The sequence below is a fragment of the Nitrospirillum iridis genome (assembly GCF_014205765.1).
Classification (GTDB): Bacteria; Pseudomonadota; Alphaproteobacteria; order Azospirillales; family Azospirillaceae; genus Nitrospirillum; species Nitrospirillum iridis.
In genome coordinates, this window is the sequence record NZ_JACIIZ010000022.1 from 1 (window position 1) to 57,671 (window position 57,671).

The 57,671-nt window shown below is 70.3% G+C and carries 34 protein-coding genes, 1 tRNA gene and 1 pseudogene (1 of these 36 running past the window's edge); 17 read left to right on the plus strand and 19 right to left on the minus strand.

Annotated features, from left to right (window positions below; translation table 11 throughout):
* Positions 1-256, plus strand: a 256-nt coding sequence (locus FHS74_RS30175; RefSeq protein WP_484549473.1) for a PIN domain-containing protein, incomplete at its 5' end; no start/stop codon positions are given.
* A 23-nt stretch (positions 257-279) separates the two neighbouring features.
* On the opposite strand, the gene FHS74_RS31055 is transcribed toward FHS74_RS30175, so the two are convergent.
* The 8 genes from FHS74_RS31055 to FHS74_RS27500 all read right to left on the minus strand — a co-directional run bounded on the left by FHS74_RS31055 (position 280) and on the right by FHS74_RS27500 (position 5,768).
* On the minus strand, positions 280-1,563 hold the full coding sequence (locus FHS74_RS31055) for a DUF3363 domain-containing protein (protein WP_184807463.1): 1,284 nt from the start codon (positions 1,561-1,563) through the stop codon (positions 280-282).
* Between the two features lie 234 nt (positions 1,564-1,797).
* Positions 1,798-2,376: a lytic transglycosylase domain-containing protein gene (locus FHS74_RS27470; protein ID WP_184807464.1), complete on the minus strand. Its 579-nt coding sequence runs from the start codon at positions 2,374-2,376 to the stop codon at positions 1,798-1,800.
* Positions 2,377-2,566: 190 nt separating this feature from the next.
* Positions 2,567-3,085, minus strand: a complete 519-nt coding sequence (locus FHS74_RS27475) for a S26 family signal peptidase (protein WP_184807465.1) — start codon at positions 3,083-3,085, stop codon at positions 2,567-2,569.
* Positions 3,082-3,591, minus strand: a complete 510-nt coding sequence (locus FHS74_RS27480; RefSeq protein WP_184807466.1) for a DUF2840 domain-containing protein — start codon at positions 3,589-3,591, stop codon at positions 3,082-3,084. Before FHS74_RS27480 ends, FHS74_RS27475 begins: the two co-directional genes overlap by 4 nt.
* Positions 3,588-3,830, minus strand: a complete 243-nt coding sequence (locus tag FHS74_RS27485; protein ID WP_184807467.1) for a hypothetical protein — start codon at positions 3,828-3,830, stop codon at positions 3,588-3,590. The genes FHS74_RS27480 and FHS74_RS27485 overlap by 4 nt, the downstream gene beginning before the upstream one ends.
* The gene (gene parA, locus FHS74_RS27490) at positions 3,827-4,465 is read right to left on the minus strand and encodes a ParA family partition ATPase (protein ID WP_184807468.1); all 639 of its coding nucleotides are present in this window, start codon (positions 4,463-4,465) and stop codon (positions 3,827-3,829) included. The genes FHS74_RS27485 and parA overlap by 4 nt, the downstream gene beginning before the upstream one ends.
* A 199-nt stretch (positions 4,466-4,664) precedes the next feature.
* Positions 4,665-5,501 (minus strand): replication initiator protein A, encoded by an 837-nt coding sequence (locus FHS74_RS27495; protein WP_184807469.1) that lies wholly within the window; start codon positions 5,499-5,501, stop codon positions 4,665-4,667.
* Positions 5,502-5,504: 3 nt separating this feature from the next.
* Complete coding sequence (locus FHS74_RS27500) at positions 5,505-5,768, minus strand: helix-turn-helix transcriptional regulator (RefSeq protein ID WP_184807470.1); 264 nt, start codon at positions 5,766-5,768, stop codon at positions 5,505-5,507.
* A gap of 287 nt (positions 5,769-6,055) precedes the next feature.
* On the opposite strand from FHS74_RS27500, the gene FHS74_RS27505 reads away from it, so the two are divergent.
* Both FHS74_RS27505 and FHS74_RS27510 read left to right on the plus strand, forming a co-directional pair.
* The gene (locus FHS74_RS27505) at positions 6,056-6,700 is read left to right on the plus strand and encodes a hypothetical protein (RefSeq protein WP_184807471.1); all 645 of its coding nucleotides are present in this window, start codon (positions 6,056-6,058) and stop codon (positions 6,698-6,700) included.
* Positions 6,697-6,978, plus strand: a complete 282-nt coding sequence (locus tag FHS74_RS27510) for a hypothetical protein (protein ID WP_184807472.1) — start codon at positions 6,697-6,699, stop codon at positions 6,976-6,978. The genes FHS74_RS27505 and FHS74_RS27510 overlap by 4 nt, the downstream gene beginning before the upstream one ends.
* Before the next feature lie 29 nt (positions 6,979-7,007).
* Here FHS74_RS27510 and FHS74_RS27515 read toward each other — a convergent pair whose 3' ends face one another.
* The 3 genes and pseudogenes from FHS74_RS27515 to FHS74_RS27520 form a co-directional block, all read right to left on the minus strand.
* Positions 7,008-7,622, minus strand: a complete 615-nt coding sequence (locus FHS74_RS27515; RefSeq protein WP_184807473.1) for a DUF2285 domain-containing protein — start codon at positions 7,620-7,622, stop codon at positions 7,008-7,010.
* A gap of 25 nt (positions 7,623-7,647) precedes the next feature.
* Positions 7,648-7,776 (minus strand): annotated as a pseudogene (locus tag FHS74_RS31370) (transcriptional regulator domain-containing protein); the annotation flags it as partial.
* A 192-nt stretch (positions 7,777-7,968) separates the two neighbouring features.
* Positions 7,969-8,259, minus strand: a complete 291-nt coding sequence (locus FHS74_RS27520; protein WP_184807474.1) for a DUF2285 domain-containing protein — start codon at positions 8,257-8,259, stop codon at positions 7,969-7,971.
* 172 nt (positions 8,260-8,431) lie between these two features.
* Here FHS74_RS27520 and FHS74_RS27525 point away from each other — a divergent pair, with 172 nt between their 5' ends.
* The gene (locus FHS74_RS27525) at positions 8,432-8,659 is read left to right on the plus strand and encodes a helix-turn-helix domain-containing protein (protein ID WP_184807475.1); all 228 of its coding nucleotides are present in this window, start codon (positions 8,432-8,434) and stop codon (positions 8,657-8,659) included.
* Between the two features lie 101 nt (positions 8,660-8,760).
* Here FHS74_RS27525 and FHS74_RS27530 read toward each other — a convergent pair whose 3' ends face one another.
* Positions 8,761-9,975: a DUF932 domain-containing protein gene (locus tag FHS74_RS27530; RefSeq protein ID WP_184807476.1), complete on the minus strand. Its 1,215-nt coding sequence runs from the start codon at positions 9,973-9,975 to the stop codon at positions 8,761-8,763.
* Between the two features lie 397 nt (positions 9,976-10,372).
* A complete protein-coding gene (locus FHS74_RS27535; RefSeq protein ID WP_184807477.1) occupies positions 10,373-10,690 on the minus strand; it encodes a DUF736 domain-containing protein in 318 nt (105 codons plus the stop codon).
* Between the two features lie 417 nt (positions 10,691-11,107).
* On the opposite strand from FHS74_RS27535, the gene FHS74_RS27540 reads away from it, so the two are divergent.
* The gene (locus FHS74_RS27540; RefSeq protein WP_184807478.1) at positions 11,108-11,668 is read left to right on the plus strand and encodes a DUF433 domain-containing protein; all 561 of its coding nucleotides are present in this window, start codon (positions 11,108-11,110) and stop codon (positions 11,666-11,668) included.
* Positions 11,650-12,033, plus strand: a complete 384-nt coding sequence (locus FHS74_RS27545; RefSeq protein ID WP_184807479.1) for a DUF5615 family PIN-like protein — start codon at positions 11,650-11,652, stop codon at positions 12,031-12,033. The genes FHS74_RS27540 and FHS74_RS27545 overlap by 19 nt, the downstream gene beginning before the upstream one ends.
* Here the strand turns inward: FHS74_RS27545 and FHS74_RS27550 are convergent.
* Entirely contained in the window at positions 12,011-12,274 is a 264-nt protein-coding gene (locus FHS74_RS27550; protein ID WP_184807480.1) for a helix-turn-helix domain-containing protein, read from the minus strand. The genes FHS74_RS27545 and FHS74_RS27550 overlap by 23 nt on opposite strands.
* An 83-nt stretch (positions 12,275-12,357) precedes the next feature.
* On the opposite strand from FHS74_RS27550, the gene FHS74_RS27555 reads away from it, so the two are divergent.
* Positions 12,358-12,873, plus strand: a complete 516-nt coding sequence (locus tag FHS74_RS27555) for a hypothetical protein (RefSeq protein ID WP_184807481.1) — start codon at positions 12,358-12,360, stop codon at positions 12,871-12,873.
* A gap of 191 nt (positions 12,874-13,064) precedes the next feature.
* Positions 13,065-13,520 carry a Ros/MucR family transcriptional regulator gene (locus FHS74_RS27560; RefSeq protein WP_211106591.1) on the plus strand — a complete coding sequence of 152 codons (456 nt, stop codon included), beginning with the start codon at positions 13,065-13,067 and terminating at the stop codon, positions 13,518-13,520.
* A gap of 45 nt (positions 13,521-13,565) precedes the next feature.
* Here the strand turns inward: FHS74_RS27560 and FHS74_RS27565 are convergent, their stop codons facing one another.
* A complete protein-coding gene (locus FHS74_RS27565; protein WP_184807483.1) occupies positions 13,566-15,470 on the minus strand; it encodes a ParB/RepB/Spo0J family partition protein in 1,905 nt (634 codons plus the stop codon).
* 403 nt (positions 15,471-15,873) lie between these two features.
* Between FHS74_RS27565 and FHS74_RS27570 the strand changes: the two genes are divergently transcribed.
* Together FHS74_RS27570 and FHS74_RS27575 are read left to right on the plus strand one after the other, a co-directional pair.
* On the plus strand, positions 15,874-16,170 hold the full coding sequence (locus FHS74_RS27570) for a hypothetical protein (protein ID WP_211106592.1): 297 nt from the start codon (positions 15,874-15,876) through the stop codon (positions 16,168-16,170).
* A 17-nt stretch (positions 16,171-16,187) separates the two neighbouring features.
* Positions 16,188-17,348, plus strand: a complete 1,161-nt coding sequence (locus FHS74_RS27575) for a tyrosine-type recombinase/integrase (protein ID WP_184807484.1) — start codon at positions 16,188-16,190, stop codon at positions 17,346-17,348.
* A gap of 27 nt (positions 17,349-17,375) precedes the next feature.
* Here FHS74_RS27575 and FHS74_RS27580 read toward each other — a convergent pair.
* Positions 17,376-17,451: transfer RNA gene (locus tag FHS74_RS27580), tRNA-Glu, on the minus strand.
* A 372-nt stretch (positions 17,452-17,823) separates the two neighbouring features.
* Positions 17,824-18,336 (minus strand): YcjF family protein, encoded by a 513-nt coding sequence (locus tag FHS74_RS27585; protein WP_184807485.1) that lies wholly within the window; start codon positions 18,334-18,336, stop codon positions 17,824-17,826.
* A 252-nt stretch (positions 18,337-18,588) separates the two neighbouring features.
* Between FHS74_RS27585 and FHS74_RS27590 the strand changes: the two genes are divergently transcribed.
* Genes FHS74_RS27590 through FHS74_RS27600 form a run of 3 tightly spaced genes read left to right on the plus strand, consistent with a single transcriptional unit; the run spans position 18,589 to position 24,099 of the window.
* Complete coding sequence (locus FHS74_RS27590; RefSeq protein WP_184807486.1) at positions 18,589-20,325, plus strand: cyclic peptide export ABC transporter; 1,737 nt, start codon at positions 18,589-18,591, stop codon at positions 20,323-20,325.
* Positions 20,322-21,515 (plus strand): prohibitin family protein, encoded by a 1,194-nt coding sequence (locus FHS74_RS27595; protein ID WP_184807487.1) that lies wholly within the window; start codon positions 20,322-20,324, stop codon positions 21,513-21,515. Before FHS74_RS27590 ends, FHS74_RS27595 begins: the two co-directional genes overlap by 4 nt.
* A gap of 10 nt (positions 21,516-21,525) precedes the next feature.
* Complete coding sequence (locus tag FHS74_RS27600; RefSeq protein ID WP_184807488.1) at positions 21,526-24,099, plus strand: WD40/YVTN/BNR-like repeat-containing protein; 2,574 nt, start codon at positions 21,526-21,528, stop codon at positions 24,097-24,099.
* Between the two features lie 33 nt (positions 24,100-24,132).
* Here FHS74_RS27600 and FHS74_RS27605 read toward each other — a convergent pair whose 3' ends face one another.
* Together FHS74_RS27605 and FHS74_RS27610 are read right to left on the minus strand one after the other, a co-directional pair.
* Complete coding sequence (locus tag FHS74_RS27605; RefSeq protein WP_184807489.1) at positions 24,133-25,104, minus strand: acyltransferase domain-containing protein; 972 nt, start codon at positions 25,102-25,104, stop codon at positions 24,133-24,135.
* A gap of 117 nt (positions 25,105-25,221) precedes the next feature.
* Positions 25,222-25,818, minus strand: a complete 597-nt coding sequence (locus tag FHS74_RS27610) for a YcjF family protein (RefSeq protein WP_184807490.1) — start codon at positions 25,816-25,818, stop codon at positions 25,222-25,224.
* 515 nt (positions 25,819-26,333) lie between these two features.
* Here FHS74_RS27610 and FHS74_RS27615 point away from each other — a divergent pair.
* The 4 genes in view from FHS74_RS27615 to FHS74_RS31060 are tightly spaced (at most 2 nt apart) and all read left to right on the plus strand, a layout consistent with a single transcriptional unit that may run on beyond the window.
* Positions 26,334-33,257, plus strand: a complete 6,924-nt coding sequence (locus tag FHS74_RS27615) for a type I polyketide synthase (protein WP_184807491.1) — start codon at positions 26,334-26,336, stop codon at positions 33,255-33,257.
* Complete coding sequence (locus FHS74_RS27620; protein WP_184807492.1) at positions 33,254-45,220, plus strand: non-ribosomal peptide synthetase/type I polyketide synthase; 11,967 nt, start codon at positions 33,254-33,256, stop codon at positions 45,218-45,220. Before FHS74_RS27615 ends, FHS74_RS27620 begins: the two co-directional genes overlap by 4 nt.
* A complete protein-coding gene (locus FHS74_RS27625) occupies positions 45,220-49,776 on the plus strand; it encodes an SDR family NAD(P)-dependent oxidoreductase (RefSeq protein WP_184807493.1) in 4,557 nt (1,518 codons plus the stop codon). Before FHS74_RS27620 ends, FHS74_RS27625 begins: the two co-directional genes overlap by 1 nt.
* A 2-nt stretch (positions 49,777-49,778) precedes the next feature.
* On the plus strand, positions 49,779-57,671 hold the 5' portion of the coding sequence (locus FHS74_RS31060) for a non-ribosomal peptide synthetase (protein WP_184807494.1). 1,863 nt of this gene lie beyond the right edge of the window; the window shows 7,893 of its 9,756 coding nt (coding positions 1-7,893); the start codon lies at positions 49,779-49,781; its stop codon lies beyond the right edge, outside the window.

Here is a 57,671-nt window from a genome sequence, read left to right on the forward strand (position 1 = left end):
GGCGGCAATCGAGGCCCGGGTGCAGGCGAGCTTTGATGCCCTGGCGGACCGGATCCTTCCTGTCGACCGCGAGATCGCGGCCCTATGGGGCAGGTCGTTGGGCGCCAGCGATAAACATACCGACGACACCGGATTGGCAGCCACCGCCCGCATCCATCGGCTGATTCTTGTTACCCGAAATACCACCGACGTGGCCGGGCGGGGCGTTACCACCCTCGACCCCTACTCTGCGTCTCCCCGGATACGGCCCGCCTGACGCGCCCCCTTTGGCCTATCCGACTATCCGGGCGTAGGGCCACGGCCCACGGGGAATCCCCAATCGGCGGTCCAATCCTGCTCCGGGGGTGAAACCACCAGACCTGTCCGCTGACGGGTAACCCGGACTGTGCCACCGACGGGCAAGCTCGAACCATTGAGGTCGACGCCCAAGCGCAGGTAGTGGGACCGCCCCTCCTGGTCTTGGACAACGATGAACGGCCGGTCCGTCAACTCGTCGTCCAAGCCCTTGGCGGTGATTTGACCGACGATGGGGTGGGCCGGCCCCTCTTGCCCATGGACTACCACGTCACCGACCGCACGGCCCAGCGTCTGGTTCATGGTCCGAATAATGTCGCTGCGGCGGCCCATCGCCTTCAGCGTGGGCTCCGCATCCTCGACCAGGCACCAACGCCCTTCCCCGTCAGTCGAGGCCAACCCGAGGGTCTGCAATCGCCGCAGCCGGCCGATGAGCAGGCCCTGAACCCCGGCCCCATCGCCCCAGCCCGACGCGGACCGCATGCCGATGACAGCGGTGGGATCGGTGGTGGCCACCCGAGCCAGGGTGCGGTCCAGCTGCGTCCAGCGCTCGGCCTCCACCTCCCGCGCCAGCTTGGTCTGGATCTCCCACTCCGAGCGCGGCCCCAGTTCCAGGGTGGCCAGCTCCTGGGCCCGCGCCCGCAGGCCTTGGGTGATGTAGGTGCGGTGGATGACAAGGTCGCGGCAGGCCTCGTCCTTGCCACGCACGATCAGGTGGACGTGGGGGTTGTCGGTGTTCCAGTGGTCGACGGCCACCCAGTCCAGCCGGGTGCCCAGGTCACGCTCCATGGTCCGCGCCAGGTCGCGGGTGTAGGCCCGCAGGTCGGTGAGGTCGGCCGCATCCTCCGGGCTGACGATGAAGCGGAAGTGGTGGCGATCATCGGCGGTCCGGTTGACGAACGCCCGCACGTCGGCATCGTCGGTGTCCGCGCTGAACATCCGCGCCGGCTGGCCATCCCTCGTGACGCCCTCCCGGCGCAGATAGGCCAGGTGGGTTCCCAGCGGCGCCCCCCGCCGGCCGTGGCGGACGATGCGCGCCTTGACCACCACACGGCGCCCGCGCCGAGCCAGCAGGCCCCGGCTGAGCTTCCAGGCCATGCCGGCGCCCCGGCCGGCCATCGAGCGCTTGGAGCAGGTGGAGACGACGCCGACCTGGTCGCGCGCCACCAGCACCTTGGCCTTGAACAGGCGCGGCTGTCGCTCTGCCCGGAAGCGGCCCAGGCGGGGGTGCAGGAATGCGTCGGCATCCCGGTCACCTCGGCGCGGCATGATGCCCCCGTGCCAACGGACTCCAGGAAAACAGCACCTCTGCGCGGACGGGCGGCACGGCACCCAAAAGCTGGCACTGCGCGCGCGCCAGGCAATCCGACCCCGACAGCCCTATAAACCCACCCCACGGCACCGCCTTTAATCTTGCCGTCCGTCGTCCATCGGGATGTCCGGCGTCAATCCCTCGCCCCTTTCCGCCGATCATCGCCCGGCCCACGCCGGCTCGCTGGCCTCTCACAGCGCCCTCCCGGCGTGGCTCAGAGCGACAAACAGCCCCTGGTCCGGCGCCAAAGGGTCCCTTGGGGCTTGGGTCCATCGCCGCAGCACCTGGGCGACATAGTGCTGGGTTGCTGTCGGGAGCGGCTGGCCGGTGCGGGAATGGACCAACACACGGCCGAGCCCAGCGTGGTAGGCGGCCAGGGCGTCCACAGGCCCGAAGCGCTCCCGCAACTCGGCCAGAAGGGCGGCACCGGCCAGCAGGTTGTCACGCACCTGGTAAGCACTGGCGCCCAAGTGCAGGCGGGCCCGCAAGGCGGCCCAGGTTCCGGGCATCAGCTGGGTCAGCCCCATGGCCCCGGCTGGTGAGGTCGCGGCCGGGTCGCCGGCGCTTTCCACCGCCACCACAGCCGTCAGCAAGGACGGCGGCAGGTGGAAGCGTGCAGCGGCCTCGGCGATCTCGGTGGCTACCTCAGGGGCGATCCCGGCCTGCCTATGCACAGTCGCCCTCACACACGGCTGCGAAGGCTGCAACGGCGCGAACAGCGGGCTGGCGGTGGCGAGGCCGCAGGCGGCGGCCAGGGTCAGGACGGGCATGGCGGTCTCCGGTGCGACAGCGACGACGGAACGAGCGGAGCGCGGCCCTCAGCCACCGGGCTCGCCCGCGTCAAGGCCAAGCGCCGCTTGACCTTGACCCCGGCTGCGCGCGGCGGCGGACTGGAGGGCGGTCGGGACGACAGGATGTCGCCCCGGGGTCGAACAACAGGATGGCAAAGGATGGGCGGCGTCATGGGTCCCGCCTCACCCAGAACGGAATCGCCTGGCCCAGGACGGCGGTGAGCGGCGTCGGTCCAAAATACCTTCCGTCCAGCGCGTCGGTACGGTCGGGGTTCAGCAGCAACACCTCGCCGGGGAACAGCCGCCGGCAGCCGCGCCAGGCGGTGAGGGGCCGGCCCCGGCCATCGGCCTCCAGCGCCCGCGCCAGAGGGCGTCGGTCCACCAGCATCCAGCCGGCGCGGCCACAGACCTGCTGCCCCGCCACCGCCGCCACCGGCTTCAGCAAGGGCATGCCCAGGGGCAGGTAGCCGCGATCCGCATAGAGGCGGGCCTGGGCGGCATCGGGCCGCACCAGCAGATAGGCGCCAGGGGCGGGACCGCCGTCAGCCAGGGGGCGGAGGCGATAGAGGCCGATGGGCGCGCTAGCGGTGGCGTTCCACACCAGCACAGGCCGGCGGCCTGGCGTGGCGAGGACCAGCAGCAGCACGGCGGCCAGGCCCGCCAGCAGGGGAGAGGTCTGGCGCGTCATGACCCCACCCTCCGGCGCCGACACCACGCGGCATGCTGATCCCGGCCATAGCGCCGGGGGGCTTGGCCACAAGCAAGGCGGTTGTGGGCATGGCGCCAGTAGTCCGGCGCCACCGCCGCCGGGTCGAAGCCGTCCGCCTCCAGCATGTCGACCAGCTCCAGCGTGCGCTTCACCCGGGGCCAGCCCGACAGGCTCAGCAGGCTGTCACCCCCAGGATCGACGCCGGGAACGGTGACCCGCCCCTCCCCGGCGGCGCAGGCCCGCAGGATGTCGATGCGGGAGAGGACGGTACCGTGGGCGTTACCCTCCCACCGCACGTAGCCGAACACGGCGCCGGGGGCGAAGAACAGCAGGCGCCGCCGCCGGTCCAACACCTGGTCCGCCACCGGATGGCCGAAACGCAGCCAGCGCTCGATCCAGTCGCGGTGGAACACCAGTTCGACACTGGTCAGGGGGCTGGCCAAAGGGCTGGTCGGGGAGCCACCCAGGGAAGCCGGCGCGGTCATGACGCCCCCGCCCCGAAGCGCTCCTCCAGCATCGCCCGCAGCAGATCGGCCACGGTGACGCCCTGACGGAAGGCCGCCACCTTGATGCGGCCGCGCAAGGCCGGTGTCACGTCGATGGTCAGGCGGGCGCTGTAGGCCTGGGCCTTGGGGGCGGTGCGGCCCTTGCCGTCGCCATCGACCCAGCGTTGGGCATCGTCGCGTGGACGGGCACCGAGCATGGGGGCGGGCCGGCGGGTCATGGCCGCCCCCGCAGCACCTCGGCGGCGAGCGCCGCCACCTCGCGCACCGCCGGCGAGGCCCGGTCGATCTCCCGCGCCAGCAGGCCGGAGCCCGCCGCCTCGGCGTAGATCACCCGCTGGGCCAGGCTGGCCTCCAGCGCCGGCACGCCCAGGCTGGCGATGGCGCGCTGGACCTCCCGGGCGATGCGGGTGCGCACCACCCGGCGGTTGACGACGAAGTGGGCCTTCAGCTCCGGCCGGTAGACGCGGGCCTCGGCCACCAGGTCCAGCATGGCCTGGCTGGCCCAGACGTCGAAGCCGGACGGCTGCACCGGCACCAGCACCCGCTCCGCCGCCAGCAGGGCGGAGCGCACCAGGGCGGTGGTGCGCGGCGGCCCGTCGATGACAACGTGGGTGACGCCCCGCGCCAGGTCCGGCACCTCGCGGTGCAGGGTCTCCCGCGCCAGGCCCACCATGCCGAACAGTCGGCGGCGCCCCGCCCGTGCCCGCTGTTCCGCCCAGTCCTGGGCGGAGGCCTGGGGATCGGCGTCAACCAGCAGCACGGACGCCCCAGCCCGCCCCCACTCCCCGGCCAGGTGCAAGGCCAAGGTGGTCTTGCCCGCCCCGCCCTTCTGCGTCAGCACGGCGACGATCATGGCCGCCTCGCGCGCGGGCGCGGCCGTAGGGCACTACCCTCAACAACTACCAAGAGTCTATTAAGAGTCAAAGAGTCAGGGATTTGGACAGCGCGAATTCGTGAATAGTGCCAATGGCTTGCCGACCACCCCCACGCCTGATCCACCGTCGATTCACGCCTGTTCCACCGTGGCGGCACGCCTGATCCACCGAGAGGATTCACAGCTGAGCCTCCCCGTCTGTGGATGAAACCCCCGGCTTATCCCCAGGCACCACGGCGGCACTGTGGACGGACTCGGTGGATCGGGCGGCGTGCAGGGCCTCCCGCCCGTGGTGTCGCACCAGGGTCAGGGCATAGCCCGCCAATACGCCCCCGCGCGCGATGCCACGCAGGTCCGCGATGAAATCGACCGGCCGGGCCAAGCTGCCGGACCGGGCCTGGAGGTCGGCCAGGGCGATGGTCCAGCCGGTGGATAACCCGGCGTGCCGGCGCAGCAGGCGCCACAGCCAACGCTCCACCCCGCCGGTCAGCCGCAGATAGGCACGGTCAATCCGCAGCACCCGGCGGCGGATGACGACCGCTGTCCACAGCCATTCCGGCAGCAGAATGATCAAGCCGTCGCCATCAGCGGTCCACTTCTCGATCCAATGGAAGCGGTGCCCCTCGGCAACGGTGGCGCCCAGGGTGGTCTCCACCTCGCTGGCCGCCAGCCGATCCAGCGCCTGGGCCAGCGCAACGTATTGCGCCCGGCCGGTGCCGCGCCCGAGAAAGCGTAGAACCTGAAAAGCGGGAGCACGTAAAAGCGGCACCGGCTGCAGCCCCCGGTCGCGCCCCTCGGCCAGTTGCGAGACCGCCCAGATCAACAGGTCGGCGTCCCAGAGGGTGGCGAGGCCCGGCCCTGCGGCCGGGGTCGACACCCGTAGATGGTCGCCGGCGCGGTGGTGATACAGCGGCCGATGGCGAGGACGCTTCGCCAGGGAAAAGCACGGCCAGACCATCAGGTCGATGGCATCGCGCACCGGGGCCCCGGCATGGATGGCGGGAAAGTCGCGCATGGGTCATCGCCTTCCCAACGACGAGGCCCGACGCGGCGGCCGAACGAGGGTGGGTGTGACATCGGTGGTGGAGGTCCGCCGGCCCTGGTCGGCCCAGCGCTGCAGGTCGTCGACGGCGTAGACCACGCGACCACCGATCTTGCGATAGACGGGCCCGGTGCCAAAGGTGCGGTGCTTCTCCAGCGTGCGGCCGGACAGGCCCAGAAGCCGGGCGGCCTCCGGTGTGCGCAGATAGCGCGGCGGCAGGGGGGAATGAGGATCGGGCATGGGCGCACCCTGGCGTGTCGGGGCGGCCCACCGGAAACGGGGCCGCATCGCCGGCAACCATCAGCGCGTCGCCCCCGCTTGGGGATGGACGAAGATTGGGGGGTGCGGAAAACGTCCTCCCCCCCGGCATCGGCACACGACGACCTGCCCGTAAGGGGGAGACGCGCCGCCCAGGCATCATGCCTTCGGCAGAGGCCCGCATGTCCAGCTTGCCGATACACGGGGTGCGCGTATTTGATTACGCGGGACACCCGTCCCGCCCATCGGTTCAGTCGAGGAGCGCGAAGATGGCGGAAACCCTGACCGTGAGCCACCGCTGGCTCCGGGACGATGCCATGGCCTTGCTCTTGAGCGAGGCGTCCTGTGACTTTGGCATGCTTAACCAGACGCCCGATCCCCAGAAGGCCCGCGCCCTGGTGGCCGGCCTCTGCCTCATCCGCATGAGCGACAATTTCCGCTTCGCGTTCGAGAAGGAATTGGACACCTTGCGGCACACGCCCGGCTGGGGACCGTTCTATTCCTGGATGATCATGACCAAGTTCCAGGTAACGGAGAATCCGGACGAATACCCGTTCTCCCTCACCGATCGGGAATTCGATTACTACGCCACCAAGGAGTTCAGTGGCAAAATCGTTGACGTCCAGGGCATTTACAAGCCGCCGAACTTCTATACCGCCTTGGGCCAGGACATAGGCGCTTTCTTCCTCGGCGTCAGCGCGGGGATGATAGCCACCGCTTTCATTCCAGAGGCTGCCGGCGCTGCGGCCCTGAGCGGAGCCGCCTTTGGAACAACGGCGGCGCGAGCGGCGGTCAGCAGTCTAGCGGGCGCCGTCACCAGCCGTTTGATGCCCGGCAACTCCTGGGCGGCCGCGCGGGCGGGACGGCTGTGGCCTCGTTACCTTGCGGAATACAATCGACGGATGCTGCGATGAGCGTCGTGGCTGTCCGCAGTTGGATCGCCCGCTATGGCCGCTGGTTGATAGTAGTCGGCTGGTTTTTGGCATTCTTCAGCCAAGGCGATAAACGCTACGAGTACACCATTCTTGGGCTGGTTATTGCCTCGATAGGCGCCTGGGGCCTTTTACTCCACGCCGACATGCCGGGTAAGTCCTTTGGCTACCGCCGTCCTTTTTTGACTACTCTGCTATGGATGGCCCTCGGGTTAACCATACTGTACGTCTGGCTGTTCTTCGCGGTGCAAACACCGTAAAGGGATTCCGCCGTTCGCTGTTGGTCCAGTCAGCGCTTCAAGAGGGCGCGATAGCCGCCATTGGCCAAGCGGCCTCCCGTCGCCAGCACCCGCCGCACCTGGGCCCGCATCGGGCTGTCGGACCAATCCACCGGCGCCGATCCCCAGAGCGCCGCCGCCACCTCGCGGCCGGACGCGCCGGCTGTCGCCAAGTCCAGCGCCCAAAGCATGAAGGCGGATTCCAGGGTGCGACCGGTCGGCCTGGGAGCTGGCACGGGCGGCGCCCGGGTGATGCGAGGATTCTGGGCATAGCGCCAGAACGACAGGGTGGACGCCAGCCGCTGGGGGTGCCAGGCATCGAAAAGGGGCACGGGGGCCATGGGCGCATGGGCGGCGGGCGGTTCCGGCCCCGGCAGCAACAGGTGATGCGCCAGCCCAGGTCGGGGAGCGATGATCAGGTGGTAACCGTCCGCCGTCAGCAAGGCCGCCTGCCGCCCGCCCCAGCCGTCGGGGTCAAAATGGATCAAGCACCCGGCGGCCAGCGGGGCCGGGGTCAGCCGTACCAGGCGGGCCAGCACGTCGGCGCGCCAGAACACGAACGCTTCCCGGGCCGTCAGGGCGGGGTCGGCCAGGACATCGCAGCCCCCAACGGGCCGCCCGATCAAACGGGATCACGGTCGCGGGTTCCGCCTTTTCAGCCTTGTGGTCCGCCTGGTAGGCGGCCGAACGGCGCAGGAATTCCCAGGCGAGCCCGTCGTCGTCCAGGCTCTCGATATAGCGGTAGTCGGCGTCGAGGCGTTCTCGCTTAAACGGGCGCATCGCCCTCTCCGTGCATCGTTAGCGCGGATCAGTGAAGGCACCTTCACCAACAAACAATGCCCAGCGCGAAGCGTCGTGTCTAGGTCGACGGATGTAGGTCGCACGGGCCGACTTGGGACGCCTTTGACCTGAAGGGGCTCCCCTGCCCCCAAAGGCGTAGAGCCGTAGACCCGTAAAGGCGGCTCCACGGAACTACTCCACCCGGCGGTCCCGCGTACCTTTGAGCAGTTGCTCGTGCCCATGCTCCGTCATCCAGCGGGCCCGGGCCAGATGGCTGTCGTAGGTGCGCAATGCCTTGGCCCGATCCGCTTGCGGATTGATCTGCAAGACTTCCCGGATGATGTCGTCGATGGCCACCCCATCCCGTGCCGCGTCCAGCAGCATCAGGTAGGTCGCAAAGTGCCTACGGTCGTAGTCGGTGATGGTGGTGTCGCTCGGCGCCAGGTCGGCCACCGGCCCTGGGTTCACGGGGGTTCGGGTCACGGGATTGGGGGCCCTTTGCTGATGGGACAGGTGGTCCTGCTTCTCCGCTGGGAGTATGCCATGGGTGCCCCCGGCCGGCGAAGGCGCGTTCGGGGGACGAGCGGGCCAAGGCAGCGCCTCCGCGTATTATAGTACGTCGCACTAAAATACGCGATCCGGCTCCATCCTGGGGATGGACATCCGACGGCTCTTTGGGGCGAACCTGCGCCGCCTGCGAGATCGCGCCGGCCTCAGCCAGGAGGCCGTGGCGGCGCGCATGGGCGTGGACCGGGCCCATGTCAGCCTGATGGAGCGCGGTCAGCAGAACGTGACCCTGACGACCCTCTGGACGGTTTGTGAGGCTTTGGGCGTTCACCCGGTCGAATTGTTCGATGAGACCGTGGGTGTCGACGGGCCCTGATGCCGCGCCGGCCCCGCCGGCGCGCAAAATTTGCGCCGGCTCCACGGGGATCCAAGCCTGTGAAGGGTTGGGGCCGGCACGACACCGGCCCCGGTTTTCCCCTACGCGGCCACCTTGTCCATCAATCGCTTGGCCTTCTGCTCCAGGTCCAGGCGGGCGTCCTGGTGGCCTTTGGCGCGGGCCACGGCGGTAATGCCTTGGATGAAGTCGAACACGCTTTCCGGGGGCTTGCCCTCCTCCCGTAAGACGGTTTCGATGACGCGGGCGGCATCCTGGCGGCCCAGGCCGGCACGGCGGCTGAGGAAGTCCGTGCGCTCCTCGTCCTGGGTGGCGACGACGGTGTCGCGGGCGGCCTTGATGCCGGCGATGAAGCCGGCGGGGCTGCTGGCGGCGAAGCGTTCCAGCGCCGGGGCCGCCTGGTGGGCGAAGCGGCCGGCGGCGTATTTGCTGTGGCGGATGGTGATTTCCTCCAAGCCCTCCACACCCCAAAGATTGCGGTTCTGACAGACGCCCCGCAGGAAGAAGGAGGCGATGCCCAGCGTCTTGCTGCCCACCTCAGAATTCCAGCAATAGAAGCCCCGGAAATACAGGTCCGGCGATCCATCGGTCAGGCGCCCAGCCTCGATGGGATGGGTATCGTCCACCAGGAACAGGAAAACATCCCGGTCGCTGGCGTACAGCGTGGTGGTCTCGGCGTTGATGTCGACGTGGGGGTTGTGGCTCATGGTGGACCAGTCCAGCGTCCCCGGCACCTTCCAGCGGGTGTCACCCGTGCCGTTGCCGGCGATGGCGCGCACGGCGGCCACCAGTTCATGGTCGTGGATGCGGCCATAATCCGGCCCCGTCACCGCCCGCAGTTCCAGGCGGCCGTCGTCCGTCTCCAGGGTCTTGACCTGTTCGGCCCGATGATGGGTCAGGCCATATTGCAGGTTGATGCCGGCCAGGGGTGCGGGAAGCTGCCGCAAATAGCCGGCGGGGGCGCCCATCAGGCCCGCCAGTTGTCCGAAACTCCAGTGCGTCGGCGCCAGGGCGGCCCCGTACCCCGGCAGGCGGAGTGCCAGGATGTCGGGGTCGTCGCGGTGGGCCTCCACCAGGATATGGCGGCTCTCCACCGTGCGGGTGCGGGAACGGTCGGCCCGGTCGCGCACCGCGTCATAGAGGTCGGCCAGGCTGAGATAGCGCTCGTCCGCCGGGCGCGAGAACCATTCCGAAGAAACGCGGCCAACCCGCCGGCCGCGCGTCACATCCACCTTGAACGGGGCGGCCACGGGGGCGACCACGGGGGCGGCGTCAAGGGTTTGGGTCACCAGGCTCATGATCTGTCTCCTTGCAGGTAAGATGACGAGGGGAAGCAGCGGCTGCTGCTTCCCGGAGGCGGGTGACCGCGCGGGGTGGGTGGGGGCGAATGCGGCATGGCCCGGCCGGGCTGGCGGGAACGGGTGGGCAGCAGCCCACCCAGGGAACGCGGCCCTGCCGGGCGCCAGGCGGCATTCGCGGGGAGGGAGGGCCCAGGGCCCGCCCTCCCAACAGCGGCCCCGTGACCGCCCCTGGCGGCGCGGGGCTGACAAGGCTGGAGCCGGGATTCCGGCTCTCCGCAAACCCTGCCCCCCCGGATTTGCTGAAACCTGGATTTGCGCCGAGGCGGCTTTGCGGGAAAGAAAAGGCGCCCCGCCGGGGTGGACGGGGCGCCGCTGGTGGGGTCAGGCGGGGTGGTCAGTTGCCGTTGCGGCGTGACCAGATGAGGCTGTAGCCCTTGCTGTCGTCCATCTCCACCAGGCTGGCGTAGATGGGCTGGGCGAAGCTGGGATCGTCCAGCTTGAGGGAGAGGTAGGGGCGGCCCGTGTCCTGGGCGGTCTTCTTCCAGGCGGCGCCGATCTCGGCGGAGCCGGCGTAGACACGAAAGTCGGGGGCGTTGTCCTTGGCCTTGTCGGCCTCGGCGGTGATGCGGGCCTTGGCGTTGACGGAGAGGGTGCGGACGGAGCCCGTGTAGTTGCCGTTCTCGTCCTTGGTGAAGGTGCCGATGGTCGCCATGATGTCGTCTCCTGGGATGGTCCGGGGCCGCCCGTCGCGGCCTCGATGGTGATCCGACCGGCCGAAGGGGAAGCGCCCGCACCGCCCTGGCGGCCGCAGCGACAGCGAAGGACGGCAGGTGCCGCGTTTTATTGCTGCGCGAGGAGGCGCCGCCCGGCGGCGCCGGGGAATAAAACGCGGCACCCGCCGTTGCGGGACGGAGCTTCCCTTTCGGCCAGGGTCACCCGACGAGAGGCCGTGACGGGCGCCCCTGGCACCGGTGTTCTCGGGAGACGCTGGCGATGACCGCCGCCTTTGCCAAGGTGCCACAATGGCACTGCGGCCCCTCGCCTCCCTACCCTGCCATTGCCTCTGCGGCCAAGTCCCTTGCCGCTGGCAGGCGCAAGGCCTAAATTGATGTCCACGAGGACACGAATTATGCCGCTGCCCAGCTACAGCCCCCAAGAAACCGCCGCCATCACCGGCGCGCCGCTGGCCGCCATCCAGCGGGCCATCACCCGCCAGGCCATCCCCGCCCGCGCCTTGGGCAAGACCGGCCGGCGGCAGCTCACTGAAACGGCGCTGCTGGCCTTCGCCCTGCTGGAGGCCCTGCCGGCGGAGGTCCGCCTCTCGCCGACGACGGTCTACAACCTGCTGCGGGAAGACCCGCAGCGGCGCGACGTGGTGCTGGGCGAGGTCGTCCGCATCGATACCGCCAAGGCCTTGGAAGGAACGCGCCGACGCCTGGCGCTGTATGACCGCGCGGCGGATGTCATCGTCAAGGACCCGGCCATCCTGGGCGGCGCCCCGGTGATCAAAGGGACTCGCATCACCGCCCAATCCGTCCTGGGTCGGCTGGAGGCCGGGGACGATGTCGACAGCATCCTGGAAGACTATCCGGCCCTGGACCGCGACACCCTGGAGGTGGCGGCCCTGTACGCCAAGGCCAACCCCCTGCGGGGCCGACCGAGCGGCAAGCTGTGGCCCCGCGCTTCCTGATCGATGAGAACCTGTCGCCCCAGGTCGCCCGCCATCTGCGGGATACCCTGGGATATGACGCCGCGCATGTGAACGAGGTGGGCTTGGCGGGCCAGCCGGACGACGCGGTGCTGGCCTGGGCCCTGGCGCGCCAGCACATCGTGGTCACCAGCAACGCCGACGACTTCCGCCGCCTGGGCCGGGCCAGCCCTGGCCATCCGGGACTGGCCATTCTGCTGGACGCCGTGGGGCGCCAACAACAGGTGGCGCTGACCAGGGCCCTCGCGGACGCGGTCGAAGCCCGCTTGCAGGCGGGTGAGCCCGCCGCCGGTCACCTGTTCGAGGTGGACCGGGCCGGAACCGTCAGGGTGTTCCCTCTGCCTTGACCGGCAAAAGATCGGACGCCAGTTGCACGCCCTCGCCCAAGCCATGGCCGGCGGGAATGAAGACGACGCCAGCCTGGGTCAATGTACGCTCCAGGGCCTCCACCGTGGTGGCATGACTGGTCACCTCGTTGCGTTCCAGCCGGGCCACGGCTTTGACGGACAGCAGCGCCTTGTCGGCCAACATCTGTTGCGACCAACCGAGGAGCGCACGGGCGGCCCGGATTTGACGGAGCGAGATCATGGCTCCGATCAAAGCAAAGCCAGTGACGGCCCGGGCAATAAGGGCTATTTTAGCCCTTATTGCTGAGCAAAGGGGCGCGGACCATGCCACTATCCACCTATTCCGATCCAATGGTTTTCGCCCTGGCGACGGCTCAGGCTCCCCAGGTGCGGGGAATCCGCCATGCGGGGCATTTCAACCTGCTGGTCTCCTGGATGCGGGCACGGGTGGACGACGGCTATCCCGCCTGGCCGGCGGTGCGCGAACGGGTTCAGTCCTCCTATCGGGATTTCCTGGTGGTCGCGGACCTGCGTGTGACGCCACCCCGCTGGCATGACGTCGGCTGGAGCGCCGGCAACCTGCTGGCCAGCCGATTCGACATCAGCGCCGGCCTGCCCGGTGCTCCCGCCTATCAAGCAGGCAAAACGGGAGTCGCCACTTATGATGAAATTCCCAGCCGGCAGGATGTACTCGGCCTTCTGGCTCTCCCGGTTCTTCATCTCCCGCAGGAAAATCCGGTTTCCGTGATGGGTGTTTTCGTCTTGGCGCCGAGAGCGGAGCCATCGAATTCCCTCCCTTGGGCTGGATTGGAGAATGCGCCATATCGTAGGCTCAACTGACAAAATTCATTTTTCTTCCAGTGGCGGATTCGGTCAGCCCCGGCGTCTCCCCGTTTTCGGAACAACAAATAACGATCATGGAGTGAATTTAATAATCTGCCATCTATTCATGTACCTTGATTTGCACCATCATCACCTTATTTCAGCATGGCCTCTCTACCCATGCCGGCCCCAATGATGATGGAATGCAAATGTCCGACTCGACTCTGAACCTGGCCACCACCATCGTGGCCGCCTATGTCTCCCACAACCGCGTGGACGTGGCGGACCTGCCGTCCCTGCTGAAGGCCACCTACGACAAGCTGGTGGCCCTGGAAAACCCGCCGGCGGTGGTGACCACACCAGAGCCACTGACGCCCGCCGTTCCGGTGCGCCGCTCGGTGACGCCGGACTACATCGTCTGCCTGGAGGACGGCAAGAAGCTGAAAATGCTGAAGCGCCACCTGCGCACGTCCTATAACCTTACACCGGATGAGTATCGCGCCAAGTGGGGCCTGCCCTCGGATTATCCCATGGTGGCGCCCAACTACGCCGAACAACGTTCCGGCCTGGCCAAGGCCATCGGCCTCGGGACTCGCGCCCAGCGCGACGCGGAGCCCGCCGCCGAACCGGTCAAAAGGAAACGCGCCCCCAGGAAGGCGGCGTAAGGCCGACGGGGCCGGTCATCCCGGCCCCGCCGTCCCGATACCTCGTTACTCCGCCGCCTGATCCAACGCCGGCTCGCGCCGCACCGTGCGCAACAGGGCGGGCAGCCAGGATCTGCCGGCCAGCAGGCGTTCCGCTTGCTCCGCCATCTCCCCCTTCTTCAAGCCGCTGATGGCCTCGGCGTCGCGCGCCGACACGCCCTCGCCCACCGCCTCAACAATACGGGCCTTGGTGACCCGCCCCAGATAGCTGTCGACGGTGGCGGACCAATGCCGGCTCATGTCCAGATCCAGAACGGTGGCCAGGGCGTCGGCATGGGCCAGACGGCGCGGATCATGGCTCCAGGGCGCCTGCACGCCGTGGACCAGGGTGGCCACGCAAAACGCCAGCAGGCGGGCCAGAACGGCGGTTTCCTGCGCCGACACCCAAGCCCAAAGGTCGTCCGGCGAAGGCGGCAATTGTCGGGCCCAGTCGTCATAGCGGCTGGCGACGGCACGGGCAGCCGAACCATCCGCCACCGGATTGATGAAGACCACAGGCGCCGCTTCCAGACGCAGGCAGCTTTGCGGCAGATAACCACCACCATGGAACAGGGGCAGTGCCAAAGCATGCACCACGGCGGCCAGAGCGACATCGGGCCGGTCCATCAATGCCGCCTGGAGTCCGGCGGTGCGATGGGTGGTCAATTCCTCCACCAGGCGCTCGGACAACGGCGTCAGGCCGTCCGCTTCCTCCTCCACGACCGCGCATATCGCCTCGGGTTCGTCTCGCGCCACCGGAAGCGGGGCCGGCTCCGGTATGGGCTCAGGCGGCGCCTCATCCTCCGGCCGGATAAAGCCGCGCTCCACCCGAAGGGCGCCATCGGCCCCCAGGCAGACGAAGGCGCCGCCCCGCGCGATGTCATCGGGATCATAGGCCTCGCGGTCGCGCAAGGCGGCGACCCGGGCCTCCAGGTCCTGAAAGGCGGTGTCCGCCTCGGTGGACACGTCGCCCTCCAACCGGGTGGACAGGGCCTCATAGTCCCGCTCCAGCGCGTCCAGGGCCGCCTGTTCGTCCGCGTCGAGGGGGGCTGGCGCGGGATAGACACGGCGCAGGCCGGCGGCCAGGCCGTAGGCGAATTCTGGATGGACGGCCACCCACCGCCACCCTTCGGCGCGCACGGCCACCGCCTCGGCCTCCAGCTTCTCGGCCACCAGCCGGTCCAGCAGCGGCACATCCTCCAGGTAGACGCCCTGGTCATCGGCGCTGAACAGATCGCGCAACACCGGGCCGCCCGCCGCCTCATAGGCGGCGATACCGACGAAACGGGTGCGCCGGTCGGTAGCGGGGACATGGGCCTGGGTCAGCAGCCGGCGGATGGTGTCCGCGGATTTGTTCCAGGTGAGGTCGCCCCAAACCTGTTCCTGGCGGGCGTGATCATCGGTCAGGGCGAAGGCCGTCAACTGCTCCAGGGTCATCAGCCCCTCGCGGTACTGCGTCATCAACCGGGGGGACACCGCGCCCAGCTTGAGGCGCTGCTTCACCGTCCGCTCAGCCACGCCGAAGCGGGCCGCGATCTCCAAGGCCGGCAAGCCCTCGGCGGCATGCAAACGGTGGAAGGCCTCGAACTGGTCAGCCGGATGGGGCGGAACGTAGCTGTTCTCGGCCAGGCTGACCTCCAGGGCGTTGGCCGTCCCCAGCAAGGCGCAGGGGATGGGGGCCGCCTTGGGCAGGCGCTTGCGCTGGGCCAGGAGCTTGAGCGCCGCCAGCCGGCGTCCGCCGGCCACCACCTCATAACGGCCCGTCTCCTGCCCCTGGCCGTCAAGGACAGGCCGGACGGTGAGGTTTTGAAGCAGGCCGTGGGCGGCGATGCTGGCCGCCAGTTCCTCCAGCCCGCTGTCGCGGGCGGTCTTGCGCATGTTGGCGTCCGACGCGCTGAGCTTGGACAGGGGCAGGGTCAAGAGCTCTCCCATGATCGTCTCCATCGGTAGAATCCCGCCGGGAAGCACCCGTGCGTGCTTCCCGGAGGCGGGCGACCGCGCGGGGGGAGAGGGGGGCGAGCGCCGACGCGTCCGGCCGGGTTGCCAGGACGGGCGGGACCGTCGCCGCCCCCGTTGATCATGACCATGTCGCCGGGCCTGCGCGGCCGCGGCCCTGCCGGGCGGCGGCCGGCACTCGCGGGGGAGAGGGGGCGAAGGGCCCCCTCTCCCCAGTGCGGAAGCGGGAACTACATTGAAACGTCGTTCCGAAAATTCCCGTCAAGCACAAGTAAATCCCCTACACCCTCGGCACTTGCTTGACGATAGGTCGAAATTTTCTGATCATCCGCGCTATTATTCTCTTGCTCTACTGTTGCTTTTTTGGTGGTGCATCGGCATGCCAGACACAGCCATTAGATCAGAGGTGCCATCCACACTGTTACCCCTGAGCCCGCGCGGCCTTTCCCGCGTGCTGGCCGCTGCCTATGTTGGCGTCGGGGTGACCAAGTTCGATCAGATGGTGGCAACGGGGCGCATGCCGCGACCAAAAAGAATCGATGGTCGCAAGGTTTGGGATAAACTCGCCCTTGACGCCGCCTTTTCCGCGCTTCCGGAAGATGATGGCGCTGACGACGCCCAGCTTGGCGGCTGTAAGCAATCGAACCCTTGGGACGGGGTGTTCAAAGTCCGGTGATTGGCTGGAGGCCGGTAATGGCCCAATTCAGGCTACGGGACGGAACAGGCACGATCAAACTGCGCTACCTGGTCGAAGACATGGACCGGCACGGCAACGTACGCCTTTATGTCAGGCGGAAAGGGCATCCCAAGGTGCGCCTCGCGGAAACTCCCGGCACACCGGCATTCCTCGAGGAATACCGGGCAGCCCTGGCAGCAGGAACAGTCGGCGATCGCAGCGCACAGGCCACGCGCCAGCCGCGCGGTAAGAAGGGCGGCCCACCCCAAGGCACGCTTGGCTGGCTGTGCCAGCAATATTTTGCGTGTGACGAATTCCAGAGCCTGCATCCGAGTACGCGGGGCGTGCGCCGAAACATCCTGAACGCTCTTTGCAAACGGGCCGGCGACTTACCCGTTGCTTCGATGCAGGCTGAGCATATCCGTCAGGCCCGGAATGAAAAGGCCACAACGCCCCACGCAGCCAACAACCTCGTCAAGACGTTGCGCCAGATGTTCGCCGTGGCTGTCGACAAGGGCTGGGTGGTGCACAATCCGGCTAAGGACATTGCCAAGCTCAAGACAACCGGCGACGGACACCACAGTTGGGCACCGGAAGAGATCCAGCGATTCGAAGCACACCACCCGGTGGGCACACGCGCTCGCCTGGCCATGGCCCTGCTGCTTTATACCGGCCAACGCCGCTCGGACGTCGTGCGCATGGGCCCCCAGCACGTTCGCGATGGCTGGCTGACGATCACCCAGGCCAAGAATGCCACCCGTCATCCGGTAACAGTCTCGATCCCCATCCTGCCCGCTCTGCAGCAGGTGCTGGACGCCAGCGAAACCGGGCATCTGGCGTACCTGATCACCAAGGATGGGAAGCCCTACTCCGTCGCCGGCTTCGGCAATACGTTCCGGGATTGGTGCAACGAAGCGGGCCTGAGCCACTGCAGCGCCCATGGGCTGCGCAAGGCCACCGCCGCGCGGCTGGCCGAACTGGGCGCCAGTGAACACGAGATCATGTCCATCACCGGCCATAAGACCCTGCAAGAGGTCGCGCGCTACACCCGCGCCGCCCGCCAGAAAGTGCTGGCCAAGCGCGCCATGGACCGACTGTCGGAAGAACATGAATCGAACAAAAGTGTCCCACCTTCTGGCCGCATTACCAGGAGTGGGACAAAACCGCGTTCCAAGTGATTGAAATCTTTAGAGCCACCGGGTGGGTGGCGTCCCCTACGGGATTCGAACCCGTGTCGCCGCCGTGAAAGGGCGGTGTCCTAGGCCTCTAGACGAAGGGGACAGCTAGGTGGGCGGAGATCATCCAACCCTATATGATGCGCCCGCCTTTAGGACGGCGTCTCCCATGACGGGCTCCACCACCCCAGACACAAGATGTTGATTTAATTGCCCCAGAGGACACAAAATCTTGTGCGGCCGCGTTTGTCACAGACGTATGACACGTTCGATCGATTTGCGCAAGATTTCAGATGACGTTTTTGGGCTGCCGTGGATGCAGGAAGGCCATGCGCGATCCCGCTACGGAGATGCATGCGGTGGACCGGTGATGCTGAAGGGTCATTGGCCCACCAATAGCCCGGCCAGCCAACGCAGATAATCCCACGCCTGTGATAGTCCGCCTTATCGGCAGGGAAGCGAATGATGAATGGCCCGCTTAGCGCCGGGTCGCGAACTCACGCTCAAGTTCCCGGCGTATGGCCCGGGCGCTAATGCCGTGCAGGCGCCCGCCGCCCTCGAAATAGCGGATGAAGACGCGGCCCATGGCATAGGTGCCAACCCCGGAGAAAGCGGCCATGGACGTCAGGCCGACCAGGCCCGCCACACCCGGCAGCACATTGACCAGTAACTGGGTGAGCAAGGAGGAAGCGCTTTTCGGCACCAACACGCCGATCAGGACGCCAACCAGGGCCTGGACGGATTCCAGCGACACCGTTTCGCCGTATAGTTCCGCGAGTTCCATCACCATCTTGGTCTGGACCACGGCCAGGGCGGCGAGGTCCACCACCGGAACCGGCACGGCCCCGGCGGCGATGCCCCAGCCCGAATAGCGCGCCAGGATGCGGGAAGCCTTGTCCAAGCGCAGGGCCAGCACGTCCGGCGGCACCGCCACCGGCGCGTCCGCGGACGCCCCCTCGGGCGGAAGCTGTTCTTTCTCTTGCTGGGACATGGGTGGCGATCCCTTCTCTGGTCGGCCCTGCCGGGTGACGGGTTCCAGATATCATGCCCGCAGGGGAACCCACAATCTCCGGTTCGCCGAAGCCCCGGCAGGGCGCCATCGCCACGGGCCCGATAGGCGGCTTCCCCGCCCCCGCTTTTTCAGATACGTTCCGGCTCGTCATGGGGGCTGCTGCGCCAGCGGGGTAATTGCATTGTTTATGGTTTACGCCTGCGGGCCCCGGGGCTTGCGGAGCCGTCCGTGATGGCGGAAGGCATGGACGCGCCCGGTCCCATGCGCCCCTTCGCCGCGCGCGTGCTGTCGGCCTTGGCCGGCGCGCCGAAGGCCGCCACCGGCCGAGGCCGCTTCCAGTCCCTGCGCGATGCGCTGGACCGCACGCGCACCGTCACCCTGCGGCAGTTGGCGCTGGCCGCCATCCTGGCCGCCTGCTGCGGCACCGCCGTGCTGGCCGTCATCAACAAGGCGGCGGCGCTGGCGTCCGATGACGGCTATTCGCTGGTCTACGTCTTCCTCTTCTTCGTCCTGATCATAGGCTACAACCTCGCGCAGAAGTTCTTCACCAAGGGTGCGGCGCACGACCTGGAAATGGCGCTGCACGACGTCCGGGGAGTCACCGCGACCCGCATCGCCCGCCTGGACCTGCGCCATTTCGAAAGCTTCAGCAACGAGCGCTTCTACAGCGCCCTGGTGCGGTACTACGAGATGATCTCCATGGGGATCGTCAACCTGCTGTCGGGCGTGCAGTCGGGCGTCCTGTTCCTGTTCAGCATCTGCTACGTCCTCTACCTGTCGCCGGCGGCCTTCCTTCTGACCCTGGTGGCCGTGGGCTTCCTGACCTACGGCTATCTCATGAAGGCCGGTGAGACGGACGGCGCCCGGCAGGAGGCGGCGGCGGCGGAGACGCGGCTGATGGACGGCGTCCACGACCTGATCCAGGGCTTCAAGGAACTGAAACTGGACCCGGCCAAGCGGGCCATCGTGGTGAATGAGATCAAGGCCTGCAGCGCCCAGGCGGCGGAGCGGCGGTCGCATGCCAACGACGTGCTGACGGACCTGATCGTCTATATCAACAGCACCTTCTACCTGTTGAGCGGCGCGGTGGTCTTCCTGTTGCCGCTGTTCAGCAAGGACAGCCACGAGCAGATCGAGCGGCTGGTGATGGTGGTGCTGTTCGCCGCCAGTTCGCTGATGACCGGCGTGGGCGCCACGGTGCAGACGGTCGCCGGCGTGCGCCTGGCGGCGCAGGGCATCCGCGCCTTCGAGGGCGAGTTGGACGGACAGGTGGAAACCCACGACGACGACGTGGGCGCCACCACACCGCCGCCGTTCCTGTCGCTGGCGCTGCGCGACGTGCACTACACCCACGCCACCGGCAACAGCGACCAGCGCTTCAGCATCGGCCCCATCGATTTCGATGCGCGGCCGGGGGAGATCGTCTTCATCACCGGCGGCAACGGATCGGGCAAGTCCACGGCGCTGAAGGTGATGACGGCCCTGTACCCGGCCATGGGCGGGCAGTTGCTGCTGAACGGCGCCCCGCTGGGCACGGGCGCCACGGAAAGCTATCGCCGCCTGTTCGGCACCGTGTTCGCCGAGTTCTACACCTTCCACCGTCTGTTCAACATCACCGCCGAGCGTGAGCCGGAGATGTGGCGGTTGCTGACGCAGATGCAGTTGGCGGAAAAGCTGCCCGGCGGCCTGATGAACGGCTTCAACCCCGGAGCGCTGTCCACCGGCCAGCGCAAGCGCCTGGCCCTGGTCATAGCATTGCTGGAGGACCGGCCCATCCTGTTGTTCGACGAATGGGCGGCGGACCAGGACCCGGAATTCCGGGCCATCTTCTACCGCGAGATCCTGCCCGGCCTGAAGGCGGCCGGCAAGGCGGTGATCGCGGTCACCCACGACGACCGCTACTTCGACGTCGCCGACCGGCGCTATCACATGGATGAGGGCAAGATGCGCGAGGTCACGGCGTCATGACCATGTCCAACGACCGCACGCCCACCGGCCCCACGCCCGCACCCAAGCCCGCGCCGAAGCCGGTGAAACCTGGCCTCCGGGCCCGGTTTCGCGCCTGGCGGCGTCGCCACCGGCTGAACATCCTGCTGGCGACGCTGATCCTGGTCTTCGCGGTCGTCGTCCTGGCCGACCGCATCTTCGTCAATATCCCTTCGGGCTCGGTCGGGGTGCTGTGGCTGCGCCTGGCCGGCGGCACCCAGACCGGCTTCCACTACAATCCCGGCCTGAAGATCATCGCGCCCTGGGACCAGGTCTTCGTCTACGACGTGCGCCTGCGCCGCATGGATGAAACGGTGCAAGCGCTGACCCGCGACGGCCTGGCGGTAGATGTCGAGCTGACCGTGTCCTACTTTGTGGACCGCGACCTGGTGGCCAACCTGCACGAGACCCTGGGGCCGCAGTTCGAAGACACCCTGGTCCGCCCGACCATGAGTTCCGAAATCCGCAACGCGGTGGCGGAACTGCGCCCGGACGACTTGTACAGCATCAACCGCACGGCGCTGGAACAGCGCGTCGCCCGCCTGGTGCGCGGGGTGCTGGCGCGCAGCAACCTGGACGTCGGCGGCGACCACCAATTGATCAACATCCAGGACATCTTCATCCGCAACATCACCCTGCCCCCGACGGTACAGGCCTCCATCGAGCAGAAGATCGCGGAGGAACAGAACGCCCTGCGCTTCCAGTTCGTGCTGGAGAAGGAACGCCTGGAAAGCGAGCGCAAGGCGATCGAGGCGCAAGGCATCCGCCAGTTCCAGGAAATCGTCTCCAACGGCATTTCCGACCGCTATCTCCGCTGGAAGGGCATCGACGCCACCCTGCAGCTGTCGAAATCGCCCAATGCCAAGGTGGTGGTGATCGGCGCGCAGAACGGCTTGCCACTGATCCTCGACACCAGCGACAAGCCCGGCGCCGACCAGGCGCCGGCCGCGGGCCCGCGCGCCAAAGCCATCCCGCCGGTCACCGGTTCCGGATCGGAGGGGGACGCGGCATCGGCCGTTTGGCCCCCGCCCCTGCCGGATGCGGTCGATCCCCTGGACGCCGGGGGGAGCAAGCCGGCAGCCGCGAAGCCGGAAGGTGGAAAGACGGGCGGCGTAAAGCCCGGGACATCGGCCGCCGCGCCCGCGGCTGGCCCCGCCCCGGCCAAGCCGTGACCCGGCGGCCATGACCTGCCGCAACCGCCTGGCCTTCGCGGCCACAACCATCCTTTGCCTGGCCGCCCTCGCCGTGGTGCTCCCCCGGCTGATGGTGGCCTCATACCGCCGGTCCGTCACGCCGGCGCCCGTCACCGCCATCGCCGGTTACCGCGAGGCCTACAACGGTTCGGAAACGCTGCACGCCGTGGCGCGCGCGCTGGTGCAGGACCGCCCCATGCTCGTGGCGGTGGGCGAAGGTGGCCTTATCCTGACCAATGACGAAGGCAACCACCTGTGGGCGCGGCAGGAGGCGCCGAGCCGCAGTGAACTTTACGCCGTGACCGGCGGCCCTGCCGGATTCGTCGCGGTGGGGTCCGGCGGCGCCGCCGCCCTGTCCGCCGACGCCACCAATTGGCAGCAGGTCCAGACCGGGGTGGACGGCACCTTGACCGCCATCGCGGCGTCGCGCGACCGCTACGTCACCATCGGTCCCGCCGGCATGGCCAGTTCCAGCGACGGCCGACACTGGCTGCCCGCCGCCCTGCCCCAGGACGCCAACCTGATGGCGATCACCTATGCCGGCGATCTCTTCGTCGCGGTGGGTGAGGGCGTCAGCGCCGTCTCAGCCAACGGGCTGGACTGGCAGCTGTGCAAAGTGTCCGAGGGGGCGGTGCTGCAAAGCATCACGCATTCGCCCAGCCTGGGCTTCGTCGCGGGCGGCACCGAGGGCATGCTGCTGCGATCCCGCGATGGCTGCCGATGGGGCCCTCTGGGGCCCGTGCCCGACGCCACCATCCGCGCCGTCCTGGCCGTGTCCGAGGGCATCGTGGCCGCCGGCACCGGCGGCATCATCGGCATCGCCTGGCCGGGCAAGGCCTGGCAGGAGGGGATGTCCGACGCCCGCTATAATCTGGAGTCCCTGATCCGCACCGATGACCGCATCGTGGCGGTGGGCACCGGCGGCGTCATCCTGTCATCCTACGACGGCCGCCACTGGCAGGTGGAACGGCCATCAGCGGGCCAGCCCATGCTGGGCGCCATCTTCAACGGACGCTTCATCGCGGTGGGCGGGGGTGGCAGCATCCTCACCTCCACCGATGGCGAAAACTGGACCCGCCGCGTCCCCGCCACCCGCCGCGCGCTGTGGGCCCTGGCCCAGCACGACAATGGGCTGATCGCCGTGGGCAACCGGGGTCAGGTCATGATGTCGCGTGACGGCGTGCTGTGGTCCACGCGATTCAGCGGCACCCGCGCCGACCTGTTGGGCGTGACCGCCTTCCGGCGCCAACTGATCGCCGTGGGACGAAACGGCATCATCCTGACCTCCCCCGATGGCGATGGCTGGATCCCCCGGCGCGCCACCGACCCCAACGCGCCCAACCGCCCGACCTCGCTCGCCCTGTGGGCGGTGGCGACCGCCCGGGACTATGTCGTGGCGGTGGGCGAGAACGGCCTGATCACCGTGTCGCGCGACGGCACGACCTGGAAGGCCCTGCCACCCCTGACCCACCAGGACCTGCTGGCCGTCATGGCGGACGGGAACGAAGCCGTGGCCGTCGGATCGGACGGCGTCATCCTGCGCACCGCCGATGGCGACACCTGGACGCAAGAGGCCAGCGGCACCCAGGAAAAGCTGTGCGCCGTCGCCTACTGGCAATCCACCGTCATCGCCACCGGCAGCGGCGGCACCATCCTGACCTCCACAGCACCCGGCCAATGGACAGCCCGCGCCTCGGGCACGCAAAGCACGCTGTGCGCAGCGGCCGCCGGCGAGGGCGTGCTGGTGGCGCTGGGCTACAGCGGCGCCATCTCCCATTCCCATGACGGCGGGGTGACGTGGGAGGCGACGTCCCTGCGCGTTCGGGAAGGCTATTGGCTGGCGCGGGCTGACGGTGACGTCATGGCCGCGGGCGCCGCCCTGGACCACGGCCGGATGGGGGCCACGCGCTCCCCTGTCGTCGGCATCAGCGCGCCCGTGTCGGGCGACGGCTACTGGTTGGCCACCCGCGACGGCCATGTGCACGTCGTGGGCGCGGTGCAGGATTTCGGTGGGGTCGCCAAGCTGGAGCCGGAGCAGGAGATCGTTGGCATCGACCACACGCCATCGGGGCTGGGATATCGCCTGCTGGCGCAGGATGGCGCGATCTTCTGTTTCGGCAACGCCCATTGCGACCTGCCGGCCGGCCCCGACTCACCGGAAGAAAAACCCACAAGTGCCGCTGTCGACATCGTCAGCGCCCCGGTGGGGGAGGGCTATGCGGTCCTGTATGCCGATGGCCGGGTGCGGACCTTCGGTTCCCTGAAGTACCTGGGCGATGCCACCGCCTTGGGCCAACTTGGCGAGGGGGCAGCCAAGGCCCTCAGCATCGCGTTGCAGCCCAGGGGGGAGGGATACTGGATCCTGGCGAACGATGGATCGGTGACGGGTGTGGGCTCGGCCCCATCCTTCCCACCCACCGACGCGGCGCCGACGGTGGCATCCGGCCAGCACAACCGGCGGCCGGTCTCCATCGCCGCCCGCGCCGCTGGCGACGGCGTTTGGCTGGCCATGTCGGACGGACGGGTGATCGACCGCAGTCCGACCCCATCAGCGGCGCGATAAAGCCAACGGGCTGACGCCCGGCGGCGCGACCGATTAGGCCGGCCGCAATGCCGCGACCAGGCGCTCGATGGACTTCAGGCCGTCGGTGAAGGGCGACAGGATGGTGAAGACCTGGGACGGTGATCCGGGCGGCAGGCACATGCGGGTCAGCGTGGCCAGCGTGCCGGACGGGCTGAGGTCGACATAGATCGCCCCGCCCCGCCCCTCCAGCGTCCGGACCATGGGGCCGACATGCATCTGCCTGCGGGCGATGTGCCAGAACAGGTCCGGTGTGTCGGGCGTGGCCCAGTCCTGCAGGCTGGCGGAATGACAGGGACAACGGCCCGCCTGAAGCCGCACGTCGGCGGTCATCGCCCGGCTGGCTTCCGCCGCCGGTTCCATCCAGCGGGAGTGGAAGGCGAAGGGAACGGGCAGCGCCTGATGGGGCAGATGCAGGCGGTCCAGTTCCGTGGCGATGACCGGCATGGCTTTCGCTTCGGCGGACAGCACGAAATGCCCATCCGAACTGACGCCCGCCAGCTCGCTCCGGCTGCTCAGGATGGGGTTGTTCCGCCAGATGTCGGGGCTGGCCAGCACGGCGACCATGCCGCCCGGCGGGCAATGGCGGACGTAAAGCTCGGGCTGCCGCGCGACGAGGTCCAAGGCCGTTTCCAGCGGCATCATGCCGGCGACCACCATGGCCGCGAATTCCCCCAGGCTGACCCCAGCCACCTGATCGGGCACGATGCCGTGATGTTCCAGCGTTCGGGCCAACGCCACCTCGGTCAGGAAGATGGCGGGATGGGTGATGGGCAGGGCGTCGAAGACATCGCCCAGGCCCCGCCCCGGGGCGTAGATGGTCTCCAAGATAGGCCGGCCGAAATTTTCCCGCAGGAAGCGGTCGCCCAAGCTCATCCACTCGGCGAAGACCGGATGGCCGCGAAACAGCTCCGCCCCCATCTGGTAGTACTGCGACCCTTGGCCCCCGAACAGGAAGGTGACGGGCAAGGTGCCGGAACCGCTCATGCCAAGACCTCAAAAAGCCAAACGGCGTTCCCATGGGAACGATCGCGCGAGCGCATAGCAAAAGGCGCGGCCAGGGGACCCGGCCGCGCCCAACGCTGAAGGGGTGGAAAGTCTGGATCAGGCCGCGGCGGCGTCCTTGGCGTCCTTGGCCTCACGCTTGGCGCTCCGGGCCAATTCCTTGCCCTTCTCGTATTGCTCACGCGCGAAGGCCTTGAACTTGCCGGCGTCCAGGTCGAACAGCGAACCGCCTTCCTCATAGTGCCGCACGAACACCTTGCCGATGGCGTAGGTGGACGCGCCAGCCGCGATCGGCATGGTCGCGGCCGACAGGGCCCAGCCGATTCCCGGAACGACCTTGACCAGGCTGCCGATCGCCAGACCGCCGCCCAGACCACCGAAGGTGCCCAGCAAGGCGCCCTGGAGCGAACTGCCGAGGGAGCTGCTAAAAGGCTTGCCATACAGCTGGGACAGCTTCTGGATCATGCGCAACTGGATGGCGGCGATGCCGGCGATGTCGACCAGGGGGAGCGGCACGGCGCTGAGCACGACCGCCGCCACCACGTAGCTCTTGATCTCATTGCTGGCCAGCAGCGTCAGCGCGACGTCGTGGCTGACATCGGGCGCCGGCGTTACGACAGCCGCTGCGGGGGCGGCGGCGTCCACCGTCGCAGCCGGGGCATCGGGCGCAACACTCGGCGCGGGCTTTTCAACCATCGGGTAACTCCATTATCGGCGTGGGGGGGGGGGCGCCAGGGATTCTAATGCTCGGAGACTACGGATGGGCGGCTGGCGACTTCGCCCAATAATAGCAGTAAGGCGTCAGCTTTGCACCCACTCACTTCGGAAAGACACTCCATCGGCGAATGGACACCCCGTCCAGAGGAGATATTGTTCTACTAGAATATTCCTGATACTTATACCCCTATTCCGAGACAGCCGTCGCCACGACACTGTTATTTACGGTCACTGAAATCGTAAGGCCATACTGGCTTCAATGCCACGGTCCCGGTCGGGGCATGGGCGTCAACCGCCGCCTTGACAACCCGGGAGGGGCTTCTTCATATGCCGGAACAACGGGCAACAAGACGCCGGGAAACACGTGGAATTTCCGGCCAGTATCATCCATCAGCACTGGTAGGTGTGTACGGCCGCACCGCCACAGGCCGCTTTCATCCGACCTTCTGGCACGCCTGTGGGCGTTCTAAAACAACGCAACCAGGTATTGCATGATGACCCCCGCGCTCGAATTCTCCGCCGCCGTTTTCGGGGGGCCGTTGGCGCCCCTGGGATTCAGCAACCTGGGCCAAGTCCTGAGGCGGGCCGCGGACGGCGGCGGCGGACTGATCTTCCTCGACGACGACGGCACGGAACACCGGTCCGACTACGCGCGGGTGCTGGATGAGGCGCTGCATGTCCTGGGTGGCCTGAACGCGGCGGGCCTGGGGCCCGGTGACCGGGTCATCCTGCCGGTCAAGGGCGTGGGTAGGCTGGTACCGCTGCTGTGGGCCTGTTTCCTGGGCGGCATCGTGGCCGTGCCCATGGCGCCACCCACACTGATTGAGGAGGGCGCGCCGCCGGTGCGCAAGCTGCACGCCATCTGGGGGCTGCTGGACCGCCCCCTGGTGGTTGCCGACGGCGACATCCCGGCGGGACTGGCCGCCCATGCTGCGGCAAGCGGGTGGCAAGGCTTCCGGGCCCTGTCGGCGGAAGGGTTGTGGCAAGGGCCCATGCCGACGCGGCTGCCGGACGTGCGGCCGGACGACCTGGCGATGATGCCGCAGACCTCGGGCAGCACCGGCACCCCCAAGGCGGTCATGCTGACCCACGCCAACATTCTGGCCATGGTGGCCGGCACCATCCAGGCCAACGGCTTCGGCGGCACCGATACAACCTTGAACTGGATGCCCCTGGACCATCCCGGGGCCAACGTCTTCCTGGGTGTGATGCCAGCGGTGCTGGGCGCGTGGCAGGTGCATGTCCCCACCGCCCATATCCTGACCGATCCCCTGCGCTGGCTGTCGCTGCTGAGCCGCCACCGCGTCAGCATCTCCTGGGCGCCCAACTTCGCCTTTTCCATGATCGGCCGGAGCGCCGACCGGCTGGCGGCGCTGGACCTGGACCTTTCATCCGTCAGCTTCCTGGTCAGTGCGGGCGAACAGGTGGCCGCCGCCACCTCCGCCACCTTCCTGGAACTGCTGGAAGCGCACGGTTTGCGCGACGGTGCCCTGCGCCCGGCCTTCGGCATGGCGGAAAGCTGCTCCGGCATAACCTGGTCCAGGGGCCTGACGCGGGGCCAGCTGGCCGGCAACCCCACCACCCTGTCGCTGGGCCCACCCATCCCGGGGGCCGCCATCCGCATCACCGATGATGAGGGGCACGAGCTGCCCGCCGGCGAACTGGGCCTGCTTGAACTGTCCGGCCCGTCGGTGACGCAAGGTTATTACGACAACGCCGAGGCGAACGCGGAGGCGCTGAAGCCCGGCGGCTGGTTCGCCACCGGCGATCTGGCCTATATCGTGGATGGCGAGCTGTACATCACCGGCCGCAAGAAGCAGATCGTCATCATCAACGGCCTGAACATCCCGGTCCACGACATCGAAGCCGCGGCCGAGGAAGTGGCGGGCATCAATCCGTCCTTCACCGCCGCCTTTTCCGTCTTCAGCGCCGAGCGCGGGACGGAAGAACTGGTGCTGGTGTTCAACGCGGCGGGGGACACGGACGGCGGCGACCTGGGCCGCCGGCTGCGCGCCCACCTGACCCGCCGCACCGGCCTGGCCCCCACCCATCTGCTGGCCCTGCCGCCGGACCTGATCCCCAAGACCAATATCGGCAAAATCCAGCGCCTGGACCTGAAGCGCCGGTTCGAGAAGGGTGAGTTGCGCGGTTATCACCTGGTGGCCGAGACGCCCAGGCCGTCGGCACCCCGGCGGGACAGCCGGGGGCAGGAGGCGCTGATCACCACGGTCTGGGCCGAGGCCTTGGGCCTGGACGCCGTCGGCCCGGATGACAATTTTTTCGAGTTGGGTGGTCATTCCGTCCTGCTGATCCAGGTGGCCGGCCGCCTGAAGCAACATTTCCCGGTGCTGGAACCGGTGGACCTGTTCCGCTTCCCCACCGTCCGCACCCTTGCGGCCCACCTACGGGACGCGGCCGAGGGGCATGAGGCCGAGGCCGCCCGCACCCCGGTGGCCCCACGCCGCGCCCATGACGGGGAAACGGAGGTGGCGGTCATCGGCATCGCCTGCCGCTTCCCCGGCGCCGATAACCCCGCCGAGTTCTGGGCCAACCTGCGCGAGGGGCGCGAGTCCATCGCCCGCTTCACCGTCGATGAGCTGGTGGCCGCCGGCTTCGACCGTGCGGCGGTGTCGCATGCGGATTACGTACCCGCCAGCCCGGTGCTGAAGGACGCCGCCGGCTTCGACGCCGCCTTCTTCGGCTATGGCGCCCGCGAGGCGGAGCTGATGGATCCGCAGCAGCGTCTGTTCCTGCACTGCGCGTGGGAAGCGCTGGAGGACGCGGGCTACAACCCCTTCCAGTATGCCGGCCGCATCGGCGCTTTCGTCGGCGCCAGCATGAACACCTACTTCACCAACAACGTCCATCCCAACCGGCGCAAGCTGGACCCGCGCGATCGCATCGACGTCTTCACCCTGGATTCCATGGGCGGCTTCCAGGCCATGGTGGCGAACGACAAGGACTACATCGCCACCCGCACCAGCTATAAACTGGACCTGCGCGGCCCCAGCCTGAACGTGCAGACCGCGTGCTCCACCGGCCTGGTGGTCATTCACGCGGCGGTGCAGAGCCTGCTGGCCGGCGATTGCGCCATGGCGTTGGCGGGTGCCGCCGCGGTGCAGAGCCCGCAGGCCGCCGGCCATCTATGGCAGGAGGGCATGCTGGTCACGGCCGACGGCCATTGCCGCGCCTTCGACGCCGCCGCCACCGGCACCATCTTCGGCAGCGGCGTGGGTGCCGTGTTGCTGAAGCCGCTTAAGGCGGCCTTGGCCGACGGCGACCATGTCTACGCCGTCATCAAGGGCACGGCCGTCAACAACGACGGCGGTGTCAAGGTGGGCTTCATGGCCCCCAGCGGCACGGGCGAAACCGGCGTGGTACGCGATGCGCTGGCGGCATCCGGCGTGCCCGCCGACACCATCACCTTCATGGAAGCGCACGGCACCGGCACAGCGCTGGGCGACCCGATCGAGGTCGCCAGCCTGGCCGCCGGCCTGAGGTCGTCCAGCGCCCTTATCCCCACCGGGAATTGCGCCCTGGGATCGGTCAAGACCAACGTCGGCCATTTGCAAATCGCGTCAGGCATCGTCGGCTTCATCAAGACGGTGCTGGCCCTGCACCATCGCCAGATCCCACCCACCCTGCATTTCCAGACGCCCAATCCGGCCATCGACCTGGCGGCCAGTCCCTTCCACATCAACACCGCCCTGGTGCCCTGGCAGCCCCCGGCCGGGGTCCCCCGCCGGGCGGGCGTGAACTCCCTGGGTATCGGCGGCACCAACGCCCACGCCATCCTGGAAGAAGCCCCCGCCACGCCGCGCATCGCCGCCGCCAACGACCGGCCGTCGCACCTGCTGACCCTGTCGGCGCGCACGCCGACAGCGCTGGCCGCCTTGGCACGCTCATATGGCCGTTTCCTCGCCGATCATCCGGATACCGATGCGGCGGACCTGTGCTTCACCGCCAATACCGGCCGCAAGGCCTTCGAACACCGCCACGCCCTGGTGTTCGACACGGTGGCGGACCTGCGCGCCGCGCTGGCGCCGCTGGAGAGGGTGGCCCCGGTCGCCCTGGTGGCCGCCCCCCGCATCAAGATCGCCTTCCGTTTCGCCGATCGTGCCGAGCCTGGCCTGGGGCGTGAGCTTTACCGCACGGCGCCACCCTTCCGCGCCCAGCTGGACGAATGCGACCGGCTGCTGAGCCGCCGCTGGCCGGCGTTGTCCCTGATCCGTTGCCTGTATGGGGACGCGCCCTGGCCGGATGATGCCGCCTTCACCCGCGCGGCGACGGCCAGCCTGGGCATCGCCGTGGCGGCGTTGCTGCGCGGCTGGGGCCTGGAACCCGATGGCGTCCTGGGCACCGGCACGGGCGCCACGGCGGCGGCCGGCTGGGCGCTGGGCGGGTTGTCCCTGGAAGACGCGTTGGAACGCGCGGGCCAGGACATCGCCACCGAACTGCCGCCAGCCCCTGATGGTGCCGTGGTGGTGGAGGTGATGGCGGACGGCTGGGCCGGGCTGCTGCGCGACTTGGGCCATGTCCATGTCCGCGGCGGTGCCGTGGACTGGGCCGCCTTTGACCAGCCCTACCGCCGCCGGCGCCTGTCGCTGCCGACATACCCGTTCGAGAGCCGCCGGTATTGGCTGGAACCACCCAAGGCCGCCCCCACGCCTGTGCTGGAGGCCCGGCCGCATCCCCTGCTGGACCGGCGTTTCGGCAGCCCGCTGACGCGCGACACCTTCTATGAGGGCCGGCTGGACACCACGCGCCTGCCGCTGCTGGCCGACCACCTGGTCCACGGCCAGCCGGTGGTGTCCGGCGCCTGCTACATGTCCATGCTGACCGGCGTAGCGGCGGTGAACGGCCGGCTGGAGGTGCGCGATGTCGCCTTCCTGCAGGCCCTGCCCGTGCCGGAGGACGGCGTCACCGTGCAACTGGCGCTGCAACCCCAGGCGGACGGCAGCCACGCCGCCACCCTGATTTCCCTGGGCGACGGGGATGGCGCCTACCGCAGCCACGTCACCGCCACCCTGAATCCGCTGGAGGACTCCACCGCCTTGGCCACCCTCGCCACCCTGGACCTGTGCCAGGGGGGATGCCCACAGACGGTGGCGCTGGACGACCACTACGCACGTCTGGAACAGCGCCACATCGTGCTGGGTCCGCAATACCGGTGGATGACGGCCCTGTCGCGTGGCACGGACCAGGCCTTCTGCCGCCTGCGCCGCCCGGCGGAACTGGATGCCGCGACCGACGCGGCCTACGGTCTGCACCCGGGCCTGATCGACGCCTGCTTCGGCCTGATGATCGCCGCCGTGGACATGGACGTGGCCGACACCTTCATCCCATCCAGCATTGAGCGCTTGCGCCTGCATTCCCGCCCCCCGGGCCGACCGGCCGCGGAAACCCTGTGGGCCTGGGGCCGCTTCTCCCGCCAGGCCGACGGCGGCGGGGTTCGCGGCGACATCCAGCTATGCGGCGATGACGGCATGCCGGTGCTGACACTTGCGGGCTTCACCGGTCGTGTCGCCCGGCGCGAGCAGGTCCTGGGGGCCGCCCCGGCCCTGCCGCTGTATCGCCTGGACTGGCAAGCCGACGACCCGCCCCGGACCGAGGCTCCGGCACCCGGCGCCTGGCTGGTGCTGGCCGACAGCGCTGGCCTGGGCACAGCCGTGGCGTCGAGGCTGGCCGCCCGTGGCCTGCCCTGCCGCACCGTCCCGGCCGGCAGTGCCGATCTGACGACCGTGCTGGGTGAGGCGACCGCGTCCGCCCCCAGCGGCGGCCTGGGCATCCTGCACCTGGGCAATCTGGACATTGACGCCGGCACCGCGCCGGCCCGGGCCCGCGCCCTGGGCCTGACCCCGGCCTTGCTGGCCGCCCAGGCGCTGGCGGCCGCATCCGTGACGGGCGCCCTGTGGCTGGTGACCCGGGGGGCGCAGGCGGCAGGTGAGAACCAAACCGTGACGGCGGCCCAAGCCCCGGCCTGGGGGTTGGCCAAGGTGCTGCGGCTGGAACAGCCGTCCCTGCCCTGCCGCGCCATCGACCTGGATCCCTCGGCCGCCAGCCTGGGGGCGGAAGCCGACCGGCTGCTGGACGAACTGGCCATCGGCGGCCAGGCGGAGGTGGCATTGCGCGGCGGCCGGCGCCTGCACCCGGTTCTGCTTCCCCTGGCCGCCGTCGCGGTCCAGGCACCGGCCCTGTCCCCCGACGCCAGTTACCTGGTGGCGGGCGGATCCGGCGCCCTGGGGTCGGTGATGGTGGACTGGCTGGCCGATCGCGGCGCGCGGCACATCGTCGTCGCCAGCCGGCGTGAGGCGGTCGATGACAGGCAGGTCCAGCGGTTGGCGGAACGGGGCGTATCCCTCCACCCCCTGCGGGCCGATCTGGCCGACGGCACGGCACTGGCCCTGGCCTGGCGCCTGCTGGAACCGCGCTTGCCCCCCTTGCGCGGCCTGATCCATGCCGCCGGCATGCTGGACGACGGGGCCCTGTCCGCACAGACGCCGCAACGGCTGGACGCGGTGGCGGCGCCGAAGATGGAGGGCGCGCTGGCCCTCGCCCATCTGGCCGAGGGGCGAAATCTGGACTTCCTGGTGCTGTTCTCCTCCGCCGCGTCCATCCTGGGCCATCCCGGCCAGGCCAACTACGCCGCCGCCAACGCCTATATGGACGCGCTGGCCGCCGATTTGCGGGCGCGGGGGCATCGGGCGGTGGCGATCAGCTGGGGCCCGTGGGCGGAGGCTGGCATGGCCGCCAGCGACCGCGTCACCGCCGGCTTCAACCGCCTGGGAATCCATCCGCTGACACCCGACCAGGGGCGCCGCGCGCTGGAAACGGCGCTGGCCGCCAACGTGCCGCATGTTGGCGCGCTGAACTGCGATTGGGACCGGTATGTCGGCCAGAGCGTGGCGCAGTATGGTGACGGCACCAGTCGCACCGCCCTGTTTCGTCGCCTGGTGAAACCCGCCGCCCCGGTGGCGCCTACGGCGATAGCGGACGAGGCGGATCTGTCCTCGCGTCTGGCCGGCGCCGCCGGCGAGGCGCGGCGGCAGTTGCTGGCGGCACTGGTGCTGGACGTGGTGACGGAGGCCTTGAGCTTCACCGGCGCCGACGCGGTGGACCGCACCGTGGCCTTGATGGACCAGGGGCTGGATAGCCTGGCCGCCGTCAGCGTTCGCGCCAACCTGGCCCGGGCGCTAAACGGGGCCCTGCCGCGCGCGTTGCCCGTGGGCCTGGTGTTCGAATACCCCACGGTGGACGACCTGACCCGCTTCCTGGACCGGGAAACGGCCCCGCCCGCGCCACCGGAAAGCACCGCGCGCCTGGATGAGGACGACGACCTGGACGGTTTGAGCCTGGCCGAACTGGAGGCGCTGGTCAGCCGCGAATTGAACGGCGACATGCTGAAGGCCGGATCATGACGGACGGTCCGGGCACGGCGCCCGAACTGGCATCGGCGCAAGAGACCATCAAACGCCTGTACCGCGCGCTGAAGGCGGAGAAGCAGCAGCGCGAGGCCTTGGAAGCCAAGCAGGCGGGCGGCCAGCATGAGCCGGTGGCCATCATCGGCATGGCCTGCCGCTTCCCCGGTGGCGCCAACGACCCGGAGGCCTTCTGGCGCCTGCTGGATCGTGGGGGGGATGCGGTCGGCACCGTGCCGGCCGACCGCTGGGACGCGGCCGCCTATCTGGACCCGGATGGCAAGGTGCCCGGCACCATGCACACCGCCCAGGGTGGTTTCCTGGACGTGGCCCTGGACCGGTTCGACTATGGCTTCTTCCGCCTGTCGCCCAAGGAGGCGCGGGCATTGGACCCGCAGCAGCGCCTGCTGCTGGAAGTGTCGTGGGAGGCGCTGGAGTCCGCCGGCATCGTTCCCGCCACCCTGAAGCGCAGCCGCACGGGCGTGTTCATCGGCCTGTCGGGCGACGACTACACCCTGGCCCACCGCCATTCCGCCGACCTGTCGCGCATCGACGCCTATTCCATCACCGGCAGCACACCCAGCACGGCGGCCGGCCGCATCGCCTATTTCCTGGGGCTGGAGGGGCCGGCCATCCCGGTGGACACCGCCTGTTCCTCCTCCCTGGTCGCATTCCACCTGGCCTGCCAAAGCCTGCGGGAAGGGGAGACGGACCTGAGCCTCGTGGGCGGCGTCAACCTGATCCTGGCGCCGGCCACCCACGTCTGTTTCTCCCGTCTCCAGGCCATCTCCCCCGACGGGCGGTGCAAGAGTTTCGCGGCGTCGGCCGATGGCTATGGCCGGGGCGAAGGCTGCGGCATGGTGGTGCTGAAGCGCTTGGCGGACGCGCGTCGTGACGGCGACCCCATCCTGGCGGTGGTCAAGGCCACGGCGGTGAACCAGGACGGCGCCAGCAACGGGTTCACCGCCCCTAACGGCGCCGCGCAGAAGCGCCTGTTGCGCGAGGCCTTGGACAAGGCCGGCCTGTCCCCAACGGACATACAGTATGTGGAAACCCACGGCACGGGCACGCCGTTGGGCGATCCCATCGAGGCCGAGGCCCTGGCCGACACGCTGTGCCAAGGCCGGGACCCCGCCCGCCCCCTGGTCCTGGGAGCCGTGAAAAGCAACCTTGGCCACCTGGAGGCGGCGGCCGGCATGGCCGGCGTGCTGAAGGTGCTGCTGGCGCTGCGCCACGGACGCATCCCGCCCAACCTGCACTTCACCGCACCCAACCCCCTGATCCCCTGGAACGACGCGGCCCTGCGGGTGCCCACCGCGGCGGTGCCCTGGCCGGCGGGCGGTCCAGCCCGCCATGCCGGCATCAGCTCCTTCGGCTTCAGCGGCACCAACGCCCACGTCATCCTGGGCGAGGCGCCGGCGGATGGGGTCACCACCGCCTCCCCCGGCGGACCGGCCCTGCTGTGCCTGTCGGCGCGCACGCCGGCGGCGTTGGCGGAAACGGCGCGTCGGGTCCAGGCGTATCTCACCACCCTGCCGGCCCACGCGAACGTGCGCGACATCTGCGCCACCGCCCTGCACCACCGCAGCGCCTTCGCCCATCGCCTGGCCGTGGCGGGCAGCGACGCCGGCGACGTGGCCCGCGCGCTGGACGCCTGGCTGCGGGACGGCACCCTGGCCGGTCATGCGGCCGCCCGCGCCTATGTCGAGGGCGGCCCGCCGGACGCCGCCGCCCTGGGCCTGGACGGCCCCTATCGCCGGGTGGACCTGCCGGGCACCGCCTTCGATCCCCAGCCCTGCCACTTCGGCCAGCCCGGCGGACCGCTGGTGCCCTTGCCGGCCCCCACCGCCACGGGCCGCGCCAGCCGGGATGTCGCGCATCCCTTGCTGGGCCACCAGTGGCGCAGCCCGCTGCTGAACGACACCTTGTGGGAAGTCGAGATCGGCCTGGGTAGCCATCCGCTGTTCCGCGATCATCGTGTCTTCGGCCGGCCGGTGGTGCCCGCCGCCGCCTATCTGTCCATGATGCTGGCGGCGGCCGGCCGCCATCTGCCCGGCCGGCCCCTGACGCTGGAAGGCGTCGCCTTCCCCGCCGCCCTGGTCCTGCCCGAGGCCGGCGCCGTCACCCTGCATTTGCGCCTGCGCCCGCTGGATGAGGATCGGGCGGAACTGCGCCTGGTGCGCCTGACCGAGACCGGCGCCGTCACCCACGCCACCGCCACCCTGGTTCCCGCCGACGCCCGCGATCTGGCCGCCGACAGCCCCGCCGCCCGCTGGGATGGCTGGTCGGAAGCGCTGGACACCCTGTTCGACAGTCAAGGCGACCGGCTGACGCTGGGGCCGGCCTTCCGTCGCGCCGGCGCCGCCCGCCGGGCCGGCGACGACGCGCTGGCCCGGCTGGAAGCCGGCGCCGACGATGGCGCCTGGCAGCCCAGCTTCCACCCCGGCCTGATCGACGCCGGGCTGCAACTGCTGCCGGCCCTATGGCAAGGTGCCGGCGATGCCGCCCTGGTGCCGGTGGGCGTGGACCGCGTCACCTGGTCAGGCCAGGCCAGCGGCCCCCAATGGGTCGCCGCCACCCTGACGCGCGATCCCGGCGGCCTGCCCGGGGGCGACATCCTTCTGCTGAACGCGGATGGCCAGCCCCAACTGCATCTGCGCGGCGTGCGCGGCGAAACCCTGTCGGCGGACGCCTTGCGGCGTGCCGTCGGACTGGGTGAGGCGGGTGCGCCCCCCTGCTATCGCGTCACCTGGCATCCGTCGGCGGAACCTGCCGTGGCCACCCGCTGGATCATCCTGCCCCATGCCCGCCTGCCGGCGGACGCCTTCCCCGGCGCGTTGCGGGTGGCGGGCGAGAGCGCGCTGGCTGACGCCGACATGGACGGCGCCGCCATCCTGGATCTGCGGGCGCTGGACGGCGGCGGCGACCTGGCGCTGGCGGCACCGGCCCTGCGACTGGCGCAGACGCTGGCGCGCCTGCCCGCCCCGCCGCGCCTGTGGATCGCCACCCGCGCGGCTCAGCCCGCCGCGCCCGATGACACGCCGGACCCTTTCCAGGCGACCCTGTGGGGCCTGGGCCGGTCGCTGGCGGTGGAACAGCCCATGCTGTGGGGGGGGCTGGTCGATTTGCCGGCGGCGCTGGACACCGTGGCGTGGGACCGCCTGCCCGGCCTGCTGGTTCCAGGCGAGTGCGCCCTGCGCGACGGCGCCATCCTGGTTCCCCGGTTGGAGGCGGCGTCCCCGCCGGACCAGCCCTTCACGTTACGCGACGACGCGACCTACCTCATCACCGGTGGCCTGGGCGCCCTGGGCCTGGACCTGGCCGAGGGGCTGGCCCGGCGCGGTGCCCGTCACTTTGCCCTGTTGGGGCGCAATGGCCCCACCCCCACGGCGCAGGCGCGGTTGGACGCGCTGGCGGCATCCGGCACGCGCGTCCTGGTCCTGGCCGCCGACGTGGCGGATACCGCCAGCCTGGAAGCGGCCCTGGCCCGCGTCAAAGCGGCGATGCCGCCGTTGGCTGGCTTCTTCCACCTGGCCGGCCGCCTGGACGATGGCCTGCTGGCCGACCAGACACCGGAGCGTCTGGCCCACGCCATGGCCGGCAAGGCCGGCGGCGCCTGGGCGCTGCATGAATTGACCCGCGACCTGGCGCTGGATGTGGCGGTGTTCTTCGCGTCGGCCGCCGGTGTGCTGGGCGCCGCGGCCCAGGCCAACTACGCCGCCGCCAACGCCTTCCTGGACGCCCTGGCCACCCTGCGGCGGCGCACAGGCTTGGCGGGCACCAGCCTGGCCTGGGGGCCCTGGGCCGGCGCCGGCATGGCGGCCGACGGCAAGGCCGCTGCCAACCTGGCGGCCCTGGGGTTCACCCCGCTGGCGCCGGAACGGGCGCTGGCCGCCATGGACGGGGTGCTGGCCGCCGGCTGGGCCCAGGCCACCATCCTGGCCGCAGACTGGGCCCGCCATGGCCGCGGCCTGCCGGCGGGGGCATCGCCGACCCTGCTGCGCGGCCTGCTGCCCGCCGCCGGTCCAGCGACCGCGCCCGCCGACCTGGCCGACTTCCTGGCAGCCACCGCCGCCGAGGTCCTGGGCGCCACCCCCGGTGCGGCCATCGATCCGGCTCAGGACCTGTTCGAACTGGGCCTGGATTCCCTGATGGCGCTGCGCCTGCGCAACGCCATCGAAGCCCGATTGGGCGTCAGCCTGCCGACCACCATCCTGTTCGACCACCCCACGCTGGCGGGGCTGGCCCAAGCGCTGGACACGCCCGCAGCCCCCGCCGCCGCGCCCACCGCCATCCAGCGCGCCACCGACCCAACGGCCCTGAGCGTGGGGCAAAAGGGGCTGTGGTTCCTGCAGCAATTGGCGCCGGACAGCGCCGCCTTCCACACCTGTTTCACCGCCCGGGTCCGCAGCGCCCTGGACGTGGACGCGCTGGAGCGCGCCTTCCGCCGCGTGCTGGACCGCCACCCCGGTCTGCGCGCCCGCTTCAGCGCCCCCGACGGGCTGCCCCGGCAGGACGCGGTGTCGGCCGACGGCTTCACCATCGAACGCCACCGGGCGCCGGCCGATCCGGCGGCCTTGCGCGCCGCCGTGGAAGCGGCCTACCGCCGACCCTTTCGGCTGGATGTGGGGCCGCCCCTGCGCGTCGCCCTGTGGCGGGCCGCCGACACCGACCATGTGCTGCTGGTAGCCGTCCATCACATCGCCATCGACGTCTGGTCGTTCGAGCTGCTGCTGGATGAGGTGAAGGCCGCCTACGCCGTCGAACGCGACGGCGGCACCCTGCCCCCGCCAGCCGGCCGCCCCTACGCCGATTTCATCGCCTGGCAGGGGGACCTGCTGGCCGGCACCCGGGGCACGGCGCTGCGCGACTATTGGCGCGGGCAACTCGCCGGCGCGCCGCCGCCAGCGGAGCCGCCCCTGGCCACCCGGCCGCAGGGTGCCACGGCCCTGGCCGGCCGGTCGCTGCACTTCACCCTGGGGCCCGACGCCACGGCGGCGCTGGAACGGATGGGGCAGGAACAGGGCGTCACCTTGAACATGACCCTGCTGGCCGCCTGGCTGCTGCTGGTCGGTCGCCTGAGCGGGCAACAGGACGTGGTCGCCGGCACCCCGGCCCTGGGCCGCAGTGAGCGCGCCTGGGCCCAATCCCTGGGCTTTTTCGTCAACGTCCTGCCCATCCGCGCCAGCCTGGCCGGCACCTGGCCCGACTTCCTGCGCCAGGTGCGGCGTACGGTGCTGGACGCCATCGCCCACCAGGATCTGCCCTTCGCCGAGATCGCCGCCCTGGCGCCGCAGGCCGACCATGCCGGCCCGCACCCCCTGTTCACCACCCTGTTCCACCTGCGCAATCTTGAGGAAATGGGCCCGCTGGGGAACGCCTTCCTCCCCGGCCGCACGGAGGCCATCCCCTTCGGCCCGCTGGAGATCGAGCCCTATTTCCTGGACCAGCAGGAAGGGCAGTACCCCCTGACCATGGAATGGTTCAAGGCGGGCGGGGATCTGTACGGCGTCCTCAAGTTCGACACCGCCCATTATGATGCGGCGGGTGCGGCACGGATCGTGGAGCATTACCGGGTGGCCCTGGCCGGCCTGGTCAGCCAGCCCGATGCCCCGGTCACCGCCATCGACCTGCTGACCGATGATGACCGCGCGGTGTTGGCGGCCTGGAACGATACCGCCCGCGACACACCCGCCGCCTGCATCCATGACCTGCTCGCCCGCCAAGCGGCCCGCACGCCCGACGCCCCGGCCCTGCTGTCGGGAGAGGAGGTGTTGAGCTACGCGGCCCTGGACCGCCGCGCCAACGCGCTGGCCCATACGCTGGCCGCCCGAGGGGTAGGCCCCGGCGCCCTGGTCGGCCTGTGCCTGGAGCGGTCCACCGCCCTGGTGCTGGGTGTGCTAGCGGTGCTGAAGGCCGGCGGCGCCTATGTGCCGCTGTCGCCCGACGACCCGGCGGACCGGCTGGCGGCCCTGGCGCGGGATGCAGGCCTGGCGCAGATCCTGGTGCGGCCGGACCGGCGCGATCGCTTCGCCAACCTGAGCGACGACGATGTGCTGGTCCTGGCCGACACGGATGCGGAGCGGGCGGACGCGCCGATGGCGGCGGTGACCCCGGACGATCTGGCCTATGTGCTGTTCACCTCCGGCACCACGGGCGCGCCCAAGGGCGTGATGGTGCCGCACGGTGCCGTGGCCAACCTGCTGGCCTGGTGCCAGGACGGTTGGCCTCTGACGGCGGAGGACGCGCTGCTGCAACGCACGCCGCTGACCTTCGACCCGTCGGTTGCGGAGCTGTTCTGGCCACTGGCCACCGGCGCCCGGCTGGTGCTGGCCGGGCCGGATGGTCATCGCGATCCGGGGACCCAAGTCGACCTGATCCGCCGCCACCGGGTGACGGCGCTCTTCAGCGTACCCTCGCAATGGCACACCCTGTTGGAAGAGCCGGGGATCGCCGCGTGCGACACCCTGCGCCTGGTCATCTGCGGCGGCGAGGCCCTGCCGGCCGCCTTGATCGGCCGCTTCCAGGCCGCCCTGCCCCGGGCGGCGCTGGTCAATGTCTATGGCCCGACGGAGGCCACGGTGCTGGCCAGCGCCTGGCCCTGCCCGCCCCGGCCGGATGAGGGGGCGGTGCGCATCGGCGCGCCCATCGCCAACACGCACCTCCACGTGCTGGACGAGGCCCTGAGGCCCGTGCCGCCGGGTGTGGCCGGCGACCTATACATCGCCGGGCGCGGCCTGGCGCGGGGATACCTGAACCGGCCGGATCTGACGGATGCCGCCTTCATCCGGGCCCCCGCCGTGCCAGGCGGGCGTCTGTATCGCACCGGCGATCGAGCCAGCCTTACGCGGGATGCCGATGGCCGCTTGAGCCTGCGTTTCCTGGGCCGGGTCGACCATCAGGTGAAGCTGCGCGGCATGCGGCTGGAGATCGGGGAGGTGGAGACCGCCCTGCGCCTGCACCCGGATATCGCCGCCGCCGCCGTGCGCCTGGTCACCCCGCCCTCGGGCGAAGCCATGCTGGGCGGCTGCCTGGTGCCCGCCGTCGGTGCCGCCATCACCGGCGACGATGCCGCCGCCTTCCTGGCCGATCGGCTGCCGGGTTGGATGGTGCCGCGCGTGTGGGCCACGATGCCCACCCTGCCCCTGACCGCGCATGACAAGGTCGATGGCGCCGCCCTCGACCAGCATCTGCGGCTGGCGCTCAGCCAACGGACGGGGGATCGGTCGCCCACGGCACCCGCGACGATGGGGGCGATGGAGCGCACGGTCGCCCGCATCTGGTGCGACCTGCTGAACCTGCCCGCCGTGGGCCGGGACGATCATTTCTTCGACCTGGGCGGCACCTCCCTGATGCTGGCGCGCGTCCGCCGGCGACTGGAGGATGCGGGCCTGGGCGACGTGCCCATCGCAGACTTGTTCCGCTATCCCACCGTCGCGGGATTGGCCGCTCATTTGAGGGCCGAGGGCGCGGTCGACGCCCCCGTGGCGGTGCCGGCACGCGCCGAGGCCGGCGATCACGCCGTCGCCGTCATCGGTTTCGCCGCCCGCTTCCCCGGCGCCCCGGACGTGGACGCCTTCTGGGACAACCTGTTGCGCGGCGTGGAGAGCATCCGCCGCTTCACCCGGGCGGAGTTGGTGGCCGCCGGCGCCCCGGCCGCCCTGGTGGACGACCCGGCCTATGTCCCCGCCAACGGCGTGCTGGACGGGGTGGAGGATTTCGACGCCGGCTTCTTCGGGTATTCCCCGCGTGAAGCGGAAACACTGGACCCACAGCAGCGGTTGTTCCTGGAAACGGTGTGGCACGCGCTGGAACACGGCGGCTATGGCCGTCGCGGCCTGGCCGAACGGGTCGGCATCTACGCGGGGTCGGAGATCAGCAATTACCTGCTGTTCAACCTGGCCGACCGGCTGGACCCCACCGACATGAACGGCGGCTATGCCCTGAGTCTGGCCAACGACAAGGATTTCCTGGCCACGCGCGCCGCCTACGCCCTGGACCTGCGCGGGCCGGCGATGACGGTGCAGACCGCCTGCTCCACGTCCCTCACCGCCGTGGCCATGGCCTGCGACGCGTTGGTCTCCGGCCAGTGCGAGATGGCGTTGGCCGGCGGCGTTTCCATCCAATTGCCCCAGATCCAGGGCTATCGCCATCGCGAGGGGTTGGTGGCGTCGGCCGACGGCCATTGCCGGCCGTTCGACGCCGCCGCCAGCGGCACGGTCAACGGCAACGGTGTCGGCGTGGTGCTGCTGAAACCCCTGGCGCGGGCGCTGGCCGACGGCGACACGGTGCACGCCGTGCTGAAGGGCTGGGCGGTCAACAACGACGGGTCGCACAAGCTAGGCTACACCGCCCCCAACGCCGACGCCCAGGCCCGCGCGCTGACGGCGGCCTGGGATCATGCCGGCGTCCGGCCGGATCAACTGGGATATGTCGAGGCCCACGGCACCGGCACGCCGCTGGGCGACCCCATCGAGGTGACGGGCCTGGTCCAGGCCTGGGGCGACCGGCCGCGTTCCAGAACGCCCTGCCTGCTGGGCTCGGTCAAGGGCAACATCGGCCATCTGGGCGCCGCGTCCGGCGTCGCCGGCCTGATCAAGGCCGTGCTGACGGTGCGGGAGGGGCAAATCCCGCCCAGCCTGCACCTCGACACCCCCAACCCGAAGATCCCCTTCGCCGGATCACCCTTCGCCGTGAACGGCGGCCTGCGCCCCTGGCCCGGGCCGGGCGTGCGCCGGGCGGGCGTCAGTTCCTTCGGCATTGGCGGCACCAACGTGCATGTCGTGGTGGAACAGGCGCCGGCGCCGGTGGGCGGCGGGGCCGACGATGGCTGGCACCTGCTGCCCGTTTCCGCCGGCAGCGCCGCCGGGCTGGACGCCGCCCTGGGCGCGCTGGCCGCGACCAGTGCGCCGGCGCTGGCCGCGACCAGTGCGCCGGCGCTGGCCGATATCGCCCATACCCTGCAACGGGGCCGCGACACCTTCGCCCACCGCGCCGCGGTGGTGGTGCGCACCGGCGCCGACGTGGCCGAGGCCCTGGCGCGGGCACCCCGCGCCCATGTCCGCCCCGTGGCGGGCGAGGCGCCGGACGTGGCCTTCCTGTTCCCCGGCCAGGGGGCGCAGCATCCCGACATGCTGCTGGACCTCTATCGCGCCTGGCCCGACTTCCGGCGCGACATCGACCAGGGCCTGGATCTGCTGGCGCCGGTGGAGGGCACACCGGCCGCCAGCCTGCACGCCATGCTGTACCCCACGGCGGAGCGGCGGGAGGAGGCGCGCGCCTTCCTGGGCCAAACCCGCCATACCCAACCTTTCCTGTTCATCACGGAGCACGCGCTGGCCCGGCAGTGGCAGCGTCTGGGCGTGGAACCGGGTGCCCTGATGGGGCACAGCGTCGGCGAATACGTGGCCGCCTGCCTGGCCGGCGTGTTCACCTACCAGGACGCCTTGCGCCTGGTGGCGGCGCGGGGCCGCCTGATGCAGGAATTGCCGGCCGGCGCCATGCTGGCGGTGAATCTGCCCGTCGGGGACATCCAGCCCCATCTGTCCGACACCGTCTGCCTGGCGGGCGACAACGGCCCGACCCAGTGCGTGTTGTCCGGCCCGTTGGCCGCCATCACCGCCGTGGCGGCGGCGCTGGCGGAACGCGGCGTGACCACACACGCGCTGGCGACCTCGCACGCCTTCCACTCCGCCATGATGGACCCCATCCTGGACACCTTCCGCCAGGTGGTGGCGGGCGTGGCACGACAGGCGCCACGCATTCCGGTCATTTCCTGCCTGACAGGCGATTGGCTGACGGCGGAACAAGCGACCGATCCGGATTACTGGGTACGGCAGCTGCGGGGCGCGGTGCAGTTCCGTCGCGGGGTGGAGACGCTGCGGGCCACCCCCGGCCGGTTGATGCTGGAGGTGGGGCCGGGCCGGGCGCTGAGCGCCCAGGCGCAGCGGGTCGTCGGGCGCGATGGCCCCGCCATCCTGACCACCGCCCGGCGCGAAACGGAAAAACGCGATGATCGCGAGGCCTGGCTGTCCGCCCTGGCCGGCCTGTGGCTGGCGGGCGTGGACGTCCGTTGGCCGGTGATCGTCGGTGCGCGGCGCGTGCCCCTGCCGCTTTATCCCTTCGACCGGCAGCGCTACTGGGTGGAGCCGGGCGCGGCCCGGCCGGCGGCGGGCCCCGTGCGGGCGGACGCCGCCAACCGCTTCTACACCCCACGCTGGACGCCCACGGCTCTGCCGCCAACCGCGACGGTGAACGACGAGCTGACCCTGGTCTTCGCCGACGGTGCCGGCGTGGCCGAACGGCTGGCGGCCCGTCTGGGTGCTGAAACGGTGGTGGTCAACATCGCCGGCCCGTCCGGCCTGGCCCACACCCCGGCGGCCTACGCCGCCCTGCTGGCCCGGGTGCGATCGCAGGGGCCCCTGCGCCGAATCATCCATGCCGCCTGCCTGGGCGCCCCATCCGACCGCGTGCGCACCTTGGGTCTGGAAAGCCTGCTGTTCCTGGGCCAGGCCCTGGCCGAGGCGCCGGATCCGGTGCGACTGGCCATCGTCGCGGGCGGCGTGCAGGACGTGGCGGGCGACCCGCCGGGGCCGTCGGAGGCGGCGCTGCTGATGGGGCCGGCCCTGGTCCTGCCGCGCGAGTGCCCCTGGGTGGACTGCCGCCTGATCGACATCGTGGCGGCCGGCGTCACGGCCGACCTAACCGCCGGCCGCATCGTGGATGAGATGGCCGACCCGCGCGGTGACCGGCTGGTGGCCTATCGCCACAACCGCCGCTGGGTGCGCGATTTCCAGCCCCTGGCGATCCCGCATACCGAACCCGGCCCCTTGCGCCAGCACGGCGTCTATCTTGTCACCGGCGGCCTGGGCGGCATCGGCCTGGCCATCGCCGAGGCGCTGGCCCAGCGCTGCCAAGCGCGGCTGGTGCTATGCGGCCGCACCGTGCCGGGGCCGGATGACTCGCGCCAGGACATCCTACGCCGGATCCGCGAGGCTGGGGCGGAGGTCACGGTGGCGGCAGCCGACGTGACCAGCGCGGAAGACATGGAGCGTCTGGTCGCCGACACCCTGGCCCGGCACGGCGCCCTGCACGGCGTCATCCATGCCGCCGGTTTGGCCTCTCACGGCGCCTTGACCGCCAAGACGGCAGCCGGCATGGCGGCGGTGCTGGCGCCCAAGGTGGACGGCACGTTGGTCCTGGCCGACGCCGTGGCCCAGGTGCCGTTGGACTTCCTGGCCCTGTTCTCCTCCAGCAGCGCCGTCTTGGGTGCCACGGGCCTGATGGATTACGCCGCCGCCAACGCCTTCCTGGACACCTTCGCCCACCGCCGCAGCGCCGCCGGCCTGCCCACGGTGGCCATCGGCTGGGACGCCTGGGCGGATGTCGGCATGGCGCAAGGCGCCTTCACCGGCACGGTCAGCGCCCGCCAGGCGGCGCAGGCCCTGACGGCGGAAGAAGGGGTGGACGCCTTCCTACGCATCCTAGGCCAGGGCGGCCTGCCGCATATCGTGGTGTCGCCCACCGACCTGAACGCCATGCTGGCCGACATCGCCGCCGCGCACCGCGATGACGACACGCCAACGACGACGGCATGCTATGACCGGCCGGAACTCGCCACCTCCTTCATCATGCCGTCCACACCGACCCAGCGGCAGGTGGCGGCGCTGTGGCAGGAAATCCTGGGCATCCGCGGCGTGGGCATCCACGACAACTTCTTTGATTTGGGCGGCGACAGCCTGGTTGGGGCGAAGCTGGTGGCGCGGCTGAACCGCGCCTTCGCCGCAAGCCTGCCAGCGGTGGTGCTGTATGAAGCGCCGACGGTGGCGGCGCTGGCCGACCGGCTGACGGCGGCCAAGGCGCCGCCGCGACCGCCGGCGATGGCCGAAACAGTGATGCCTGAAGCCGATGGGCGGGACAGCCGCCGGGCGCGGCGTGACAGGAAACGGGACGACTTCTTCTGATGAACATGACGAGCAACCGCAACGATCTGGACGGCGCCATCGCCATCATCGGCATGGGCCTGCGCGTGCCCGGCGCCGACACGGCCGATGGGTTCTGGCGCAACCTGTCCCAGGACGTCTGTTCCATCACCCGCTTCACGCCCGACCAATTGCGCGCCGCCGGCGTGCCGGAAGCGGAGTACGCCCGGCCCGACTATGTGCCGGTGGGTGGCATCCTGCCCGACGTCGATCGTTTCGATGCCGGCTTCTTCGGCTTCACGGCGCGTGAGGCGGAATGCCTGGCGCCGCAGAACCGCCTGCTGTTCGAATGCTGCTGGGAGGCGCTGGAAAACGCCGGTTACGATCCCAAGGGCACACCCGGCCGCACCGGCCTGTTCTTCGGGCAGAGCCTGAACAGCTATTGGCAGAACAATGTGGAGCCCAACCTGACGGCCCTGGACGTCGGGCTGGATTTTTTCGCCAACCCGGATTTCCTCAGCACCGGCATCGCTTACAAGCTGGACCTGCGCGGGCCGGCCCTGACGGTGCAGTCCTTCTGCTCCACCTCGCTGTTGGCGGTGCACCTGGCCCGCCAGAGCCTGCTGGAGGGGGAGTGCGACATGGCGCTGGCCGGGGGCGCATCGGTGCGCATCCCGCAGGCCCAGGGCTACATCCACATGCCCGACAGCCTGTATTCCCCCGACGGCGTCGTCCGCGCCTTTGACGCCGGCGCCAACGGCACCCTGTTCAGCAACGGCGTGGGCACCGTGCTGCTGAAGCGGCTGGAGGACGCGCTGGATGACGGCGACCGCGTCGTCGCCGTCATCCGGGGGTCGGCCGCCAACAACGACGGCGGCCGCAAGGCGGGCTACAACGCCCCCAGCGTGGACGGCCAAGCCCGCGCCGTTGCCCAGGCCCTGCGCGACGCCGGTGTCGCCGCCGACAGCATCGGCTATGTCGAATGCCACGGTACCGGCACCTTGCTGGGCGACCCGGTGGAGGTGGCGGCGTTGGCCAAGGCCCATCGCGTCTTCACCGACCGGCGGGGCTATTGCGCCATCGGGTCGGTCAAGCCCAACATCGGCCACGCTGACCGCGCTTCTGGTGTCCTCGGCCTGATCAAGGCGGCGCTGTGCCTGCGCCACCGCACGCTGCCCGGCCTGCTGAACTACCGCAGCCCCAACCCGCGCCTTGAACTGGCGGACAGCCCCTTTTTCATCAACGCGGAGACGCGCCCCTGGGAGGCGGCGGACGGCCCCCGCCGCGCCGGTGTGACCTCGCTGGGCTATGGTGGCACCAATGTCCACCTGGTGCTGGAAGAGGCGCCACAGCGGCCCACGCCAAGCGGGACCACGGCACCGCAAGTCATCGTCCTGTCGGCCCGCAGCGCCGCCGCCCTGACCGCCGCCGGCCGCCGGCTGGCCGATCATCTGGAGGCCAATCCCAACCTGCCCCTGGACGCCATCGCCCATACGCTGCAGGCCGGCCGCCACGGCTTCAACCACCGGCGCGCCGTGGTGGGCGCCAGCGTCGCCGAGATCATCGGGAGGCTGCGCCAGGCGGATGGGGCCCGCGAGGTCGCGGTCCGCAACCCGCCCGTCCATCTGGTCCTCACCCCCGGTCCCCTGGACCGCGCGGCGGCCTTGGTCCGCGCGATCCTGGCTTGGGGCGTCGTCCCCGCCAGCCTGGCGGGCGAGGGCGCCGACCACCTGGCCGCGACCCTGGCCCCCACCGCCGCCATCCCCGTCCGGCCGGTGGACGCGCCGGTTGAGGCGGGCGACATCCGCCTGCCCCTTGGGGACGGGGACCTGACCCAACTGCTGGCCGATTTGTGGCTGGCCGGCGTGACGCCGGACTGGCAGGCCGTATGGGACGGCGCGCCGCCGCCGCGCCTGGCCCTGCCCACCTACCCCTTCGAACGGCAACGGTATTGGCTGGACGGTCGGCAGGAACGTGCCGTGGAGCCGCCCGCCCCCGGGACCCTCGCCGTGCCGGACGGGGAGGCGCCACCCGCCTTCCAGGTGCCGTCCTGGCGCCGCCTGCCGCCGCTGACAGGAAATGCAGCGCCGGCGCGCTGCCGCATCGTCGTGCTGGACGGGGCGGGCCTGGGTGATGGCGTGGCCGATGCCTTGGAAGCGCTGGGCGATACCATCATCCGCATCGCGCCCGGCGCCACCACCACCAACCCAGCGGAACGGCGCTACACCGTGGACACCACCCGGGCGGACCAGTTGGACGCCCTGCTGAACCGCCTGAAGATCTGGGGGCCAACCGACCTGGTGCTGTGCACACCCGCACCGGCGGTCTGCTCCGCCGAGGCGGCGCTGGCGGCCTTCAGCGATCTGCACCGCTGGATCCGGGCGGTGGACGCCGTCTGGCCGGGCAAGCCCTGGGGTCTGACGGTCGTGGCCGCCGGCCTGTTCCAGGTCACCGGGACCGACACGACAGCGCCTGCTTTGGCCGTGCTGCCGGCGCTGGCCGCCGTGGCGGCGCAGGAATATCCCCATCTTTCCTGCCGTGTTGTCGATGCGGGGAGCCCAGCCGCGACGCTGGCGGCCGAGATCCGTCAAGGCGACAGCGCCACCGTGGCGTTGCGCGGCCGGCATCGCTGGGCCCCCGCCCAGGAGGCGGTGGAAATCACGGCGGAGGGCCCGGCCGCCCTGGCGCACCGGCTGCGTCCCGGTGGCGCCTATCTGATCACCGGTGGGCTGGGCGGCATCGGCTATACCTTGGCCAGCCACCTGGCCGGTACCTTGGGCGCCCGCCTGGCCCTGGTGTCGCGCGCCGTTCCGGCGGGGGGCGATACGGACGCCAAGGCCCGCCGCCTGGCGGCATTGACCGCCCAGGGCGGGCAGGTCCTGGCGCTGGCCGCCGACACCGGCGACGCCGCGCAATTGGCCCGCGCAGTGGCGGAGGCCCGCGCCCGCTTCGGCCACATCGACGGCGTCATCCACGCCGCCGGCCTGCCCGGCGCCACCACGTTGGACAAGTTGACGTTGAATGAGGCCCGCGCCGTCATCGCGACCAAGGTGGCGGGCGCGGCCGCCCTGATCGACCTGCTGCGGGATGACCCGCCCGACTTCCTGGTCTTCTGCTCGTCACTAGCCGCCGTGCGGCCCACGGAGGGCCAAGGCCATTACGCCGCCGCCAACGCCGTGCTGGACGCGCTGGCCCAAACGGCCGACGCGCCCATGCCCGTCCTGTCGGTGAACTGGAATTCCTGGCGCACGGTGGGCATGGCGCAGGACATCTGGAACCGCCAGGCCACCATCACGCCGCTGGACCACCCGCGCTTCCGGGAATGGGTGCGCATGCCGGATGGCGAAGCGCGCTTCCACGCCCGCCTGGACGGGCGCAGCGACTGGCTGCTGGCCGACCACCGCCTCGCCGGCCGCCCCACCGTGCCCGGCACCGGCATCCTGGACCTGATCCTGCAAGCCCACGCGCTGCACCAGGGTGGCGGTTTTCAGCCGGTGGAGGTGCGCGACCTGGCCTTCCAGCGACCGTTGGCCACCGATACCACCGTCGAGGTGCGCATCGGCTTCGTGCCGCTGGCCGATGGCCTGGCCGTGCGGGTGGAAAGCGTGGCGCCGGACGCGGAACCGGTGCTGCATGCCCACGCCACCCTGCATCCCTTGGCCGACGTCGCGGGAACAGTGGCGGTGATGCCCGGAACACAGGCGCACCCCCTGCCCGACCGCGCGCCGGACGGCCTGCAGCTGGGCGACCGCTGGCGCTGCCTGACCCGCCTGACCAGCGACGACGGGCGTAGCGTCGCGAACCTGTCGCTGCCCACCGCCTTCCAGGCCGATCTGGCCGCGACCGTGCTGCACCCCGCCCTGACCGACATCGCCCTCAGCATCCATCATCACCTGCACAGTGATGGTGAACCGGCGCTGCCGGTGGGCTATCGCCGTGTGCGGGTCCATGCGCCGCTGGGTGGCGACATCGTCAGCGTCGCCGGCGAGGCGCCTCGCCGGACGGACACAAGCATGGAATGGACGGTGGCGCTGGCCGACCGGACGGGCCGCGTGCGGGTGGCGGTCGAGGGCTTCGCCCTGGCGGCACCCGACAGCATCCAGCCCGCCCCCCCGCCCCGCGCGCAAGCCGATGGTTTGCACGGCAACCCATTCGAGGCCGACAGCATCACGCCGGCCGAAGGCATCGCCATCTTCCGCGCCCTGCCTTTGGGCCTGACGTCCCAGTTGATGGTGTCACGCGGCCGGCCCACCCCTGTGCTCCAGGCCGCAGCAACCGAACCGACCTTGGCCCAACCGGTGGCGACGCAACCACGGGATGAGGCGGCGGTGCGCGCGGCGCTGGCGACGCTGTGGCAGCGCATCCTGGGCGGCGGGGTGCCGTCGGCGGACGCGCATTTCTTCGAGCTGGGCGGCAACTCGCTGGGCGCCACCCGCGTGCTGTCACACCTCCGCGAGGTCTACGGTGTCACCCTGGGCATCAAGGATTTCTTCGCCGAACCCACCCTGACCGCCCTGGCACGCCGCGTCGTTGCCGGCGCCGCCCCGGCCGATGTCCCCGCCGCCCTCGACGATGACCGGGACGAGGGGGTGCTGTGACAGTGGACGTGCAATCCCTGCTGCGGCGCTTGGGGGACCTGGACGTCCGTCTGTGGGTGGAGGCGGGGCAACTGCGCTTCTCCGCCCCCAAGGGCGTGCTTCACGGGGCCTTGCGCGAAGAATTGGTGGCCGCCAAGGCCGACATCGTCGCCCACCTGTCGGCTCCGCAGGTTTTGCCGGCTTCCGCCAACCAGGAAATGCTGTGGTCGCTGGACCGGCTGGAGCCCGACTGCCCGCAGTTGTACATCGAGGCGCGGGCCGTGCGCCTGACCGGCACACTGAATCTGACCGCCCTCACAGCGGCCCTCAACACGCTGTGCGTACGCCATGACAGCCTGCGCACGCGCTTGGCAATGGCGGATGACGGCCTGCATCAAGTGGTGGCGCCCGATATCGCCGTCACCATCCCGGTGGAGGATGCGACGGGCCTGGACGGGCCGGCCCTGGAGGCTCGGGTGAACGCGGCCGCCTGGGCGCCCTTCGATCTGGGCGTCGCCCCACTGCTACGCCTGACCTGGCTGCGCACTGGCGCCGATGACGGCATCCTGGTTTTCGCCCAGCACCACATCGTCACCGACCGGTGGTCCATCGCCCTGCTGGTGCGGGAACTGTCGGCCCTGTATGCCGCCTTCCAGGCGGGTCAGCCCTCCCCCCTGCCGCCCGTTCCGGCGCAGTACAGCGACTATACCCGCTGGCAGCGGCAGCGGCTGGCGGAGCGGGGCGACGCACTGATGGCCTATTGGCGCCAGGCGCTGGACGGTGCCCCGCCCGTTCTGAACCTGCCCGCGGACCGGCCCTACCCCAAGCGTGCCAGCCACCGGGGCGGCCGTATCGAGCGCCGGCTGGACAGGGCATTCATCGGCACGCTGGACGCCTTTTGCCGGCGGGAGGGGGTAACGCCCTTCATGACGGTCACCGCCGCCTACGCCGCCCTGCTTCACCGGCTCAGCGGCCAGGACACCGTCGTCGTGGGCACGCCCATCGCCAATCGGCTGCGGGCGGATTTCGAAGGGGTCGCGGGCTATTTCGTGAACACCCTGGCGCTGCGCCTGGACGTGGACGGGACCGCCCCCTTCCGCGACCTGCTGGCCTGGACGCGGGACATGGCGCTAACGGCCTACGAGCACCAGGAGCTGCCCTTCAGCCAGTTGGTCGCGGCCCTGCAACCGGACCGCGGCGCCAGCCATCCGCCCCTGTTCCAGGCCATGATCGCCCTGCAGAACATCGAGATGGCGGAACCCGCCTTCGGCGACGCGGCGCTGGCCCCCCATCCCCTGGCGGCCGACACAGGGAAATACCCCCTGACCCTGACGGTGCTGCCGGATGAGGCCGGTGGGCCGCTGCTGTGCTGGGACTATCAGACCGACCTGTTCGACGCCGACACCATAGCCGCCATCGCCCAGCGGTTCGAGCTGCTGCTGGCCGACGCGCTGGCCGCACCCGAACGGCCGGTGGGGCGACTGGCCCTGCTGACCCCGGCCGACGAAGCCCGTCTGCGGGGCGCCACCAACCGCGACGCCTTGGTCCCCCGGCCCGCCCTTGAGACTATCGGCGGCCTGTTCCGCGCCCAGGCCGCCGCCACGCCCAACGCCATCGCCCTGGTTCATGGGACGGAGCGCATCGACTATCGCACCCTGAACCGGCGGTCCGACCAGCTGGCGGGTCACTTGGCCCGCGCCGGCGTCCGCGCCGGCGACACCGTGGGCGTCGCCTTGGACCGGTCGCCCGACTTCATCACCGGGGTGCTGGCCATTCTGAAATGCGGGGCGGTTTACGTGCCGCTGGACCGCCGGTACCCGGCCGAGCGCCTGGCCTGGATGGCGGTGGATTCCGGCATCCGCCTGCTGCTGACCTCAGCGGACGCCGATACGCCGTGGACGGACGCGCGCCGCCTGGTTGTGGATACGGCGACCCTGGATGAGGGCCTGGCCCCCGCCACCCCCGGCGTCACCGCCGACAGTCCCGCCTACATCATGTACACCTCGGGTTCCACCGGCCGGCCCAAGGGCGTGGTGGTGCCGCACCGGGGCATCAATCGGTTGGTGAAGGATGCCGCCTTCGCCCGCCTGGATGCCGATCAGGTGATGCTGATGCTGGCGCCGGTATCGTTCGACGCCTCCACCCTGGAAATCTGGGGGGCGCTGCTGAACGGCGGCACCCTGGTGATCGCCCCGCCGCTGGAGGATGATCTGCTGGCCCTGGGCCGCGTCATCCGTGAGGGCGGTGTGACCACGCTGTGGGTGACAACCGGCCTGTTCACCCTGCTGGTTGAAAACTGCCTGGATGATTTGCGTGGCGTACGCCAGTTGCTGACGGGCGGTGATTTCCTGCCCCGCCGCCCCGCGGTCGATGTGCTGGCCCGGTTGCCGGACACCACGCTGATCAACTGCTACGGCCCCACCGAAAACACCACCTTTACCACCTGCCATACCTTCGGCCCCGGGCCTTTGGGCGACGTGGTCCCTGTGGGCCGCGCCATTTCCGGCACCACCGTCCACATCGTCGACGCACACGGCAACCCCGTGCCGCCGGGGGTGGCGGGTGAGTTGCTGACGGGCGGCGACGGCCTGGCGCTGGGCTATCACAACCGGCCCGACCTGACGGCGGAGCGCTTCGTCACGCGGGATTTCGAGCTGGACGGCCTGCGGTGGAGCGAGCGCCTATACCGCACCGGTGACCTGGCCCGCTGGGTCCCCGACCCGGCCGGCGGCGACGGCCTGGTGGTGGATTTGCTGGGCCGCGTGGACGCTCAGGTGAAAATCCGGGGCTTCCGCGTGGAACCGGGTGAGGTGGAGGCCGCCCTGGGTGCCCTGCCCGGCATCGCCGACTGCGCCGTGGTGGCGCGGCGTGACGACGGCCAGGCGCGGCTGGTGGCCTATTACGTCGCCCGTGAGGGTGCGGATATCGCCGACCCGCGCGCCGCCCTGGCGCGGCAATTGCCGGACCATCTGGTGCCGGCGCAGATCGTGGCCCTGCCGGCCTTGCCGGTGACGCCCAACGGCAAAGTCGACCGCCAGGCCCTGGCCGGTGCGCGTTACAAGGTCGTGGACGGCGGCACGGATGGCGCGGAGGCCCCGGCCACCCCCACCGAAATCCTGCTGGCCCAGGTGTGGGCCGACGTGCTGGCCGGTGGCCCCTACCCGCGCGCGGCCCACTTCTTCGACCAGGGCGGCAATTCCCTGTCGGCCATTCGGATGGTGACGCGTGCCCGCGATGCGCTGGCGGCCGCCGGCCGGCCGGCCGGCCTGCCCGTCCGCACGGTGTTCGAGCATCCCACCCTGGCCGCGCTGGCCGCCGCCATCGATGCGAGTGACAGCACAGCGGCGGACGAAAGCGCCCCCGGCCCCTGCGGCCTGGGTCGCACCAATCTGCCCCTGTCATACGCCCAGGAACGGCTGTGGGTGCTGGAAAAGATGCTGCCGCTGGGCGGCGCTTACAACGTACCGGGCCAGTACCGCCTGGACGGCCCGCTGGACGTGGCCGCCCTGGCCCGCGCCATCGAGGCCGTCGTCGCCCGCCATGACGTGCTGTCGGCCGTGTTCGTGGAACAGGACGGGCGGGCGGTGCAGCACATCGCCGCCACCGGCGTCAGGCTGGACGTGCGCGATGCCAGGGAATCCCAGGTGGCGGGCCTGCTGGCGGAGGGGGCGGAGGCGCCGTTCGACCTGGAACGCGTGCCACCGGTACGCGCCACCCTGCTGCGCATCGGGCCGGACCGGCACATCCTGCAAATGGTCATGCACCACCTGGTGTGCGACGGCTGGTCCCTGACCGCGTTCCTGCGGGAGGTGGAGACGGTCTACGCCGGCGGCACGCTGGCACCCCTGCCCCTGCAATACCAGGACTATGCCCACTGGCATCGCGGCTGGCTGCAAGGTCCCCGTCCAGCGCGCGCGCTGGACTATTGGCGGGCCAAGTTGGCGGGCCTGCCGCCCAGCCTGGAGTTGCCGGCGGACTTCCCCCGCCCGGCAGTGCCCAGCAACCGGGGCGCCACGGAAACGTTGCCCCTGGACGTGGACACGGCGGCGGTGGACGGCCTCTGCCGGCGGCACGGCGTCACCCGCTTCATGCTGTTCTATGCCGTCTTCACCGCCTTCCTGCACCGTGTCACCGGTGAGGCGGACTTCGGCGTCGGCACCCCCATCGCCGGCCGCCACCACGCGGCGGTGGAACCGCTGGTGGGCTTCTTCGCCGACAATCTGGTGCTGCGCACACCCGTGGATGACGGCGTTCCCTTCACCACCCTGCTGGCGGGCGCGCGCACCACGGTGCTGGAGGCGTTCGAGCACCAGGACGTCCCCTTCACCACCCTGGTGGAGGCTTTGCGGCCCGAACGGCGCCTGGACACCACGCCGCTGTTCCAGGTGATGTTGGCGGTGGAGGAGGACGCGGCCTTCCCCCTGCGCCTAAACGGCGTGACGGCCACGCCGCTGGCGTGGGAAAGCCCCTATGCCAAGTACGATTTGACGCTGAGCATCCGGACCATGGACAGCGGCCTGGCGGCCAGCCTGGAATACAATACCGACCTGTTCCACCCCGTCAGCGCCGCGCGCCTGGCCCGACAGTTCGCCACCCTGACGGCGGAACTGCTGGCCGATCCGGCGCAGGCGGTGGATGCCATAGACCTGCGGCCCGCGCCGGAGCGGGCGGGTTTGCCGGGCCTGGCCGGCGCCGCGCGCCCCCGGCCAAGCGGCATCGGGCTGCACGGACTGGCGACCGCCAGTCCCAGCACCCCGGCCCTGGTCTATGACGACGCGGTCCTGACCCATGCGCAGGTCCAGGCCGCCGCCAACCGCCTGGCCCACCACCTGATCGCCCGCGGCTTGCGGCCCGGTGACCTGGTGGGCGTGCATCGCCGCCGCGCCCTGGACCTGCCGGTGCTGCTGCTGGGCATCCTGAAGGCCGGTGGCGGCTATGTGCCCTTGAACCCCAACCACCCAGCGGACCGCTTGGCCGCCATCGTGCGCACGGCCGCCCCCGCCCTGATCCTGACCGGCCCGGACTTTCCGGTGACCGGCACCCACGCCGTCCTGGTGGACCCGGATGCCGAGGCCGCCGCCATAACCGCCCGGCCGGACACGGACCCGGCCGTGCCGGTGGACGACGAGCGGCCGGCCTATGTCATGTTCACCTCGGGCTCCACCGGCGTGCCCAAGGGCGTCGCCGTGCCGCACCGCGCGGCTGTGAACCATCAGCTATGGTTCGGGGAGGTGGCCGGCCTGAGCGCCGGCGATACCCTGTTGCAGATGACCTCGTTCGATTTCGACGCCTCGGTCATCGAATTCTTCGCGCCGCTGACCTGCGGCGGCCGCCTGGTCATGGCGCCACCGGAGGCGGAGAAGGACCCGGCGGCATTGGGCGCCCTGATCCGCACCTTCGGCGTAACGGTGTTCCAGGCGGTGCCCGCCCTGCTGCAAATCATGGCGGATGAGGGCATCCTGGCCACCTGTCCCAGCCTGCGCCTGGTCTGTTCGGGGGGCGAGGTGCTGGCGACGGAGTTGCAGGATCGCCTGCTGGCCCAACTGGGCGCGGCCCGTCTGCTGAACTGCTACGGCCCCACGGAAAGCGGCATCGACGCCACCTGGCATGAATGCGCGCCCGGCGCCGAACCACGCCCGGCCAGCGTACCCATCGGCCGGCCGGTGCATAACATGCGGGCCTATGTGCTGGACCACGCCCGGCGCCCCGTCGCGGCGGGTCTGGTGGGCGACCTCTACCTGGCGGGCGTGAGCCTCGCCACCGGCTATCTGAACGCGCCCGCCCTGACCGAAGCGGCCTTTCTGGCCGACCCGCACGCCGGCGGCTTCATGTACCGCACCGGCGACCGGGTGCGCGTGGGTGCTGACGACACGCTGATCTTCCTGGGCCGCGCCGATAGCCAAGTGAAGGTGCGCGGTTACCGCATCGAGACGGCGGAGGTGGAGGCGGCGCTGAACGCCCTTCCGGCCGTGCGGGAAAGCGCCGTCATAGGTTTAAAGCGGCCGGGCGACACGGAGCACCGCCTGGTGGCCTTCATCGTCGGTACCGCCGATGCCGCGACCTTGCGCGCCGGCCTGCGCCGCACCCTGCCCGACTATATGGTGCCGGCGCATTTCCTGGCGCTGGACGCCCTGCCCCTGGTCACCAGCGGCAAGGTGGACCGCCGCCGCCTGGCCGCCCTGGCCGAACCCGCGCTGCGCGACGTCACCCCCACCGCCGACCGCGTGGCCCCGCGCGACGGGATGGAACAGCGCCTGGCCGCCATCTGGGCCGACGTGCTGGGCGGCGACGCCTTTGGCGTGCACGACAATTTCTTCGAACGCGGCGGCCATTCGCTGAAGGCGGTTCAGGTGGTGGCCCGCATCCGCGACCAGTGGCCGGGGATGGATCTGTCCGTCCGCCACGTGTTCGAGGCGCCGACCATCGCCGGCCTCGCGGCCCTGCTGCGGCCGGAGAGGACGGGCGACGGCGACCGCCCCGCCCTGCTGCCCCAGCCGCGGATGCCGGACTCCGACGGCACCGCGCTGATGCCGATATCCTATGCCCAGCGCGCCCTATGGTTCCTGGATCGGCTGGAGGAAGGCGGGCGCGCCTACACCACCGTCGACGCCTTCGTCCTGGCCGGCCGATTGGACCTGTCGGCCCTGCGCGCGGCGCTGGACGCCCTGGTGCGCCGCCATGAAAGCCTGCGCACCTGCTTCATCCTGCGGGAGGGGGAACCGTACCAGCGCATCCTGCCGCCCCTGCCCATGCCCTTCGTCCACAGGACGACGGCTGCGACGGCCGACCTGGCGGGCCTGGCGCTGGCGGAGGTTGCCCGGCCCATCGACCTGTCGCGGGAGCCGCCGTTGCGCGTCAGCGTCATCACCCTGGCGCCCGACCGGCATCTGGCTGTCCTGACCTGGCACCACATCGCCACCGATGGCTGGTCCACCGGCGTGCTGGTGCGGGAGATCGGGGCGCTGTACACGGCGGCTTTGGCGAGGGACGATTTGGACGGGGCCCTGCCGCCCCTGCCCCTGCAGTACGGCGACTATGCCGCCTGGCAGCAGCGCTGGCTGGCCAGCGCCGGCTTCAAACGCCAGCTGGATTACTGGACCGAACAGCTGGCCGACGCGCCGACCCATCTGAACCTGTGCGCCGACCGGCCAAGGCCTCAGCGACAAAGCTTCCGGGGCGGCACCCTGCGCTTCACCGTCGAGGCTGATCTGGCCCGGAGCTTGGCATCCGTGGGGCAGGCGGCGGGGGCCAGCCCCTTCATGACCCTGCTGGCCGTGTTCATGGTGTTGCTGCACCGGCAGTCCCGCCAGGACGATGTGCTGGTCGGCACGCCGGTGGCCAACCGGCCGGCCCGGGAACTGGAGGGGCTGCTGGGCTTCTTCACCAACACCCTGGTGCTGCGCGGCCGCCTGGGCGGCAACCCGCGCTTCAGCGACTTCCTGGCCCAGATGCGGCAGACGGCGCTGGACGCCTACGCCAATGCCGACGTGCCGTTCGAAAAGCTGGTCGACGCCCTGGACCCACCGCGCAGCCTGGCCCATTCGCCGCTGTTCCAGGCCATGTTCAATCTGCAGAACACCCCGCGCGGCCCCCTGGCGCTGCCGGGTCTGGACTTGGCCCCGGTGGAGATCGACACCCACACGGCCAAGTTCGACCTGCTGCTGACCTTGATCGAGGCGGCGGATGGCGGCCTGGACGGCCATTGGGAATACAGCACCGACCTGTTCGATCCCGCCACCGCCCAGCGCATGGTGGACCAGTACCTGTCCCTGCTGCGCGCCGTGGCGGCCGACGCCGACCTGCCCCTGCATGACTTGGCGCTGGCGGCACCCGATGAAGTCGCGCGCCTGCTGGCCGCCTGCCAGGGCCCGGCGATGCCCAACGCCGGCGACGGCCGGCTGCACCGGTTGTTCGAG

Coding starts and splice junctions, on each gene's coding strand:
- parA (WP_184807468.1), bottom strand. CDS start 4,465: ATGATCGTCGCCGTGCTGACGCAGAAGGGCGGGGCGGGCAAGACCACC.
- FHS74_RS27625 (WP_184807493.1), top strand. CDS start 45,220: ATGAACATGACGAGCAACCGCAACGATCTGGACGGCGCCATCGCCATC.
- FHS74_RS27570 (WP_211106592.1), top strand. CDS start 15,874: ATGCCAGACACAGCCATTAGATCAGAGGTGCCATCCACACTGTTACCC.
- FHS74_RS27605 (WP_184807489.1), bottom strand. CDS start 25,104: ATGAGCGGTTCCGGCACCTTGCCCGTCACCTTCCTGTTCGGGGGCCAA.
- FHS74_RS27540 (WP_184807478.1), top strand. CDS start 11,108: ATGCCGCTGCCCAGCTACAGCCCCCAAGAAACCGCCGCCATCACCGGC.
- FHS74_RS27610 (WP_184807490.1), bottom strand. CDS start 25,818: ATGGTTGAAAAGCCCGCGCCGAGTGTTGCGCCCGATGCCCCGGCTGCG.
- FHS74_RS27590 (WP_184807486.1), top strand. CDS start 18,589: ATGGCGGAAGGCATGGACGCGCCCGGTCCCATGCGCCCCTTCGCCGCG.
- FHS74_RS31055 (WP_184807463.1), bottom strand. CDS start 1,563: ATGCCGCGCCGAGGTGACCGGGATGCCGACGCATTCCTGCACCCCCGC.
- FHS74_RS27565 (WP_184807483.1), bottom strand. CDS start 15,470: ATGGGAGAGCTCTTGACCCTGCCCCTGTCCAAGCTCAGCGCGTCGGAC.
- FHS74_RS27475 (WP_184807465.1), bottom strand. CDS start 3,085: ATGACGCGCCAGACCTCTCCCCTGCTGGCGGGCCTGGCCGCCGTGCTG.
- FHS74_RS27505 (WP_184807471.1), top strand. CDS start 6,056: ATGGCGGAAACCCTGACCGTGAGCCACCGCTGGCTCCGGGACGATGCC.
- FHS74_RS27535 (WP_184807477.1), bottom strand. CDS start 10,690: ATGGCGACCATCGGCACCTTCACCAAGGACGAGAACGGCAACTACACG.
- FHS74_RS27525 (WP_184807475.1), top strand. CDS start 8,432: ATGGACATCCGACGGCTCTTTGGGGCGAACCTGCGCCGCCTGCGAGAT.
- FHS74_RS27585 (WP_184807485.1), bottom strand. CDS start 18,336: ATGTCCCAGCAAGAGAAAGAACAGCTTCCGCCCGAGGGGGCGTCCGCG.
- FHS74_RS27595 (WP_184807487.1), top strand. CDS start 20,322: ATGACCATGTCCAACGACCGCACGCCCACCGGCCCCACGCCCGCACCC.
- FHS74_RS27485 (WP_184807467.1), bottom strand. CDS start 3,830: ATGACCCGCCGGCCCGCCCCCATGCTCGGTGCCCGTCCACGCGACGAT.
- FHS74_RS27495 (WP_184807469.1), bottom strand. CDS start 5,501: ATGCGCGACTTTCCCGCCATCCATGCCGGGGCCCCGGTGCGCGATGCC.
- FHS74_RS27600 (WP_184807488.1), top strand. CDS start 21,526: ATGACCTGCCGCAACCGCCTGGCCTTCGCGGCCACAACCATCCTTTGC.
- FHS74_RS27555 (WP_184807481.1), top strand. CDS start 12,358: ATGCCACTATCCACCTATTCCGATCCAATGGTTTTCGCCCTGGCGACG.
- FHS74_RS27615 (WP_184807491.1), top strand. CDS start 26,334: ATGACCCCCGCGCTCGAATTCTCCGCCGCCGTTTTCGGGGGGCCGTTG.
- FHS74_RS27500 (WP_184807470.1), bottom strand. CDS start 5,768: ATGCCCGATCCTCATTCCCCCCTGCCGCCGCGCTATCTGCGCACACCG.
- FHS74_RS27575 (WP_184807484.1), top strand. CDS start 16,188: ATGGCCCAATTCAGGCTACGGGACGGAACAGGCACGATCAAACTGCGC.
- FHS74_RS27550 (WP_184807480.1), bottom strand. CDS start 12,274: ATGATCTCGCTCCGTCAAATCCGGGCCGCCCGTGCGCTCCTCGGTTGG.
- FHS74_RS27510 (WP_184807472.1), top strand. CDS start 6,697: ATGAGCGTCGTGGCTGTCCGCAGTTGGATCGCCCGCTATGGCCGCTGG.
- FHS74_RS27530 (WP_184807476.1), bottom strand. CDS start 9,975: ATGAGCCTGGTGACCCAAACCCTTGACGCCGCCCCCGTGGTCGCCCCC.
- FHS74_RS27480 (WP_184807466.1), bottom strand. CDS start 3,591: ATGACCGCGCCGGCTTCCCTGGGTGGCTCCCCGACCAGCCCTTTGGCC.
- FHS74_RS27620 (WP_184807492.1), top strand. CDS start 33,254: ATGACGGACGGTCCGGGCACGGCGCCCGAACTGGCATCGGCGCAAGAG.
- FHS74_RS27560 (WP_211106591.1), top strand. CDS start 13,065: ATGTCCGACTCGACTCTGAACCTGGCCACCACCATCGTGGCCGCCTAT.
- FHS74_RS27470 (WP_184807464.1), bottom strand. CDS start 2,376: ATGCCCGTCCTGACCCTGGCCGCCGCCTGCGGCCTCGCCACCGCCAGC.